The organism is Streptomyces sp. NPDC050161, assembly GCF_044460025.1.
Lineage (GTDB): Bacteria > Actinomycetota > Actinomycetes > Streptomycetales > Streptomycetaceae > Streptomyces.
The window spans coordinates 1-57,671 of record NZ_JBITJM010000002.1 but is presented as its reverse complement, the minus strand read 5'-3'; the positions used below and the strand labels follow the sequence as shown (position 1 = coordinate 57,671).

The 57,671-nt window shown below is 72.1% G+C and carries 36 protein-coding genes and 1 rRNA gene; 17 read left to right on the top strand and 20 right to left on the bottom strand.

From position 1 onward, the window contains the following. Position 1 precedes the first annotated feature (1 nt). On the top strand, positions 2–196 hold the full coding sequence (locus ACIBK8_RS03450; protein ID WP_399039830.1) for a hypothetical protein: 195 nt from the start codon (positions 2–4) through the stop codon (positions 194–196). A gap of 100 nt (positions 197–296) precedes the next feature. Here the strand turns inward: ACIBK8_RS03450 and ACIBK8_RS03445 are convergent, their stop codons facing one another. The 4 genes from ACIBK8_RS03445 to ACIBK8_RS03430 form a co-directional block, all read right to left on the bottom strand. Then, the gene (locus ACIBK8_RS03445) at positions 297–1,166 is read right to left on the bottom strand and encodes a hypothetical protein (protein ID WP_399039829.1); all 870 of its coding nucleotides are present in this window, start codon (positions 1,164–1,166) and stop codon (positions 297–299) included. Positions 1,167–1,498: 332 nt separating this feature from the next. Next, a complete protein-coding gene (gene prfB / locus ACIBK8_RS03440) occupies positions 1,499–2,611 on the bottom strand; it encodes a peptide chain release factor 2 (protein ID WP_393685828.1) in 1,113 nt (370 codons plus the stop codon). Positions 2,612–2,754: 143 nt separating this feature from the next. Further along, positions 2,755–4,029 carry a serine/threonine-protein kinase gene (locus ACIBK8_RS03435; protein WP_399039828.1) on the bottom strand — a complete coding sequence of 425 codons (1,275 nt, stop codon included), beginning with the start codon at positions 4,027–4,029 and terminating at the stop codon, positions 2,755–2,757. A 226-nt stretch (positions 4,030–4,255) separates the two neighbouring features. After that, a complete protein-coding gene (locus tag ACIBK8_RS03430) occupies positions 4,256–5,920 on the bottom strand; it encodes a serine/threonine-protein kinase (protein ID WP_399039826.1) in 1,665 nt (554 codons plus the stop codon). A gap of 452 nt (positions 5,921–6,372) precedes the next feature. Between ACIBK8_RS03430 and ACIBK8_RS03425 the strand changes: the two genes are divergently transcribed. Continuing rightward, positions 6,373–9,933, top strand: coding sequence for an FtsK/SpoIIIE domain-containing protein (locus ACIBK8_RS03425; protein WP_399040279.1), 3,561 nt, complete (start codon positions 6,373–6,375; stop codon positions 9,931–9,933). 410 nt (positions 9,934–10,343) lie between these two features. Next, positions 10,344–11,309, top strand: coding sequence for a class I SAM-dependent methyltransferase (locus ACIBK8_RS03420; protein WP_399039825.1), 966 nt, complete (start codon positions 10,344–10,346; stop codon positions 11,307–11,309). Between the two features lie 43 nt (positions 11,310–11,352). Here the strand turns inward: ACIBK8_RS03420 and ACIBK8_RS03415 are convergent, their stop codons facing one another. Further along, complete coding sequence (locus tag ACIBK8_RS03415; RefSeq protein ID WP_399039824.1) at positions 11,353–12,051, bottom strand: class I SAM-dependent methyltransferase; 699 nt, start codon at positions 12,049–12,051, stop codon at positions 11,353–11,355. Between the two features lie 474 nt (positions 12,052–12,525). Between ACIBK8_RS03415 and ACIBK8_RS03410 the strand changes: the two genes are divergently transcribed. From ACIBK8_RS03410 to galE, 3 genes are all read left to right on the top strand, one after another. After that, complete coding sequence (locus ACIBK8_RS03410) at positions 12,526–16,092, top strand: CDP-glycerol glycerophosphotransferase family protein (protein WP_399039823.1); 3,567 nt, start codon at positions 12,526–12,528, stop codon at positions 16,090–16,092. Positions 16,093–16,357: 265 nt separating this feature from the next. Then, positions 16,358–18,004 carry a glycosyltransferase family 2 protein gene (locus tag ACIBK8_RS03405; RefSeq protein ID WP_399040278.1) on the top strand — a complete coding sequence of 549 codons (1,647 nt, stop codon included), beginning with the start codon at positions 16,358–16,360 and terminating at the stop codon, positions 18,002–18,004. Positions 18,005–18,070: 66 nt separating this feature from the next. Next, positions 18,071–19,051, top strand: coding sequence for a UDP-glucose 4-epimerase GalE (galE, locus tag ACIBK8_RS03400; protein ID WP_399039822.1), 981 nt, complete (start codon positions 18,071–18,073; stop codon positions 19,049–19,051). An 85-nt stretch (positions 19,052–19,136) separates the two neighbouring features. Here the strand turns inward: galE and ACIBK8_RS03395 are convergent, their stop codons facing one another. After that, positions 19,137–20,285: a glycosyltransferase gene (locus tag ACIBK8_RS03395; protein WP_399039820.1), complete on the bottom strand. Its 1,149-nt coding sequence runs from the start codon at positions 20,283–20,285 to the stop codon at positions 19,137–19,139. After that, positions 20,282–23,158, bottom strand: a complete 2,877-nt coding sequence (locus tag ACIBK8_RS03390; RefSeq protein ID WP_399039819.1) for a CDP-glycerol glycerophosphotransferase family protein — start codon at positions 23,156–23,158, stop codon at positions 20,282–20,284. The genes ACIBK8_RS03395 and ACIBK8_RS03390 overlap by 4 nt, the downstream gene beginning before the upstream one ends. Before the next feature lie 755 nt (positions 23,159–23,913). Between ACIBK8_RS03390 and ACIBK8_RS03385 the strand changes: the two genes are divergently transcribed. Next, on the top strand, positions 23,914–26,256 hold the full coding sequence (locus tag ACIBK8_RS03385) for a CDP-glycerol glycerophosphotransferase family protein (RefSeq protein WP_399039818.1): 2,343 nt from the start codon (positions 23,914–23,916) through the stop codon (positions 26,254–26,256). A 165-nt stretch (positions 26,257–26,421) separates the two neighbouring features. On the opposite strand, the gene ACIBK8_RS03380 is transcribed toward ACIBK8_RS03385, so the two are convergent. After that, the gene (locus ACIBK8_RS03380; RefSeq protein ID WP_393685847.1) at positions 26,422–27,045 is read right to left on the bottom strand and encodes a TetR/AcrR family transcriptional regulator; all 624 of its coding nucleotides are present in this window, start codon (positions 27,043–27,045) and stop codon (positions 26,422–26,424) included. 231 nt (positions 27,046–27,276) lie between these two features. On the opposite strand from ACIBK8_RS03380, the gene ACIBK8_RS03375 reads away from it, so the two are divergent. Both ACIBK8_RS03375 and ACIBK8_RS03370 read left to right on the top strand, forming a co-directional pair. After that, positions 27,277–28,224 carry an ABC transporter permease gene (locus ACIBK8_RS03375; protein ID WP_399039817.1) on the top strand — a complete coding sequence of 316 codons (948 nt, stop codon included), beginning with the start codon at positions 27,277–27,279 and terminating at the stop codon, positions 28,222–28,224. A 55-nt stretch (positions 28,225–28,279) separates the two neighbouring features. Next, complete coding sequence (locus ACIBK8_RS03370) at positions 28,280–29,062, top strand: ABC transporter ATP-binding protein (RefSeq protein WP_399040276.1); 783 nt, start codon at positions 28,280–28,282, stop codon at positions 29,060–29,062. A 96-nt stretch (positions 29,063–29,158) separates the two neighbouring features. Here ACIBK8_RS03370 and ACIBK8_RS03365 read toward each other — a convergent pair whose 3' ends face one another. From ACIBK8_RS03365 to ACIBK8_RS03355, 3 genes are all read right to left on the bottom strand, one after another. Further along, on the bottom strand, positions 29,159–34,114 hold the full coding sequence (locus ACIBK8_RS03365; RefSeq protein ID WP_399039816.1) for an NAD-glutamate dehydrogenase: 4,956 nt from the start codon (positions 34,112–34,114) through the stop codon (positions 29,159–29,161). Between the two features lie 451 nt (positions 34,115–34,565). Next, positions 34,566–35,234, bottom strand: a complete 669-nt coding sequence (locus ACIBK8_RS03360; RefSeq protein WP_399039815.1) for an HAD family hydrolase — start codon at positions 35,232–35,234, stop codon at positions 34,566–34,568. 191 nt (positions 35,235–35,425) lie between these two features. Beyond that, positions 35,426–35,932 carry a DUF6912 family protein gene (locus ACIBK8_RS03355; RefSeq protein ID WP_399039814.1) on the bottom strand — a complete coding sequence of 169 codons (507 nt, stop codon included), beginning with the start codon at positions 35,930–35,932 and terminating at the stop codon, positions 35,426–35,428. A 935-nt stretch (positions 35,933–36,867) separates the two neighbouring features. Between ACIBK8_RS03355 and ACIBK8_RS03350 the strand changes: the two genes are divergently transcribed. Further along, the gene (locus ACIBK8_RS03350; RefSeq protein WP_399039813.1) at positions 36,868–37,323 is read left to right on the top strand and encodes an Rv3235 family protein; all 456 of its coding nucleotides are present in this window, start codon (positions 36,868–36,870) and stop codon (positions 37,321–37,323) included. A gap of 114 nt (positions 37,324–37,437) precedes the next feature. On the opposite strand, the gene secA is transcribed toward ACIBK8_RS03350, so the two are convergent. Further along, positions 37,438–40,269: a preprotein translocase subunit SecA gene (gene secA, locus ACIBK8_RS03345; protein WP_393685859.1), complete on the bottom strand. Its 2,832-nt coding sequence runs from the start codon at positions 40,267–40,269 to the stop codon at positions 37,438–37,440. A gap of 239 nt (positions 40,270–40,508) precedes the next feature. Between secA and ACIBK8_RS03340 the strand changes: the two genes are divergently transcribed. Beyond that, entirely contained in the window at positions 40,509–41,159 is a 651-nt protein-coding gene (locus ACIBK8_RS03340) for a GNAT family N-acetyltransferase (RefSeq protein WP_399039811.1), read from the top strand. 115 nt (positions 41,160–41,274) lie between these two features. Beyond that, the gene (locus tag ACIBK8_RS03335) at positions 41,275–42,462 is read left to right on the top strand and encodes a winged helix-turn-helix domain-containing protein (protein ID WP_399039810.1); all 1,188 of its coding nucleotides are present in this window, start codon (positions 41,275–41,277) and stop codon (positions 42,460–42,462) included. Between the two features lie 71 nt (positions 42,463–42,533). On the opposite strand, the gene ACIBK8_RS03330 is transcribed toward ACIBK8_RS03335, so the two are convergent. The 7 genes from ACIBK8_RS03330 to mtnA form a co-directional block, all read right to left on the bottom strand. Then, entirely contained in the window at positions 42,534–43,289 is a 756-nt protein-coding gene (locus tag ACIBK8_RS03330; protein WP_399039809.1) for a response regulator, read from the bottom strand. 232 nt (positions 43,290–43,521) lie between these two features. Then, the gene (gene hpf / locus ACIBK8_RS03325; protein ID WP_393685866.1) at positions 43,522–44,214 is read right to left on the bottom strand and encodes a ribosome hibernation-promoting factor, HPF/YfiA family; all 693 of its coding nucleotides are present in this window, start codon (positions 44,212–44,214) and stop codon (positions 43,522–43,524) included. Positions 44,215–44,527: 313 nt separating this feature from the next. Beyond that, positions 44,528–45,244, bottom strand: coding sequence for a ComF family protein (locus ACIBK8_RS03320; RefSeq protein ID WP_399039808.1), 717 nt, complete (start codon positions 45,242–45,244; stop codon positions 44,528–44,530). Positions 45,245–45,380: 136 nt separating this feature from the next. Next, a complete protein-coding gene (locus ACIBK8_RS03315) occupies positions 45,381–47,246 on the bottom strand; it encodes an LpqB family beta-propeller domain-containing protein (RefSeq protein WP_399040275.1) in 1,866 nt (621 codons plus the stop codon). 88 nt (positions 47,247–47,334) lie between these two features. Continuing rightward, positions 47,335–49,284: an MtrAB system histidine kinase MtrB gene (gene mtrB, locus ACIBK8_RS03310; RefSeq protein WP_399039807.1), complete on the bottom strand. Its 1,950-nt coding sequence runs from the start codon at positions 49,282–49,284 to the stop codon at positions 47,335–47,337. A gap of 64 nt (positions 49,285–49,348) precedes the next feature. After that, positions 49,349–50,026: a two-component system response regulator MtrA gene (gene mtrA, locus ACIBK8_RS03305; RefSeq protein WP_227050578.1), complete on the bottom strand. Its 678-nt coding sequence runs from the start codon at positions 50,024–50,026 to the stop codon at positions 49,349–49,351. Further along, positions 50,023–51,144, bottom strand: coding sequence for an S-methyl-5-thioribose-1-phosphate isomerase (gene mtnA, locus ACIBK8_RS03300; protein WP_399039806.1), 1,122 nt, complete (start codon positions 51,142–51,144; stop codon positions 50,023–50,025). The genes mtrA and mtnA overlap by 4 nt, the downstream gene beginning before the upstream one ends. 191 nt (positions 51,145–51,335) lie before the next feature. Between mtnA and ACIBK8_RS03295 the strand changes: the two genes are divergently transcribed. The 5 genes from ACIBK8_RS03295 to ACIBK8_RS03275 are packed head-to-tail and all read left to right on the top strand — an operon-like array spanning position 51,336 to position 57,102. After that, complete coding sequence (locus ACIBK8_RS03295) at positions 51,336–52,910, top strand: hypothetical protein (protein WP_399039805.1); 1,575 nt, start codon at positions 51,336–51,338, stop codon at positions 52,908–52,910. A gap of 4 nt (positions 52,911–52,914) precedes the next feature. Further along, on the top strand, positions 52,915–53,607 hold the full coding sequence (locus ACIBK8_RS03290) for a DUF4129 domain-containing protein (RefSeq protein WP_399039804.1): 693 nt from the start codon (positions 52,915–52,917) through the stop codon (positions 53,605–53,607). Beyond that, positions 53,604–54,836 carry a DUF4350 domain-containing protein gene (locus tag ACIBK8_RS03285; protein WP_399039802.1) on the top strand — a complete coding sequence of 411 codons (1,233 nt, stop codon included), beginning with the start codon at positions 53,604–53,606 and terminating at the stop codon, positions 54,834–54,836. The genes ACIBK8_RS03290 and ACIBK8_RS03285 overlap by 4 nt, the downstream gene beginning before the upstream one ends. Beyond that, positions 54,817–55,782, top strand: coding sequence for an AAA family ATPase (locus ACIBK8_RS03280; protein WP_399039801.1), 966 nt, complete (start codon positions 54,817–54,819; stop codon positions 55,780–55,782). Before ACIBK8_RS03285 ends, ACIBK8_RS03280 begins: the two co-directional genes overlap by 20 nt. Positions 55,783–55,791: 9 nt before the next feature. Continuing rightward, positions 55,792–57,102: a DUF58 domain-containing protein gene (locus ACIBK8_RS03275; RefSeq protein ID WP_399039800.1), complete on the top strand. Its 1,311-nt coding sequence runs from the start codon at positions 55,792–55,794 to the stop codon at positions 57,100–57,102. A gap of 301 nt (positions 57,103–57,403) precedes the next feature. On the opposite strand, the gene rrf is transcribed toward ACIBK8_RS03275, so the two are convergent. Next, positions 57,404–57,520, bottom strand: a 5S ribosomal RNA gene (gene rrf, locus ACIBK8_RS03270). Between the last annotated feature and the right edge of the window lie 151 nt (positions 57,521–57,671).

The following is a 57,671-nucleotide window of genomic DNA, read 5'->3' as shown; positions in this document are numbered from 1 at the left end:
CATGACGTACGACCGATTGGTGTGCGCCAACTGCGCGGCCCCTGTGAGTGAGGGCCGCTGCCCTGTGTGCCGCGCGAACAGAGAGCGGCTCCAGCAGCAGGCGGGCGGGATGTTCGCCCAGCTCAACCCGGTGATGCTGCTGGCGCTTCTGGTGGCCCTGATCGCGGTGGGCCTGCTGCTGCACCAGGCCGTCTGAGCGCCCACCTGCCGCAGGCCGTTTCCGGCCGTATCGACGCACGGCCGAGGGGCCCGGAGTGTGTGCACTCCGGGCCCCTCGACTGTGGAACGGGTCGGCGTCAGGCCGCTGCCGCGCCGCCACCGTTCTTGTTGATCAGGCGGGGCATCAGGCGGAAGCCGATACCACCGGCGATCATCGTCGCCGCGCCGACGAGCAGGAAGGTCGTACCGGAAGCACCGGTCTCGGCCAGCTCGCCACCCTTGGCCTGCTGCTTGGCCGGGCCGGGGGTGTCCGCGATCTGCTCCTTGGACTGGCTCGGCTGCTCGATCGGCTTGCTGCCGGCGTTGTCCGTGCCGGTGCCGTCGCCACCGGTGGTGCTGCCACCCGTGCTGCCGCCGCCGGTGGTGCTGCCGTCGTGGCCGCCGGTCTGGCCGCCGTTGCCGTGACCGCCGGTCTGGCCACCGTTCTCCTGGCCGCCGTTGCCGTGACCGCCGGTCTGACCGCCGTTCTCCTGGCCGCCGTTGCCGTGGCCACCGGTCTGGCCACCGTTCTCCTGGCCGCCGTTCTCCTGACCGCCGTCTTCCTGACCGCCGGTCTGGCCACCGTTCTCCTGGCCGCCGTCTTCCTGACCACCGGTCTCCTGACCGCCGGTCTGGCCACCGTTCTCCTGGCCGCCGTTCTCCTGGCCGCCGTCTTCCTGGCCGCCGGTCTCCTGGCCACCGGTCTCCTGGCCGCCGATCAGGCCGCCGTCCTCCTGGCCGCCGTCCGTGCCGCCGTTGTCCTGGCCGCCGTTGTCGTCGCCACCGGTGTCGCCACCGTCGTCGTTGCAGAACAGGTGCAGCGGGTCCAGCGGGCTGCAGTCGCTCGCGCCGCCCTGGCCGCCGGGCGTGGCCGCGGAGGCCGCGCCGGCAGCGGTGAGCGACGCTCCGGCCGCGATCACCGCGCTGGCCGCAATACGCGCAACGCGCAGCCGCGTCTTCTTGGTCATGTGTCTGCTACCCCCAGTAGCTGAACTCGTCAATGGAGCATCTCTGTTCGGGGCCACGGCGCCAGGGGTTCACGCGAGTACTCGGCGCCGCTCACCGGCGGGCCACTCAAATTTCCCCGTTCACACACGCGCGCCCCAGACAGACGCATGCCGCGCCCAGCCTTCCCAGTTCTCCGGGCAACGTCAAGGTCGAATAAAGCCTTTACGCCCGAATCGCCGAAGAATCGCCCGTTACATGGACGTACGACTGTGACCTAACCGCCATAGCAAAAACAACTGCCCCCTCGCGGGGAACAGTTGTTTCCGGGGCGGAACGGGCCGATACCGCCTGCTTACTTGCCCTGTTCCTGCTGCTTGCGCCAGCGGATACCGGCCTCCAGGAAGCCGTCGATGTCGCCGTCCAGCACACCGGTCGGGTTGCCGACCTCGAACTCCGTCCGCAGGTCCTTGACCATCTGGTAGGGGTGCAGGACGTACGAACGCATCTGGTTGCCCCAGGAGTTGCCGCCGTCGCCCTTGAGCGCGTCCATCTTCGCCTGCTCCTCCTGGCGGCGGCGTTCGAGCAGCTTGGCCTGGAGGACGTTCATCGCGGTCGCCTTGTTCTGGATCTGCGAGCGCTCGTTCTGGCAGGAGACCACGATGCCGGTGGGGATGTGCGTCAGACGGACGGCGGAGTCCGTGGTGTTGACGCCCTGGCCGCCGGGGCCCGAGGAACGGTAGACGTCCACCCGCAGCTCGGACTCGTCGATCTCGATGTGGTCGGTCTGCTCGACGACCGGCAGCACCTCGACGCCGGCGAACGACGTCTGGCGGCGGCCCTGGTTGTCGAACGGCGAGATGCGCACCAGGCGGTGGGTGCCCTGCTCGACCGAAAGGGTGCCGTAGGCGTACGGCACCTGGACGGCGAAGGTGGTCGACTTGATGCCGGCCTCTTCGGCGTAGGAGGTTTCGTAGACCTCGGTCTTGTAGCCGTGCCGCTCGGCCCAGCGGAGGTACATGCGCTGGAGCTTCTCGGCGAAGTCGGCGGCGTCCACTCCGCCGGCCTCGGCCCGGATGTTGACGACGGCCTCACGGGAGTCGTACTCACCGGAGAGCAGGGTGCGGACCTCCAGCTCGTCCACCGCCTTGCGGACGGCGTTCAGCTCCGCCTCGGCCTCGGTACGGGTGTCCTCGTCGTCCTCGGCCTCGGCCAGCTCGAAGAGGACCTCCAGGTCGTCGACCCGGGCGCGCAGCTCTTCGGCACGGCGCAGCTGGCCCTGGAGGTACGAAAGGCGGCTGGTGATCTTCTGCGCACTCTCCGGGTCGTCCCACAGGGACGGCGCCGCGGCCTGCTCCTCAAGCACGGCGATATCGGCCCTCATCTTGTCGAGGTCCAGGACGGCCTCGATCGACCCCATGGTCGAGGAGAGGGACTTCAGCTCTTCGGAAACATCGACGACTGCCACGCACCCAGCCTAACGGCTGCCGCCGACAGCGTGCCCAAGCCCCGTCACGGCGACCGCTCACGCGCTCCGCGCCGCCCGGTACCGCCGCCCTCCGGCCGTCACACAGCGCCACGGCCGGGGGCGGCCCGCGGAACCCGGTGGCCTCAGGGCGCGGCGGGATCCGGCTGCTCGATGCCGGGTCCGGCGTCCCCGTGGGTGTCGTCGCCCGAGGCCAGCCAGCCGCCGATGCCCGCGGCGACGACCAACGCGGCTGCCGCGGCCCCGAGCCTGATGCGGCGCTTGCGCACCGCCTCCGGTGACGAACGGTGACGGGCCGATCCCGCCCGGCGCTCGCCCGCCGCCCGCGGGGTGCGCGCGGTGCCGTGCGCACCGCCCGCCAGCTCGTCGGGGCCCGGCACCCGCATGCTCGTGTGCGTCTCGCGGTTCGAGTCGGGCGCTGTCCCCTGCACGAGCGGTACCGCTCCCCGGGCCGGGGTGGTCTCGGCCGGCGCCACCGGGGGATAGAGCCCTTCCTCCTGACCTCCGGGGGACGCAGCGTCCTGCTCGTCCTCCGGGTCCTCGCTGCCCGGCTCGTCGATGTCCAGCGGCGGGATGCCGGCGAGCCCGGGGAGCAGCTCGCGCAGCCGGGCGGCCAGCTCCGGTGCGCGCAGCCGGGAGGCGGGCGCCTTGGCGAGGCACTGGAGGAGCAGCTGCCACAGTTCGTCCGGGATGCCGGGCAGCGGCGCCACCCGTTCGGTGACGTGGCGGCGCAGCACCGCTCCTGGATGCCCGCCGCCGAACGGCGTGAAGCCGGCCAGCATCTCGTACAGGACGGTCGCCAGCGCGTAGACGTCCACGGAGGCGCGTGGCGGCAGCCCCTCGATGATCTCGGGGGCGAGGTAGTCGGGGGTGCCGATGACCTTGGTGGCGCGCGTTCTCCGGGGGGAGTCCACGAGGCGGGCGATGCCGAAGTCGGTCAGCAGGGCGGGGTGCGCGCCTCCGGGTCCGAGCGGGCCCTGCATGTCCAGGAGGACGTTCTCCGGCTTGACGTCGCGGTGCACGATCCGGGCGGCGTGGGCTGCGGCCAGCCCGTCGGCGACGTCGGCGGCGATGGCGCAGGCGGCCTCCGGTGGCAGCCGCCGCTCCCGCTCCAGCCGGGTCCGCAGGTCGGTTCCCCGTACGAGGTCCATGACCAGGGCGAGGTCGTTGCCGTCGACCACGAGGTCACGCACGCCGACGACCCTCGGGTGGTCCAGGCTCAGCAGCGCCGTACGTTCCTGTACGAAGCGGCCGACGAGTTCCTGGTCGGATGCGAGGTCCTCACGCAACAGCTTGATGGCCACGGCCCCTTCGGGGCCCTCGCCCAGCCATACCGTGCCGGCACTGCCGCGTCCCAGGATCTGGTGGGCGGTGTACCGGCTGCCGATCTTCCGTGCCAAGACTGCTCCGACGTGTCGGGCCCCCGAGCGTCCTGCGGAGGCTGAAGTTGGCGTCAAAGCTACGCGGGTACCGGGGGGTTCCGTGCCCCTGAAGGCGGCAACCCGCACTTCTGTGGGAGAAATCGCCGTTGGATGTCGACAAATCCACAGAGTTGCCGGGAGGCGGGGTCTCCGCCCGGGGACGGGCCGGGCTCCCGGGATGCCCCCGGGAGCCGTTAGGGCCCGGTCAGAACTTGCTGCTCAGTCCGTTGACGAAGTCCCGCACGCCGGCGAAGACGTCCCCGATCTGCGTGAAGAACCCCTTGGTGGTGCCGATCCACTCCTGGAGCGGGGTCAGCTCCCAGATCAGCCAGCTCGCCACGAACAGGATGACGATCGTGAACAGGCAGCCCTTGAGGCAGCCAAGGCCCGGGATCCGCATCGGGTTGGCGCTGCGCTGACGGGGCTCGCGGCGCGGGCGCGGCTCAGGGGCGGGCGGGCGCTGCGGTTCGTAGCGCTGCGGCGGCGGCTCCTGGCGGCGCTGCGGGGCCTGCGGCTGCTGCGGCTGCTGCTGCGCGTACGGCACCGGGGCCGGCTGCGGGCGGTACTGAGGCGGCTGCTGTTGCTGCTGGGGCGGCGGCTGCGGGGCGGCCGGGCGGCGCTGCGGGCGGCGGCGCAACGGGTCGTCGCCGGGCTCCAGGTACTGCACCTGGGTCTGGTCGTTGCGGTCGCGCGCGGCCCGCATCTGGGACTCCCAGGGATGCGGCCCGTCAGGGTCCTGCGGGCCGCCACCCGGCGGGCCGCCCGGCATCGGGGGCACCGGCGGCATCGCACGGGTCGGGTCGGCGTTCGGACCGCCGGGTGCGCCGGTCTGCGGCAGCACGCTGGTCGCCGCTGCCGGGTCGAAGGACCCGGCGTTGGACGGCAGGACCTGGGTGGGGTCGGCTTCGCCCGTACCGGGGCCGCCGTTATCCGTCCCCGGCACCGTCGCGGGCGCCGGGTCGGGGGCGAGCAGCGCGGCGACGCCGAGTGCCGCCTCGGCCTGGGCCGGGGTGGCGTGCACGCCGACACCGGCCGCGACGGTACGCAGCGCGCGGGCGAGGTTCTCGGCGCTCGGCCGGCCCTCCGGCTGCTTGCTCAGGCAGCGCTCTATGACCGTCCACAGCGGTTCGGGCACCGAGCCGGGGCGCTGCGGCTCCTCGCTGAGGTGGCGGTGCAGCACCTCCAGGGCGGTCGATCCGGCGAACGGCGGGCGGCCGGTGACCAGCTCGTACAGCAGGATGCCGGCGCCGTAGATGTCGACGGCCGAGGTCTGCGGGCGGCCCTCGGCCGACTCCGGGGCGACGTAGGCGGGGGTGCCGACGAATTCGTGGGTGCGGGTCAGGCCCGGGGAGTCGGCGAGGCGGGCGATGCCGAAGTCGGTCAGCATCGGGTGCATCTCGCTGTCACCGTCGGACCCGGCGAGCAGGACGTTGGCGGGCTTGAGGTCGCGGTGCACCACGCCGTCGGCATGGCTTGCGGCCAGTGCGTCGGCGATCTGCGCGGTGAGCAGGGAGGCCGCCACCGGGCTGAAGGGACCGTTGTCCCTGAGGTAGCGGTGCAGGTCGGGGCCGTCGACCAGGTCCATGACGAGCGCGAGCATGTCGCCCTCGACGACGAGGTCGCGGGTCCGCACGATGTTGGGGTGGGTGAGCCGCAACAGGACGGAGCGCTCCCGCAGGAAGCGCATCACCACATCCGCGTCGTGCGCCAGCTCTTCCTTGAGGACCTTGATCGCGACCGTCTCGCCGGGCTCGCCGGCCACCGCGGCCTCGGCCCCCGCCGCCTCCCGCTGACGCGCACGCCAGACGGTGCCCGTGGCGCCGCGTCCCAGCGGCTCCTCAAGCAGGTACTTGCTGCCTACCGGCCGCACGTCATGCGCTCCCTGGTCGTGATCGAACTCTGTCCGGCCCGCTGGGTCAGCTCGCGGCCCGTCGCCCCACTGTAGTGCCGACGTACAAGCCCGTCGGCGTGGCGGAATCGTACGGGGCTCGTGGGGAAGACGCCCGTTCCGGACGGATGGTTGCCACGGGGCGGCGGGCGATGTGCGCGGCAGGACCGGGTGGCCGGAACGGGCGGACCGCGCACGCCGCGGGTCCGCGGTTTCCCTGTCCGGCCGGCAACCGGCAAGATCATTGAGTGCCGGTCGGCGGGCGTGTTGTCAGTGGCAGGTGCGAGGATGCATCCAGCACGCATGCGGAGGGGGAGCGCGCTCTCGGTCGCACCGTGCACTTGGGACTTGTACGAGCCGACGCGCTCGGGCGCGGTGGGGGATTGAGCGGGGCCCCTGCCGAACTCCCCGGGCAGAAGGGACCGTTGACGGCGATGCAGATCCGGCTGACCGTCCTCGGGCCGCGCAGCGGCCACCCCACGCGGGCCTGTGACGTGCTCGTGACGGCCCCTGCCGGGACCGCACTTGCGGCGGTGGCCGGTTCGCTCGCCGCGTCGGTCGCCGGCAGCGGCGCGGACGTCGGCGCGTCCGGTGGCGGGCCCGTCGTCCTCTTCGCGGGCGCCGAACGGCTCGATCCGCAGCGCGCCGCGCTCGGTGAACCCCCGCTGATCGACGGCGCGGTGCTCTCCCTCCAGGCCCCCGGACCCGACCCCGCCCACGGCCTGCCGCACGGCCCGGCGAGGCTGCGCGTGGTCTCGGGCCCCGACGCCGGCGGCGTCCATCTGCTGCACGGCGGCCAGATCCGCATCGGCCGCTCCGGCGACGCCGACGTGCCACTCGACGACCCGGACGTCTCCCGGCTGCACTGCGCCGTGACGGTCGAGGCGGACGGCTCGGTCTACGTCGCCGACCTGCGGTCCACGAACGGCACCGTCGTCGACGGCACCGAACTGGGCGCGCACCCCGCGCCGCTGCACGCGGGCACCCTGCTGCGCATCGGCGAGTCCGCGCTGCGCCTCCAGCCCTCGTCCGGCACCCCCGATCCGGCGCTCCAGGCCACCCCGGACGGCGAGGGCCACCTCCGGGTGCGCCCCGGCGACCCGGGCGCCCCGGAGACCGACGGCGGCGCGGACGAGGACCGCGGTCCCGGCGCACGGGCGGTCGGCGCGGCGGCGGGCGGCTCGTACGACGCGTCCGACGGGCGCGGCGGGTCGGCCGGCGGTACGGCTCCGGTGGGCATTCCGGGGCAGTCCGTCGACGGTGGCCACGAAGCCGGGGCGCCGCACACCGGACCGGGCGACGGCGCGCGGCCCGGGGCCGTGCGCGATCCCCGTGCGTACCCGGGCGGCGGGCTGAGCAGCGCCGTGGCGGCCGGTGCCGCGCGCGCCCAGGAGCGGCAGGACACGCCGCTGCACGGCACCCCGATCGCCGCCCGCGGGCAGCAGCACCCCGGCGGCACGCCCCCGCGGCCCGTGGACGACGCGCCCGTCCACGGCCGTCCCGGTCACCCGGGTCACCCCGGGCCGGGCGCCCCGTACGGCGGTCACGACCCGCGGGACGACCGCTTCGCCGTCCCCCAGGGCGCTCCGGACGATCCCCGCGCCCAGGAGCCGTCCCGGCACGGCACCCCGCTGCGCGGCACCACCGCCGACGGCTTCGGTCCCGGGGTCCGCGTGCGGCCGGACGCCGGGCCCGCGGGCGCCGGTGAGGGCACGCACGGCGGGCAGCAGGAGCTGGCGCCCCCCGAGGGGATGTCCCGCAGAGGCGGGCGGCGCGGCGGCATCGGCGCCTGGGCGCGCCGGCTCGCGGGCGGCCGTCCCGCCGTGGACGGCCCGGATGAGGCCGCCGCCCCGGAGGCCGGACCCGCCGTGGTGGCGGCCGACGCCGGCCACCCCGCCGACGAGACGGCGCAGCAGGCCGAGCCGCCGTCAGGGCCGGCGGCGCACGAACGATGGCCGGACGCCGCCGCCGTACTGCTGACGGCGCTCGGTCCAGGACCCCGCCTGTGGGAGCGCGACCAGGACCATCAGGACGCGCTGACCGTCCGGCTCGGCACCGCGTCCAGGGCAGGCGGCCGGACCGCCGTGCCGGTCACCGTCGAGCTGCGCCGGGCGGGCGCGCTGGGCCTCGCGGGCCCGCGCGCCCGCCTCGCCGGGCTTGCCCGTTCGGCCCTCGCCCAGCTCGCCGCGCTGCACGCACCCGGCGCCCTCGAAATCGTGCTGATCAGCACGGACCGCACGCGCAGCACCGAGGAGCGGATCGCCGACTGGTCCTGGCTCGGCTGGCTGCCGCACGCCCGCCCCGCGCACGGCCAGGACTGCCGGCTGCTGCTCGCCTACGACAAGGAGCAGGCGGCGGCCCGCACCGCCGAGCTGGTCCGCAGGCTCGACGACGGGCCGCTCGGCCCCGGCTGGGCCAGCGCCGAGCGCGCCGAGGTCGCGGCGGCAGCCGCCCGGTACCGCGGCCCGTTCACGGTCGTGCTGGTGGACGGCGACCTGGGCTCGTCCGCGCTGCGCGAGACCGCGGCGCGGCTGGCGGCGGGCGGGCCCGCGGCCGGTATCCACCTCATCTGCCTGGCCGAGACCCCCGCCGCGTCCCCGGCCTTCCCGCTGGCCGCGACGTACGAGGCGGCCCGCGCCGCGTCGCCCGCTTTCGGCGAGTGCGGGGCGGTCGCGGTGCTCAGCGGCGACGTCGCCACCGCGCTGCGGGTCGTGCAGCCGGGCTCCGGGCCCAACGGCACGGTCGCCACCCTCGACGCGGTGTCCGGCGCCTGGGCCGACCGGTTCGCCAGGGCGCTGGCGCCGCTGCGCGAGTCCGAGGCGACGGCGACGGTCGGCGGCCGTCCGGTGCACCGCGCCGCCGCCCCGCTGCCCGAAGCCTCGCGCCTCCTCGACGAGTTGGGCCTCGCGCGGGCCACACCCGCCTCGCTGATGGCCCGGTGGGCCGCGGCCATGGACACCGACCGGCCGAGCATCCCGGCCGTGCTGGGCGCGGGTCCGCACGGCCCGGTCTGCGCCGATCTCGCCGCGGACGCCTCGCACCTCCTCCTGGAGGGCGCACCGGGCAGCGGCAAGACCGAACTGCTGCGGTCGCTGGCCGCGTCGCTCGCCGCCGCCGACCGCCCCGACCTGCTGTCGATGGTGCTGGTGGACGGCGGCGGCAGCGAACGCGGCGAGGGCCTGCGGGTCTGCACGGACCTGCCGCACGTCACGACGTACCTGGCGGCGTCGGATCCGGTCCGGATGCGGGAGTTCGCGCAGGCGCTGTCGTCGGAGCTGAAGCGGCGCGCGGAAATACTGGCCGGCACGCCGTTCGCGGAGTGGCGCGCCAAGCATCTGCCGGCGCCGCGCGTGGTCGCACCGCGGCGGACGACGGAGGGCGCGCCGGGCGGAGCGGAGGCCGATCCTTCGACGACGGGGACGCTGCGGCTACGGCCGCGCAGCGGTCCGCAGCCCGGGGATGAGCCCGTGGCCGCGGTGCCGATGCCCCGGCTGTTCGTGCTGGTCGACGACTTCGACGCGCTGGTCTCGCCCGCGCTGGGCAGCACCGGCCGTCCGTCGGCCGGTTCGGTGGTGCGCGCGCTGGAGGCGGTGGCCAGGGACGGCGCGGCGCTCGGCGTGCACCTGATCGCCGCGACCGGCCATCCGGACCGTACGGCCGACACCGCGACCTCGGAACGCGCCGGTCTGCGCGTCCAGTTGGGGTCGCCGGCCGATCCGTCCGACCCGGTGCCGCCCGGCCGGGGCCGGCTGCACCGCGCGGAGGACGGCTCGTCAACCCCGTTCCAGGCCGGACGGGTGACGGGCCGGATACCCCGGACGTCCACGCTGCGGCCGACGGTCGTACCGCTGGAGTGGCAGCGGATGGGCGATCCGCCGGCCCGGCGCCCGCTGCGCGAACTGGGCAACGGCCCCACGGACCTGGCCCTGCTCGCCAGCGCCCTGCAACGAGCCGCCCAGTCATCGGGCGCCCCGTCGGCCCCGCCCCTGGCCTGAGCCGCCCGCCGGCCCCGCCCCCGTCCCGGTGCATTCCGCCCGCACCGGGACGGCGGGCCCGGCCGGACGACAGTGCAACCGTGCGGCGGAACGCCCCGGACTACGGCACGACCGGGCGAGGGCACGACCGAACGACGGCGCAACCGGGCGAGGGCACGACCGAACACCCGGCCGACCGTGCGACACCGAGGCCGTCAACTCCGGTGCCCGCACACCAAGTTGACACCCCACTCCCCCGCCCGCCGCTGCGGTTTCCCTTCGCCCCGCCGCGCGCCATCTTCCGTTCACTTTCCTCCGCCTACGATGACGGCCGCGCCGTACCCCCGGTATCCGGCACCACAGGCGCGCCTCCTGCGCTGCCCGCGTCGCATGCCGTCAGAGATTCCCGACCGTCTGGAGACGGACCGCACATGACTGCCCCCACCGCAGACCAGAGTGCCGAACAACTCCCGCGCCCCGCCCGGCTTTCCGACGTCAAGGGCTGGTTCTTCACCGCCGACCAGCTGCTTTTCGACTGGATCCTCGAATACCAGCGGGACCGCTCCGCCACCGGAGACCTGCTCGAACTGGGCGCGTACCTCGGCAAGAGCGCGATCTTCCTCGGGGCGCGGCTCGGCCCCGGCGAACGCTTCACGGTCTGCGACCTCTTCGACTCCCCCGCCGATGACGCCTCCAACTCGAAGGAGATGAAGAAGTCCTACGCGACGCTGACCCGCCGCGCCTTCGAGGCCAACTACCTCGCCTTCCACGAGGAGCTGCCCACCATCGTCCAGGGCCTCAGCTCGATCGTGCGCGACCACGTCGCGGACCGCAGCGTGCGCTTCGCCCACATCGACGCCTCGCATCTGTACGAACACGTGCACGGCGACATCCTGGCGGTGCGGGAGCTGGTCACCGACACCGGCGTCGTGGTGCTCGACGACTTCCGCGCCGAGCACTGCCCCGGCGTGGCCGCGGCCACCTGGCAGGCGGTGACCAACGAGGGGCTGCACCCCCTGTGCATCACCGGCACCAAGTTCTACGGGACCTGGGGCGATCCGGGGCCGCTGCGGGAGGCCCTGCTGGACTGGCTGAAGAGCCGCGGGGACATCTGGCACGAGGTGCAGTCGGTCAACGGCGCCCCGCTGATCAGGCTCAGCGCCAAGGGCGCGAAGGATCCCGCGCACCCGGTGTCCCGGCATCGTGCGGCGGCGTCCGGGCGGGCGCCCGAGCACGTCCCGGGCCGGGCGGCGGACCGGGGTCAGGCCGCCCGTACCGGCGGGCGTCCCGGCCGCGCGCCGCGCCCGGTGCGCGCCCCGCTGCGCCGTCTCGCGGTCGACTGGCTGCCGCCCGTCGTCACCAGGGCCATCGTGGCGGCCCGGCACCGGCCCCGCTGACCTGCGGCGCGGCGCGGGAGGGCCGGCCCGCGCCGCGCCGCGTTCACGCCGGCACCTGCCCGACCAGGACGAACGCGTTGGCGTCCAGCAACCGACCGGCCGGGCGGGGCAACGGGCAGGAGTAGGTGCGGCGGACGGACAGGCCCGCCGACTCGGCGAAGACCCGCAGCAGCGCGAAATCGGTGAAACGGCCGGGGGCCTCGGCGCTGCGGTGCCCGGCCTCCTGCGGGGTGATCAGCACGACGCCGCCGCCCGGCCGCACATACGGCAGGTAGGCCCGCAGCAGGCCCTCGACCTGCTCGTCGTCGAGGTGCTGGAGCACCTGCGCGGACAGCAGCGCGTCGAAGGCCCCTGGCCTGGCGTGCGGGCTCGCGAGGAACGCGTCGGCGGTGTAGGCGGTCAGGCCGCGGGCCCGGCAGATGTCGACGGAGTGCGGGTCGTGGTCCACGCCGACGCTGCCAGGCGCGCAGCCGGCCAGCGTGTCGCCCGATCCGCAGCCGATGTCCAGCACCCGTCCGGAGCCGATCCGGCGCAGCTGCCTGCGGTACGGGGCCCGCGGCGGTCGCAGCCAGGGCAGCAGGGGCCGCGGTCCGCTGCGCGCCCGCGCGGGCGGCGCGGCGGCGGCGCGGACGGCCTCGGGGGCGGGGGCGGGCGGCGTTACGGGCCCGGCGCCCGGGGCGGAGCGGGCGGCGGGGGCCGAGGGGACGACGGGAGCGGCGGGACTGCCGGTTCGTCCGGACATCGTGGTCACCTTTCCCTGGGCACGGCGCGGGGCGCGCCCGCTCCGTGCGGCGGTCTACGACATCGGATCCTCGGCCGCTGCGGCGTCCGCTCGGATCCAGGAGATCGGGTCTGCCGAAGGCCGCCGGCTGCGGGGTACCGGCGGCCACGGGTCCACGGCAACGGTCTACGGCATCGGGCCCGGTCCCGGCGCACGGCACGCCGACCGGCCCCGGCCACTCCCCGGCACGGCGGCGCACGGGTCCGCCGGGCGGTCGTGGGCGGCGGCCGGTTCCCGGTGACGGAACGGCCGGTCGCGGACGGGCCGCGGAGCGCCGCGGCGGAACCCCGCGGCCTCACCCTTTCAGCGCAGCTGCGGTGACCGCGTCACGGGTGTGCGAGTTGAATGCCCCGGGGGATGCCCCCTGTCTCCCGCTTTCTCGCATGTCATCCGTTTCGCCCGTTTCACCTGTTCGGAAAGGCTTGGTCCGCGCGCATGAAGCCACGGCTCACCGTCGTCGTTCCGGTGCATCGCACCGAGGGATCCGAGCGGGATCCGGAGGAGTGCCTGGAGTCGCTCGCGGCCCAGACGCTGACGGCGCTGGACGTGGTGATGGTCGTCGCCGGATCCTCCGATGGCGCACCGGCCGCCCTCGCCCGCCGCTTCGCGGAGCGGGATCCCCGCTTCCGGACCGTCCGGCACACCGGGGAGCCCGCCGACCCCGGCACGCTCCGCAACACCGGCGCCCGGCACCCGTATCCGCACACCACGTACCTGGCCTTCCTCGGCCCCGGCGAGGTGCTGCTGCCGCGCGCGTACGAGGAGCTGACCGCGCTGCTGGACATGTCGGACGCGGACCTGGCGAGCGGCGGCGTCCGCCTGCTCGGGCCGGACGGCCGCAGGTCGCCGCACGAGCCGGCCGGCCGCGCGAGCGCGCTGCGCACCCACATCACCGAGGACCGCACCCTGCTGTCCGACACCCCGGCCGCCAACAAGGTCTTCCGGCGCAGCTTCTGGGAGCGCCACGAACTCGCCTTCCCTCCGGGGGAGTTGTACGACGAGGCGCCCCTCACGCTGCGTGCGCACTTCCTCGCCGACGCGGTGGACGTGCTGCCCGCGCCCGTCTGCCGGCTGCGCCGCCCGCAGGACACCGCCCGGCAGCCCGGTGTGCAAGAGGTGCGCGAGCGGTTCGCCGCCGTCGGGAGCGTCGCCGCCTTCCTCGCCGACCCGGCGCGCACCCGGGGCGTCCCCTGCCGCGACGACTACGACAGGGAGCGGCTCACCGACGGCCTGCGCGACCTCGTCGAGGCGCTGCCCGCGGCCGGTCCCGAGGTCCGTACCGAGTTCCTGGAGCAGGCCCGCGGCTACCTCGCCCGCGTCGGGCCGCAGGTGTTCGGCACGCTGCCGGTGGAACTGCGGATGCGCTGGTACCTGATCCGCGCCGGACGCCTCGACGATCTGCTGCGGCTCCTGGCACACGAGCGGCGCAATCCGGCCGCGTTCCGCGTCGCGGGGCCGCCGCTGCGCCGCCGGGCCGTGCTGCCCGTGGACCCGCCGCTCGGCCTGCCGCCGGGCGTCACCCGGCTCGACCGCGGCGACTTCCCCGTACGGGCCCGCGTCCAGGAGGCGGTGTGGCGGGACGGCGCGCTGCGGCTGCGCGGCTACGCCTACATCCGCAACCTCGCCGCGCCCGGCCGGCACAGCTACCTCGGTACGGCGGTGCTGACCCAGGGCAGACGCCGGATCCTGCTGCCGCTGCGCACGCTCCGGATGCCGCAGGCCACCCTCGATTCCGGGCAGGAGCAGCACTGTTACGACTGGTCGGGCTTCGAGGTCACGCTCGATCCCTACCGGCTGCGGCGGGCCGGGCGGTGGCAGGAGGGCAGCTGGCAGGTGGGGCTGGTGATCATCGCGGCCGGTGTGCTGCGCACCGCCGCGCTCGGCCCGTCCGAGAGCGGTTCGGGCGCGTCGCCGTGCCCGCACGACACCTTCGACGGGGTACGGATCACCCCCGGCTACCCGGACGGGCGGCTGGGCCTGACGGTGGAGCGCGTCACCCGCCGGCTGACCGGACGCGAGCCGGCCGGTGCCGGGGCGCTGGATCTGACGTTCCGGGCGGCGGGCCCCGCCCCGGTCGCCCTGCGGCTGACGCATCAGGGGACGGGGGCGGTGGTGTCCTTCCCGGTGGAGGACCGGAAGGCCGGGGAGAGCGGGGACGCCGCTCCGGCCAAGGCAGCGGGGAGGCCGCGCAAGCCCGCGGGCCACACCGTGCGGGTGCTGCTCGACGCGCTCGCCGCCGCCAGGCCTGCCCGCGACGGCGCGCCCCGCGGGAGCGCACCGGCGCACGACGAGACCTGGGACGCCGGCCTGGTGCTCCCCGGCGGCGGCACCGGACCGGTCTCCTGCGAGCCCGCCCTGGCGCCGCTCGCGCTTCCGCTGGCGCACGGCAGGGAGCTGGTCGTGGCGGCCGGGCCCACCGGGCGTCTCGTCCTGCACGACCGCACCCCGCAGCCGTACCTCGACCGCGTCGTCTGGCGCGCGGACGGCACCCTGCTGGTGGCCGGTGCGCTGCCGGCCGCCGCGCCGCACGCCACCGAACTCGTCCTCACGCACACCGCGCACGCCGTCGAGACCGCCGTCCCCACCACCCACGACTCAGGCCGCTTCCACTGCGCCCTGCCGCTGGCCGCGCTCCCCTCCCCCACGGGGCCGCTGCCGCTGCGCGCGGGCCACTGGGCGCTGCGGCTGCGCGAACGCGGCGTCCCCGGCTCAGCGGCCGACGTCCCGGTCCGCTTCGCCCCGTCCGTTTTCGACGGGCTGCCCGCCTCCCGTACGGTCCGCGGCAAGCCGTTCACCCTCGACCGGCGCGACCACGACGAGGCGTTCCTGGCCGCCGGGACGACGCTGCCGGCCAACGACCGCGGGCCCTACCGCCGCCGGGTGCTGCGCGAGTCGCACTACCCGCTGCACCGCACCCGCCCGCTGCGCGACGCCGTCCTCTACAGCAGCTTCGGCGGCCGGGCGTACGGCGACTCGCCCCGCGCGGTGCACGAGGAACTGGTGCGCAGGGGCATGGACGCGGACCACCTGTGGGCGGTGCGCGACGCGCAGACCACGGTTCCGGCGACGGCCCGCGCGGTGATCGTGGGCAGCGCCGAGTGGCACGGCGCGCTGGCGCACAGCAGCTGGGTGGTGACCAACACACACCTGCCGGGATGGTTCACCCGCCGTCAGGGCCAGATCGTCGTACAGACCTGGCACGGCACCCCGTTCAAGCGGATCGGCGCCGGCCTGGCGGGCACGCTGTGCGCGCAACTCGCCCATCTGGCGCCGCGGCCGGGCCGGGCCCGCCAGTGGAGCGTGCTGCTGTCGCCCAACGCGCACAGCACGCCGGTGCTGCGCTCCGCGCTCGGTTTCCCCGGCGAGCCGCTGGAGTCAGGACTGCCGCGCACCGACGCGTTCTTCGCCGCCGACCGCAGGTCCCGTGCGGCGGTGGTCAGGGCCAGGCTCGGCATCCCGTCGGGCAAGAAGGTGGTGCTGTACGCGCCGACCCCGCGCGACCACCTCGCCTACGACGCGGCCCACCACCGTATGCATCTGCCGCTCGACCTGGACGCGGCGCGGCGGGCGCTGGCCGACGACCATGTGCTGCTGGTCCGCAGCCATCCACTGGTCGCCGACCGGCTGCCGGCCCACCACGCGCCGTTCGCCGTCGACGTCACCGGGTACCCCGATGCCACCGAACTGCTGCTCGCCGCCGACGTGTTGGTCACCGACTACTCCTCGCTGGCCGCCGACTTCGCCGACACCGGCCGCCCGATGCTCTTCTTGACCCCTGACCTGCCGCACTACCGCGACCGCCTGCGCGGCTTCACCCTGGACTTCGAGGCCAGGGCGCCGGGCCCGCTGCTCACCTCGACCGGTGAACTGATCGACGCGCTGGGCGACCTGGACACCGTCGCGCGGTCCTGTGCCGACGCGTACGCCGCCTTCCGCCGGGCGTTCTGTCACCGCGACGACGGAGGTGCGGCCGGACGCGCCGCCGACCTGCTGCTGAGGTGACAGGACGTAGGTCGCCGTATGGAGGTTTGGCGGACATCGGAATCCGGCGGCGTTCGGATCGTTACAGCTTGTGCAGGCGTCCTCACCGTGCCAATACCCGCCCAACCCTGGTTTTCCGGACCGTCATCGGACGGCAATGAGGCGGAAAACCGTGGTGGCGGGTGCAACCGCACGGCGGAATTCCCCCTCTGATCCAGGGAATGGGAAGTCCGGAGCCCGCTCGCGCCATGAGATGCCGTCGACACGAAATGTAGATGTAGTGACTGTGAAAGAAGCCCACGAGCCACCGCCTGGGCCCACCATCACGCCGGCCGCGCAGATCAGCATCGTCGTCATCGCCTTCAACGACGTCACGCACGTCACCGACGCGGTGCGCTCCGCACTGGCGCAGGCCGCCGACGGCGTGACCGTCGAAGTGATCGCCGTGGACGACGCCTCCACCGACGGCACCGGCGCCGCCCTCGACACCCTCGCCCGCGACGAGCCACGGCTGCGCGTCCTGCACCGCACCGAGAACAGCGGCGGCTGCGGCACCCCGCGCAATGACGGGCTGCGCGCCGCGGCGGGCCGGTTCGTGATGTTCCTGGACAGCGACGACGTGCTGCCGGCCGGTGCGGCACCCGCGCTGCTGCGGGCGGCGCTCGACGCGGACGCGCCGGTGGCGTCCGGCGCCTGCGTCCGCAGGGAGCTGCCGGACCGCCGCGACGTCCCGTGGCAGCCGGGCATCTACCGCGGGACCACCGTGCACGCGGCCCCCGCCGGCAGCCCGCAGCTGGTGCGGGACACCCTGTGCGTGAACAAGCTCTACGACCGGGCGTTCCTCGCCGAGCACGGCATCGTCTTCCCCGAAGGCCGCTTCACCTACGAGGACTTCGTCTTCACCGCGCGGGTGCTGGCCGCCGCCCCGCGGCTGGTGACCATCCCCGACAGCGTCTACATCTGGCACGTCCGGCGCGCCGCAGCCAAGCAGTCGATCTCGCTGGCCCGCAAGGACGTCGCCAACTGGCAGGCCAGGATCGACGCGCACCGCACCAGCGTGCAGATCTTCCAGGACGCCGGGCACAAGGATCTCGCGCAGGCCGCCAGGACCAAGTTCCTCGACCACGACCTGCGGATGTACGTCCGTGAACTGCACACCCGCGGCGCCGACTACCGCACCGCGTGGTGGCGGCTGACCGCCGGCTACCTGGCCGGCTTCGACGAGGCCGACCTCCAGGCCGCCCGCGCCCCGGCCCGCTGGCTCGCCCGGGTCGTGTCGGCGGCGGACGGGCCGCCCGACGGCCTCGACCGGCTGACGCAGCTGGCGGACAGGCCGGGACGGCTGCTGCCGCCGTACGCCAGGAACGACGAGGGGCGCCCGGTGTGGTCGGCGCAGCTGCCGCAGGTCGAGCTGGACGGGATCGACTCCAAGCCGACGCACCGGCTGCCGGTCACCATCGACGCGGAGCCGGTCATCGGCCGCCGCAGCGTGCTGCGGCTGCGGGTGCACGAGCTGTACGGGCGGCTCGCCGATGCCGGGCCGCTGAGCATCGACGTCGAGCTGCGGCGGCGGGCCGACGACCGGCGCGGCCCGGTGCACACGGCCGCGCTGACCCCGGCGCCCGGCCCCGACGCGTCCTGGACCGCCGAGGTGGTGCTCGACCTCGGCGCGCTGGTCGAGCGCGGCGACCGGCAGGCGGCCGGGCCCGACCCCTGGGACCTGATGGCACAGGTGCGCTGCGCCGACGGCTCCGGCTTCCGCGCCTCGCCGCGCGCGGTGGGCCCGGGGCTGCGCCGCCGGATACTGCCGAGCCGCCGCTTCGCCGTGCTGCTGGTGCAGCCGTACGCGACCACCGGCGGGGCGCTGTCGCTGCGGATCGCCGCCGGGCTGCGCAGCGTCCGGCGGATCGCCGCGGCGCGGCTGCGCCGCTGACCACCGGAGGGCCGGGCACCGCCCGCCCTCCCGTCCTCCCCAAGCACCCGACCCTAGGATGGCGCCATGTCTTACTTGATCACGGGTGGTGCCGGCTACATCGGCGCCCACGTCGTACGGGCCCTGCGGCAGGCGGGCGAGCCCGTCATCGTGCTGGACGACCTGACGACGGGGGTTGCCGCCCGGCTCCCCGAAGACGTGCCGCTGGTCGTCGGCTCCACCCTGGACCGCGCGCTCCTGGACCGCACCATCGCCGAGCACGGCGTCACCGACGTCGTGCACCTGGCCGCCAAGAAGCAGGTCGGCGAGTCCGTCGAGATGCCGCTGCACTACTACCGCGAGAACGTCCACGGTCTCCAGACGCTGCTGGAGGCGATGGCCGCGGGCGGCGTCGGCCGGTTCGTGTTCTCCTCGTCGGCCGCGGTCTACGGCATGCCGGACGTCGACCTGGTCACCGAGGACACGCCCTGCGTGCCGATCAACCCGTACGGCGAGACCAAGCTGGTCGGCGAGTGGATGGCCCGCGCGGCCGGGCGGGCGCACGGCATCAGCACCGCCTGCCTGCGCTACTTCAACGTCGCGGGCGCCGCCGCCCCCGAGCTGGCGGACACCGGCGTCTTCAACATCGTCCCGATGGTGTTCGAGAAGCTCACCGCCGGCGCCGCGCCGCGGATCTTCGGCGACGACTACGACACGCCTGACGGCACCTGCATCCGCGACTACATCCACGTCGCCGACCTCGCCGACGCCCATGTGGCGGCTGCCCGCAAGCTCGCCGAGCCGGGTCCTGTCCGCGATCTGACCCTCAACATCGGCCGCGGCGAGGGGGTTTCGGTCCGCGAGATGATCGATCTGATCGTCGAGGTCACCGGTCACTCGGGCGTCGCCGCCGAGGTCACGCCGCGCCGCCCCGGCGACCCGGCCCGGGTGGTCGCCGCCGACGACCGGATCGCGGCCGAGCTGGGCTGGAAGGCGCACCACGACGTCCGCGACATGATCACCTCGGCGTGGGCGGGCTGGCAGCACCACCACCCCGAGGCCCGCTGACCCCGTACGGCGGACAGCCGCCGTGCCCCTCCTGGTGAGGGGCACGGCGGCTGTCGTCTCTCCGGGCGGCTCGGCGTCCGGCGGATCAGCGCTCCAGGAAGGCGAACAGCTCTTCCCAGCGGTGGGTGATCCGGTCGGTGCAGTAGCGCTGGACGTTCTCGCGCGCGGTGGTGCCGAGCCGGTCGCGCAGTTCCTTGTCGGTCATCAACGCCTCGATGTGCGCGGCGAGTTGGTTGATGTTGCCGGGCGCGGCCAGCAGCCCGTCCTCGCCGTCCTGCACGATCTCGTGGACGCCGGGCGCGCAGTCGAACGCGGCGCAGGGCACCGCCGCCGCCATCGCCTCCATCAGTGACAGCGGGAAGCCTTCGGCGCGGGACGCCTGGGCGAAGAGGGAGGCGCCGCGCAGCGCGCCCGGCACGTCGTCGGTGCGGCCCATGAACTCCACCGACCGCTCCAGGCCGAGCGCGTCGCGCTGCTTGAGCAGGATCTCCTCGTCCTCGCCCGAGCCGTAGATCCGCAGCAGCCAGTCGGGGTGCCGGGGCGTCAGCAGCGCCCAGGTGTCCAGGAGCAGGTCGACGCCCTTCTCGTCGGAGAGCCTGCCGATGCTGGCGACGACCTTCTCCGTGCGCTCGGAAGGGGTGTCGGGCATGACGGGCAGCGGGTTCGGCATGTAGTCGGCGTTGTCCATGCCGGCCCTGATCCACATGTCGGCGTCCTCGCGGGTCAGCGCGAGCAGCCGGTCGACGCCCTTGTAGTGCCGCTTGACCCGCCCGAAGCGCGAGGAGCCGCGGCAGGCGCCGAACGACTCGTGGGTCATGCCGATCACGGGCATGCCCGCGGTGTCGGCGAGCTTCACCCATTCCATGGCCCACACCTGGGTGCAGATGACGATGCCGCCGGGGCGCGCGGTGCGGAGGATGCCGCTGAGCCGCTCGGCCGCCTCGCGCATCCCGGCTTCCCTGGCGGCCCGCCTGCGCCGCTCGGCGAGGTTGAGCCGGCCCTTGACGCCGCGCACCGGGCCGACGTGCGGCGGGTGCACGGTGTAGAGGGTGTCGGTGGGGTACGGGAGGTCACCGAGGTCGGTGCGGAGCTCCTCAGGCGCCGGGACGATGCCGATGACGCGCGGGCGGTGGCCGCGCTCGGCGAACAGCCGGGCCATCTGGTGCGACCAGGTGGTCACCCCGCCCATCTCGTTGACGTTGTTGGAGACGAAGTAGATGTCGCGCCCGGTCACTTGGCGCCTCCTTCGCGGTGTCCCGCACCGAAGAATCTGCCGACGACGCGACGGGCCGCGTCCCCCTGGTCGTACTCGCCGTAGGTGGCGGTGAACTGCGCGCGGGCCTCGCGGTGTTCGGCGTCGGCCGCCTTGAGCCGGTCGATGGCGTCGAACAGCGCGTCCTGGGTCTCGACGAACGGTCCGGGCGCGGTGCTCTTGAGGTCGAAGTAGGTGCCGCGCGCCTCGTTCGCGTACTCCTCGTAGTCGTAGGCGAAGAACAGCATCGGCCGGTCGAGGAGTGCGTAGTCGAACATCACCGATGAGTAGTCGGTGATCAGGCCGTCGGCGAGGGTCATCAGCGGGGCGATGTCGTGGTGCCCGGTGACGTCGATGACGGTGCCGCGTACGGACGGCGGCAGGACGACGTGGTTGAGGTAGTGCGAGCGGATCAGCAGCACGAAGCGGTCGCCGAACCGCCGGGTGAACTCGTCGACGTCGAAGGGCAGCTCGAAGCCGCGTACCGCGCCGTTGGGGCCCGCGCGGAAGGTCGGCGCGTAGAGCAGCACCGTCTTGTCGTCGGGGATGCCCAGTTCGGCGGCGAGCGGGCCGCGGGTGCGGGTGCCGGAGCGCTCCTCCTCCCTGCGGGCGGCGACCAGGGAGTCGTTGCGCGGGTAGCCGCTGCGCAGCAGGACTTCGGGGCGCAGCCTGAAGGCGCCCGCGAGGGTGCGTACGTCGTGTTCGGAGCGGACCAGGAAGTGGTCGAAGCGGTCCAGGACCTGCTGGTAGGCGTCCTTCGCGGCGCGGGCCTGGAGCCGCAGCCTGGGCTCGTCGAAGCCCATCCGCTTGAGCGCGGAGCCGTGCCAGGTCTGGATGTAGGTGGTCTCGGGGCGCTTGGTGAGCTTGAGGGGGTAGCCCTGGTTGTCGATCCAGAACTCGGCCTGGGCCAGGGCCCTGAGGTAGGGCCAGCCCCAGCGCTTGACGAGGGTGGCGTCCTCGGGGAAGCCGGTCGGCTTCTTTCCCGCGTAGCTCCAGACCGCCTCGAAGTCGATGCCCTGGCGGCGCATCTCCTCGTAGAGGGCGCGGGGGCTGTCGCTGTACTGCTTGCCGAGGTGGCTCTCGAAGACCACGAGGCCCTTGCGGACGGGGAGTTTGCTGAACACCTCGTGGTAGACGCGGAGTTTGGTCTGTCCTGAGTTCAGCTCCCGCTTGGCCTTGCGGGCCGTGCGCACACCGGTCTTGGCGAGCGCGGCGGCCGGGCTGTGCAGCGCCTGTCCGAGCAGTTTCTGGGTGCCGCGTGACGCCTTGCTCTGCGCGTGCAGCACGAAGGTGAGGTGGCCGCGCTTGGACGTGGCGGGCTCGATGCGGTCGGAGACCAGCCGGGTCAGCCGGGGCCTGATGCGCAGCGCGCGGGCGTCGTCGAGGTCGACGCCGCCGACGGTCAGCCGGGTGCGGGTGGTCTCCCCGTCGGCCTCCAGGATCAGCCTGGCGTCCCAGACCGCGTCGATCACGCCGAGCGGGCGCAGGCGGCGGGCGAGGTCGAGCGTGGCGTCCCAGTCGACGCGGTCGCCGCGCAGCCGCAGCGAGTTGAGCGGGAAGCTGAAGGTCTGCAGACTGCGGCGGCGGGCCTTCAGCTCGATGCGTCCGCGCAGCCGGGTGGCGGGGGTGATCGCGCCGAGCGGGTTGACGACCGAGCCGGCCAGCTCGACGGTGCCGCGCCCGTCGTCGGCGTAGGAGGTCAGCTGGTTGCGCAGGAAGAGCCGGCCCAGGGAGCGGGTGTGGTAGCCGGCGTCGGTGACGTCGAGTACCCGGCGGCCCTCCGGGTCGTCGAGGTGCCGGTCGGTCCAGTAGACGCGGCCCTCGTGCTCGGCGAGCGGGGTGGAGAGCTTGTCGCGGTTGATGAGGGTGTCGACCGCGGGCATCAGGGCCTGCCAGTCCTCCTTGCCGAGGAGGTAGGCGCAGATGGCCTGTATCGGCTGCACGCGCTCGTACGCCTCGGGGGCGATGCCGGCGAGGTAGCCGTTGGCCATCTCGGCGAACTTCCGCCGGTAGGTCTCGTCCAGGAGCGGCAGGTCACGCAGGTGCAGGACGAGGTCGTGCTTGAGGAATTTGACGTCTTTGTGGAACTTCAGCTCGTCCAGGCCCTGTTGGGCGAGCAGTTCGTCCACTCTGCGGTGAATTTCCATCCGATGCGCAAAGTTGGCGATTTCGTGCCGCCGGTTGCTGATGGATTTTGTCGCCGCCTTCTCGAACACATTCCAGAAGTAGACGTGATTGGGAATGAGGGTGATGCGCCGGGCCGCCACATACGCCTGGGCGGAGAAGAGCAGGTCCTCGTAGTGAATGCCGACGGGGAATTCCAGTCCGGCTTCGCGGAGGAATTCCCGGCGGTAGAGCTTGTTCGTCGACAGGGTGTCGAAGACCAGCAGGTCAGGGAGTTCGGAGACCGATTCGATCGTGCGGGTGCGGGCGTAGAGCCACGGGTACCACTCGACGGTCTTCTTGGTGCGGGTGTCGACGTGGACCCGCACGCACATGCCGGACACCAGGTCGGCGCCGGTGCGTTCGGCCGCGTCCAGCATGTTGCGGCAGGCGTTGGGTTCCAGGACGTCGTCACTGTCGAGGAACATGACGAACTCGCCCCGCGCGTGGGCGATGCCGTGGTTGCGCGGGGCACCGCAGCCCCCGCTGTTCTCGGGAAGTTGCAGGGCACGGACCCTGCCGGGGTGGGCGGCGGCGAGTTCCTGGGCCACGGCGAACGATCTGTCCGTGCTGCAGTCGTCGACGATCACCACGTCGACACCGTGCAGCGTCTGATCCATCACGGACCGGACGGCGGTCGGCAGCCGGTTGGCGTCGTTGTAGACGATCACGACTACGGAGACGTCAGGCACGGGCACCCCTATCCTCTGTTCCTTGTGCCGTATTGGGCCATCAAAACTACCGTGCACCCCTGCCCTCGCCCTGTCGCGCCGGACGGGCAACAGCGGGATTTCCTGCGGTTTTTCGTGCGCCTGACCACCCGTCCGTGGCGTGTCCGAACCGGCCGTTCGAGACGTATATCCCTACGACCGGACACATATGCCACGACGGCCGAATCGGGCGCTTGGCGCATTTGCCGTGAGGTGCACGCTCGTTGATCACAAAGAAGCGCCCAAGGATCCGACGCCTCTGACACCCAAGAGGCCCTGCACAGCAGGGGGGTTGCACGAAATTCCCGTGAGTTGGCACACGCGCCCCGGGACGGCTCATCGCGCACGGACGATTACGGGCGTCCGGGCGGGCCACGGCGGGCGTACCGGCCGGGCGCGGCGGACGCCTGGCGGGCGGTCCCGCACACCGATCCGGGGGCGTACGAGTGCGTCCGCGCCGGACGGCGGGCCGCACGGGTCCACCGGCACCGGACGGCGGACGACGGATAACGAGGGAATGACGGCCGGCACCACACACCCACAAGATCCACATTCGCCCGCCCCGCGCCCTCGCCCGTATTGTCGCGACTTAGCGCGATGTGTAATGAGGGCCACACAACTTTCGGGTTACAGGCTGCAACCGTTGGCGGTGAACGACAGTCATACAACTGGCATAGAATTTGCTTCCGAGCGATTTCAGCTTTCTGTACTCGGCTCGTCACGAGGAGTAGCACCGCATGTCCGAGATAGGCACCGAAGCCGTACCCCGCTTCAGCATCATCGTGCCCGTGTACAAGGTGCAGGGATTCCTGCGCGAATGCATGGACTCGGTGCTGGAGCAGGAGTTCACGGATTTCGAGCTCATCGCCGTCGACGACTGCTCTCCCGACAGCAGCGGCGCGATCCTCGATGAGTACGCGGCCCGCGACAAGCGCGTCATCCCCGTGCACCGCGCCGAGAACGGCGGCATCGGCCAGGCCCGTAACACCGGTGTCGCGCAGGCGCGCGGCGACTACCTGCTCTTCCTCGACAGCGACGACACCTACGCGCCGGGCTCCCTCCAGGCGATGGCCGACCGTCTCGCGGTCACATCCGACCCGGAGATCCTGCTCTTCGACCACGTCCGCACGTACTGGTGGAACAAGGTCCAGCCGAGCGCCAGCGTCGAGATGCTCCAGGAAGCCGGGACCGAGGTCTTCCGGCCGGCCGACCGGCTGGAGTTCCTCAACATGTTCGCGGTGGTGTGGAACCGCGCCTTCCGCCGGGACTTCTTCACCGGCAACGGCTTCCAGTACACCGACGGTCTCTACGAAGACGCGCTGATGGTCTACACGACCATGCTGACCGCCGAGACCGCAGCCTGCCTGGACCAGGTCTGCGTCGAGTACCGCCAGCGCCGCCAGGGCAACTCGATGAAGACCCCGGGCCGCAAGCACTTCACGATCTTCGAGCAGTACCAGCGGCTCTTCGACTTCCTCGACACCCGCCCGGACCTGAACCGGATCCGGCCGCTGATGTTCGAGCGGATGGTCAGCCACTTCCTCTTCACCTTCGCCCGCGACACCCGGGTGACCCCGGGTGACCGGCCGGAGTTCTTCCACCGGGCCGCCGTGATGTACCGGCGCCACCTGCCGGCCGGGTTCGTGCAGCCCGAGGGCATCACCGGCGCCAAGTACCAGGCGCTCGGCCGCGGCTCGTACCGCGCGTTCCAGGCGCTCAAGTTCGTCAACGGTGCCCGGGTGTCCGGCCGCGACCGGCTGCGCAAGACCAAGCGCACTCTCGGCAAGCAGGCGTTCCAACGCTTCTACCAGGTCCAGCTGCACCGCCCCATCGACGAGAACCTCGCGGTCTACTCCGCGTACTGGAACCGCACCCCCGCCTGCAACCCGCTCGCCATCTACGAGAAGGCGAAGGAGCTGGCGCCGCAGGTGCACGGCGTCTGGGTGATCAGGAAGGGCCAGGAGGACACCCTCCCGGCCGGTGTCGACCACGTCGTGGCGAACTCCCCCCGGTACTGGGAGGTGATGGCCCGCGCCAAGTACCTGATCAACAACGTCAACTTCGCGGGCGAGATCATCAAGCGGCCCGGTCAGATCCACCTCCAGACCCACCACGGCACCCCGCTCAAGCGGATGGGCATCGACCAGCAGAAGTACCCGGCCGCCGCCAAGGGCATGAGCATGCGCAAGCTCCTGGAGCGCGCCGACCGCTGGGACTTCAGCCTCTCCTCCAACCTGCACGCCACCGAGCAGTGGGAGCGGGTCTACCCCTGCTCCTTCCAGTCGCTCGACGCCGGCTACCCGCGCAACGACGTCTTCTACCGCGCCACCGCCGAGGACGTGCGGGAGATCCGCGAGCGGCTCGGCATCGCCCCCGGCCGCATCGCGGTGCTCTACGCGCCGACCGTCCGCGACTACCAGACCGGTTACGTGCCGCGGATGGACCTGGAGCGGGTCACCCGCGAGCTGGGCCCCGACTTCGTCCTGCTGGTCCGTACCCACTACTTCTACGGCGCGGACTCCCGCCTCGCGGAGCTCCAGGAGCGCGGCGCCCTGATCGACGTCTCCTCGCACCCGGTCGTCGAGGAGCTGTGCCTGGCCGCCGACGCGCTGATCACCGACTACTCGTCGATCATGTTCGACTACGCCAACCTCGACCGGCCGATCATCAACTACGCGGACGACTGGGACACCTACGTCCGCTCCCGCGGCGTCACCTTCGACCTGCTCTCCGGCGACCCGGGCGACACCCCCGGCGTCGTCGCCACGAACGAGGACCAGCTGATCGACGCGTTCCGCAGCGGCCGTTGGGACGACGCGGACGCCGCCGAGCTGCGCGCCGCCTTCCGCGCCCGGTTCTGCCAGTGGGACGACGGGCACGCGGCGGAGCGTGTGGTGCGCCAGGTCTTCCTGGGCCAGGAGGCGCGTCCCGCGCCGCTGCCGCCCGCCGAGCGCACCGTCGTTCCCTCGCCGCGCGCCGCCGAAGCCGGGCTGCGCCCCGGCGCACCGGAAGACGAGCTGCCGATCGCTCACGAGGCGGCGGCCGACGTGTCGCCTTCGGACATCGGGCTGGCCGGCTGACGCCCCTGCCCACGGGGTGCCGCGCGGCCGTCAACGGTCCCGCGGCACCCGGAGCCCGGCCCTTCCCGGCCGGGCGGCACACACGCCGACGGGCGGCCCGGAATTCCGGGCCGCCCGTTTTTCGCACTCCGGCCTTCTCACTCCCGCCTTCTCACACCCGTTTTCTCACTCCGCGCCGAGTGCGCCGGCTACCGCGTCCGCCAGTTCGTCCAGGTAGTCGTCCGGCAGGTCGTCCCTGACCACCACCAGGCGCCAGTACAGCGGCCCGGTCAGCAGGTCCAGGGCCAGCCGCGCGTCCACCCCGGCCGGCAGTTCGCCGCGCTCGACGGCGCGCGCCACCATCGCCGCGGCGACGCCTTCCTGGCTGTCGTGCAGCGCGGCCTTGAGCGCACCGGCCAGCTCCGGGCTGCGCGCCGCCTCGGCCAGCAGGTCGGGGATGATCTGCGAGGCCATCGGGTGCCGCAGCGCACGCGCCGCGACCTCCAGCAGTGTCCGTACGTCGCCGCGGAGCGTGCCGGTGTCCGGGGTCGGCAGCCCGTCGGCGGCCAGCGCGGAGACCACGTCCAGGACGAGGTGGAGCTTGGAGCGCCACCTGCGGTAGACCGCGGTCTTGCCGACCCCCGCCCGCCGCGCGATGCCCTCGATCGACATCCGGGCGAAGCCCACCGTGGCCAGTTCCCCGAAGACCGCCGCGCGGATCGCCGCGGTCTTGTCCTCCCGTAGTACGGCGGCGCCGGCCGGAGCCCGGCGCGCCGCCGCGGGATCGTCTTCGCTGCCGTCTTTTGCCATGCCTTGAGCATAGCGTCACGACGCTACGGTTGCGTTTCGACGTCCGTTCGCCCTACTGTCAACGTCGCGACGATACGGACCCGTCCCGACGTAGTGGCCGTCCTTCCCGTCGCCCCCTGCCGACCTGTCGTTCCGCCTCGTCGTCATGCCCCGTCGCCATGACCCGTCCCGGTGAGCGCGCCGTGCACCGCGCGCGCCGCCCCGACGCCGTCACGTACGAAAGCGGCCCCCATGCCCCAGACCCTCGCTCCCCCGGACTCCGCTCCCGCACCGGAAGGCCCGCACGCCGGACGCCCCGACCCCGGCGCCGCGCCCGATCCGCGGCTGCGGGAGATGGCCGCACGCCACGGCCTGGAGATCAGCGGCGCCCGCCCGCCGCTGCCCGAGTACACCCGCAGACTCTGGTCCCGCCGGCACTTCATCGGCTCGTTCGCCACCGCCCGGCTCACCGCGCTCTACACCACCGCCAGGCTCGGCCAGCTCTGGCAGGTGATGACCCCGCTGTTCAACGCGGGTGTCTACTACTTGATCTTCGGCGTGCTGCTGCACACCAACCGCGGGATCGCCAACTTCATCCCGTTCCTGTGCACCGGCATCTTCATCTTCACCTTCACCCAGTCCACGGTGCTGGCCGGCACCCGCGCGGTCTCCGGCAGCCTGGGCCTGGTGCGCGCCCTGCACTTCCCCCGGGCCTGCCTGCCCATCGCGTACACCCTCATCCAGCTCCAGCAACTGGTCTTCTCGATGGGCGTGCTGGCCGCGATCGTGCTGCTCTGCGGCGTCCCGCTGACCTGGCACTGGCTCTTGATGGTCCCGGTCCTGCTGCTCCAGTCCGTCTTCAACACGGGCCTGGCGATGATCATGGCCAGGATCGGCGCCCGCACCACCGACACCGCCCAGCTGATGCCGTTCATCCTGCGCACCTGGATGTACATCTCCGGCGTCTTCTACAACCTCTCGGTCTTCACCCAGAGCGCCCCGCAGGCCATCGCCGTCGCACTGAACGCCAACCCCGCGCTGATCTACATCGATCTGATGCGGTACGCCCTGATCGACACCGTGCACGCCAAGAGCCTGCCGCCGCACGTCTGGCCGCTGGCGCTGGGCTGGGCCGTGCTGTCCGGAGTCGTCGGATACGTCTTCTTCTGGAAGGCGGAGGAGGAATACGGCCGTGGCTGACACCGTCACCGTCAACGGACCCGCCGGCCCGCCGGACGCTCCCGGCAGCCGCCCGCTGCCCGTCCCGGCAGCCGACACGGCCGGTGAGCGCGTCCCCACCGTGATCGCCGACAATGTCCACATCGTCTACAAGGTGCACGGCGCGGGCAGCGGTCGCGGCAACGCGGTCTCCGCGCTGCGCCGGATCGTCCGCCGCACCACCACGGCAGGCACCCGCGAGGTGCACGCCGTCCGGGGCGTCACCTTCGTCGCCCACAAGGGCGAGGCGATCGGCCTCATCGGCTCCAACGGCTCGGGAAAGTCCACCCTGTTGCGGGCCATCGCGGGCCTGCTGCCGCCCGCGAGCGGCCGGGTCTACACCCACGGCCAGCCGTCCCTGCTCGGCGTCAACGCGGCGATGATGAACGACCTGACCGGCGAGAAGAACGTGGTGCTCGGCGGCCTCGCGATGGGCATGAGCCGCGAGGAGGTCAGGGAGCGCTACGACGGCATCGTCGACTTCTCCGGCATCAACGAGAAGGGCGACTTCATCTCGCTGCCGATGCGCACCTATTCGTCCGGGATGGCGGCCCGGCTGCGGTTCTCCATCGCCGCCGCCAAGAACCACGACGTGCTGATGATCGACGAGGCGCTGGCCACCGGCGACCGCGCCTTCCAGAAGCGCTCCGAGGCCCGGATCCGCGAACTGCGCCAGGAAGCCGGCACGGTCTTCCTCGTCAGCCACAACAACAAGTCCATCCGGGACACCTGCGACCGGGTGCTGTGGCTGGAGAAGGGCGTACTCGTCATGGACGGGCCGACCGACGAGGTCGTCAAGGCGTACGAGGCGCACAAGTAGCGGACACCGGCCCCAAGGGCCCAACGGGGGACGGCCCCGGAGCAGTTGCTCCGGGGCCGTCCCCTTGTGCCGTACGCGGCGCACACCGGCGTGCGGTCAGCTGTGCGTCCGCATCAGGGTGCGCATCGTCCGCATGGCCACCGAGAGGTTCGCCAGGTCGAAGCCCTCCGAACCGTGGATCTCCTCCAGCGTCGCGCGGGCGCGGCCGAGGATGGCGGCGTTGTTCTCCTCCCACGCCTTGAACCGCTGCTCGGGAGTCGATGAGCCGTTGCCCTGCGACAGCACGTCCGAGGTCAGCGCGGCGTGCACGGCGAACAGGTCCTCACGGATCGAGGCGCGGGCCATCGACTGCCAGCGGTCGTTGCGCGGCAGCTCCAGGATGCGGTCCAGGAGCTGGTTGATCCGCAGCCGCTCGCCCAGGTCGTAGTAGACCTCGGCGACGTCCAGCGGCTCCTTGCCGGTGCGGTCGGCGATGGCCACGATGTCCAGCGCGGGGAAGACCGAGGAGAACCCGGACACCTGGACGGCCAGCGCATCGGGCACCCCCGCCTCGGTCAGCTCGCCGAGGGTCGCCCGGTACCACTCCAGGTCACGGCCCTGGAGCAGCTTGGGCAGCTCGGACCAGACCTCGGCGACCCGCTTGCTGAAGAACTCGATGGTCTCCGAAAGCTCCAGCGGCTGCGGGCGGTTGTTGAGCAGCCAGCGGGTGCCGCGCTCGACCAGCCGCCTGCTGTGCAGCCGGATCCGGGTCTGGACGTCGGCCGCCACGCGGTTGTCCAGCGCCTCGACGTCGTCCCACACCTGGTTGAGCCCGAAGATCGCACGGGCCGCGGTGTGCGCCCGCACCACCTCTTCCAGCGAAGCGCCGGTCTCCTCCCGCATGCGGTGCAGGAAGCTCGTACCGCCGGTGTTGACGGTGTCGTTGACCATCACCGTCGTGACGATCTCGCGGCGCAGCGCGTGCCCGTCGATCTGCGCGGAGAACTCCTTGTGCAGCGCCGAGGGGAAGTAGGCGAGCAGCAGGTGCTGGAGGTAGGGGTCGTCCGGCAGGCCGGTCCTGATCAGCTCGTCGGCCACCGTGATCTTGGTGTAGGCCAGCAGCACGGCGGTCTCGGGCTGGGTCAGCCCGCGGCCCGCGTTCAGCCGCTCGCGGATCTGCCGGTCGGCGGGCAGGAACTCCAGCGCCCGGTCGAGGTGGCCGTCCCGCACCAGGCGGCGCAGGAAGCGCTGCTGGGCGTGGAGCATGCTGGAGGACTGCGCCTGGGCCAGCGCCAGCGCGGTGTTCTGCGCGTAGTTGTTGCGCAGCACCAGCGCGCCGACCTCGTCGGTCATCTTGGCCAGCAGGGAGTTGCGCTGCTTGACCGTCATGTCGCCGTTGGCGACCACGGAGTTGAGCAGGATCTTGATGTTCACCTCGTGGTCGGAGGTGTCCACACCGGCGCTGTTGTCGATCGCGTCGGTGTTGATCTTCCCGCCGGCCGTGGCGAACTCGATGCGGCCCAGCTGGGTCAGCCCGAGGTTGCCGCCCTCGCCGACGACCTTGACCCGCAGGTCCTCGCCGTTGACCCGGATCGCGTCGTTGGACTTGTCGCCCACGTCGGCGTTGGACTCGGCCGACGACTTCACGTACGTGCCGATGCCGCCGTTCCACAGCAGGTCGACCGGCGACTGGAGGATGGCCTTCATCAGGTCGGCCGGGGTCATCTTCTTGACGCCGGCTTCGAGGCCGAGTGCCGCCCGCACCTGCGCGTTGATCGGGATGGACTTCGCCGACCGCGAGTGGATGCCGCCGCCCTGCGACAGCAGCTCGGTGTTGTAGTCGGCCCACGACGAGCGGGGCAGCTCGTAGAGCCGGCGGCGCTCGGCGTACGAGACGGCGGCGTCCGGCTTGGGGTCGATGAAGATGTGCCGGTGGTCGAAGGCGGCGACCAGGCGGATGTGCTCGCTCAGCAGCATGCCGTTGCCGAACACGTCGCCCGACATGTCGCCGACGCCGACCGCGGTGAAGTCCTCGGTCTGGGTGTCGTGGCCCAGCTCGCGGAAGTGCCGCTTGACCGACTCCCAGGCGCCGCGGGCGGTGATGCCCATGCCCTTGTGGTCGTAGCCGGCGCTGCCGCCGGACGCGAAGGCGTCGCCCAGCCAGTAGCCGTACGACTCGGCGACCTCGTTGGCGATGTCGGAGAACTTCGCCGTGCCCTTGTCGGCGGCGACGACGAGGTAGGTGTCGTCGCCGTCGTGCCGCACGACGTTCTGCGGGTGCACGACCTCGCCGCCGACGAGGTTGTCGGTGATGTCGAGCAGGCCGGAGATGAAGGTGCGGTAGCTGGCGATGCCCTCGGCGAGCCAGGCGTCACGGCCGAGCGCCGGGTCCGGCAGCTGCTTGCCGACGAAGCCGCCCTTGGAGCCGACCGGCACGATGACGGTGTTCTTGACCATCTGCGCCTTGACCAGGCCGAGGATCTCCGTACGGAAGTCCTCCCGGCGGTCCGACCAGCGCAGACCACCGCGCGCGACCTTGCCGAACCGCAGGTGGACACCCTCGACCTTGGGCGAGTACACCCAGATCTCGTACGCCGGGCGGGGCGCGGGCAGGTCGGGGATGGCCTGCGGGTCCAGCTTCATGGACAGGTAGGAGTGCGGCCTGCCCTCGCTGTCGCGCTGGTAGTGGTTGGTGCGCAGGGTCGCCTTGATGACGGTGAGGAACGACCGCAGGATGCGGTCCTCGTCCAGGGATGCGACCTGGTCGAGCGCGCCGTCCAGCTCTTCGAGCAGCCCGTCGATCAGCTCCGTGCCGGCCCGCTGCCGCTCCGGCGACATCCGCGCCTCGAAGAGGGAGACCAGCAGCCGGGTGGTGTGGACGTTGTTGGCGAGCGTGTCCTCCATGTACGTCTGGCTGAAGGTCGCGCCGGCCTGCCGCAGGTACTTCGCGTAGGCCCGCAGCACCATCGCCTGGCGCCAGTTGAGCCCGGCCCGCAGCACCAGCTGGTTGAAGTCGTCGCTCTCCGCCGCGCCGTTCCACACCGCGGTGAACGCGTCCTGGAAGCGCTCGCGGGCGTCGTCGCCGTTGACCTTGTCGGGCAGCCGCAGGCCGAAGTCGTAGACCCAGGCGACGGTGCCGTCGGCGCAGGGCAGCTCGTAGGGACGCTCGTCGACGACCTCGACACCCAGGCGGTTCAGGCCGGGCAGCACCTTGGAGAGGGAGACCGGCTCGCCCCTGCGGTAGATCTTGAAGCGGCGTTCGTTGGGGGCCGCGCCGACCGGCTGGTAGAGGCTGACCGAGAAGTCCGCGCCCTCCTCGCCCGTGAGCTTCTCCAGGTGCTGGAGGTCGGCGACGGCGCTGCGCGGGGAGTTGTCGGCCTTGTAGCCCTCGGGGAAGGCGTGGGCGTAGCGGCGCAGCAGCTCGGCGGCGCGCTCCTCGCCGACCTCGGCGGTCAGCGCCTCGGCGAAGCCGTCGGCCCAGGAGCGGGCGGCCTCCACCAGGCGGGCCTCGATGCGGTCCACGTCGGCGTCGGTGAGGTCCGGCAGGGAGGCGCCGGACTCGACACGGACGACGAAGTGCAGCCGGGAGAGGACCGACTCGGTGTTCCAGGCGGTGAAGTCGACGCTGGTGCCGCCCAGTTCTTCCTTGAGGATGTCGATCAGGCGCAGCCGCACGCCGGTGGTGTAGCGGTCACGCGGGAGGTAGACCAGCGCGGAGTAGTAGCGGCCGTACTCGTCCTGGCGGAGGTACAGGCGCAGCCGGCGGCGCTCCTGGAGGTAGAGCACGCTGGTGGCGATGGAGCGCAGCTCGTCGGCCGGGGTCTGGAACAGCTCGTCACGCGGGTACGTTTCGAGGATCTGCAGCAGGTCGCGCCCGTCGTGGCTGTCCGGCGTGAAGCCGGCGCCCTCCAGGACCTCGGCGACCTTGCGGCGGATGACCGGCACCCGGCGCACCGACTCGGTGTACGCGGCGGACGAGAACAGGCCCAGGAAGCGGCGCTCGCCGATGACGTTGCCGTCCGCGTCGAACTTCTTGACGCCGACGTAGTCGAGGTACGACGGGCGGTGGACGGTGGCGCGGCTGTTGGCCTTGGTGAGGATCAGCAGCTTGTGCTCGCGGGCCTTCGCACGGGCGTCGGCAGGCAGCCGGTTGAAGGACGGCGACACCGGGTGCCCGTCCTCGTCGGCGTGCGCGGGGTCGGCGCGCAGGATGCCGAGGCCGGTGCCGGGCACAGCGGACAGCATGTCCTCGTCGCCACTCTCGCCGGGGCCCGAGATCAGCTCGTACTCGCGGTAGCCGAGGAAGGTGAAGTGGTCGGCGGAGAGCCAGCGCAGCAGCTCGCGGGCCTCCTCGATCTCCTGGTCGCGCAGGTCGTCGGCGGTGGGCTCGGCGGGCAGCTCCTCGGCGATCCGCAGCGCGGCGCCGCGCATCTTCTCCCAGTCCTCGACGGCCTCGCGGACGTCCGAGAGCACCCGCAGCAGGTCGGCGGTGATCTGCTTGAGGTCGTCGCGGTCGGTCTCGCGGTCCATCTCGACGTGGATCCACGATTCGGTGACCGCGTCGTGCGGCAGTTCGGCGGTCTTGCCCTTGCCGGTGCTGCCGTGGGCGTCACAGCTGGAGTCGAAGACCTCGATGAGCTTGCCCGCGACGTCACGGCGGACGATGACCTGCGGGTGGATCACGACATGGATGCCGCGCCCCTGCCGGGACAGCTCGTTGGTGACCGAGTCGACGAGGAAGGGCATGTCGTCGGTGACCACCTCGACGACGGAGTGGCTGCAGGTCCAGCCGTTCTCCTCGACGGTCGGGGTGTGCACCCGGACGTTGGCGGTGCCCTGCGGACGGTTCTCCGCGAGGCGGTAGTGCGAGATCGCGGCGCCGAACACGTCGACGGGGTCACGGTCCGCGAGGTCCTCGGGGGCCGTGTGCAGGTAGTAGCGCTGGAGGTATCCCGTGAGGGTCTCCTTGTCGAGACCTCGTACCGGGTTCTTGGTCCCGGCCGGGCTGCTTTCAACGACCCGGGCGGCCCTGGCGAGCAGCTCGGTCTTGGCTTCGTCCAGCTTGGTCTGCATGTCCTCTGGCTCCTGTCGCGCGCCGTTGCGTGACGTTGTGGAAGAACTCCGTGGATGCTGCACAACGCCGCTGCGACGCGAGGTGTCCGGTCGGTGTCGACGCTATGCCGCGATGAGAGAAGGCCGTGCCGTCTTCGACTGTTCTTGACGCAGTCGACACACGCTCTTGGCCGCAAAGACCAGCGACCGCCCGGTCACGGTGGTGTCCCGGGCGCACAGCAGGGGCCTCGACGCCCCCGCGGGTTATCGCGCTGATCACGCTGCAAGGCTATCGCTCTTCGCACCGATGCCGTCATGGGGCTTGTGCGTACAAAACCCCACGCCGAACTTGGCCGTTCCGAACAACGGCGCGGCGGACGGAATATGCGATGCCTCAACAGCCGACGACGGAACGGCGATCAGCCCCGGAGGCCGGTCCGGTCGGGGTCGGTGGTCCGGCCCGACGATCCGGCTACGCCGCCAGGCTCGCCGCTGCCTCGACCGCCTCCGCGAGACTGTCGACGATCGGCACCCCGGCACCCGCGGCCTCCAGGCTGCCGCGGCTGTGCGAGCCACCGGTGTAGAGCACCGCCCGCGCCCCCGCGTGCCGCGCCGCCACCGCGTCGTCCACCGCGTCCCCGATCACGACCGTACGTCCCGGCTCCACGCTCTCCAGCGCCGCCAGATGCCGCACCATGTCGGCGCTCTTGCCGCCGCGCCAGGCCCCCTTCCGGCCGTCGACCCGCAGGAAGTGCGACTCGATGCCGAAGCCGCGCACCAGCGGTATCAGCTCGTCATGGCCGAACATGCTCAGGATCGACTGGCTGCCACCGCCCGCCAGCCACTCGGCCAGCAGCCCGTCCACACCGTCGGCGAGCGCACAGCGCGTCCGGTACTCGCTGTAGTGCCGGTGGAACGCCTCGTCCATCACCAGCCACTCGGCGTCCGTCGGCATCCGCCCCATCCGCCGCTCGTAGAAGAGCGGCACGGGCACGCAGTACAGCTCGCGGTAGCGCTCCAGCGTGATCGGCTCAAGACCGATCACGGCGAACGCGGCGTTCGTCGCCCCCAGCACGGCATCGATGTCGTGGAAGAGCGTGCCGTTCCAGTCCCAGACGAGGTGTGTCGTGTGCCTTTCCATGTCCTGCCCCCTGCTCCGTCCCCGGCCTTCCCCACACCGAAAAAGGTACCCGCGCCCACTGACAACGCCCCGGCCGCGCGCCACCGTGCCGTGGCCGCCGAGGCACACGCGGGGCGCGGCGGATCACACACCGGGCGCAGGGCGGCAGCGGGAACGGCCGCGGCACAAGCCGCGCCGGACCGCCGCGGCCCTCAGCTGACCAGCTGCGGAATCTCCTGCACCCCGAACCACATCAGGTCGTGGTCCTCCGCGCCGTCGACGGTGAACTGCGCATCGGCGTCGCCCTGATCCGCCGCACCGAGCGCCGCCGCGGCAGCCGCGACATCCGCCTCGGCGTCCGCGGAGTCCACATGCACCGACGCCGCCTTCGTCATCGGCACCGGCCCGGCGATCCGCACCTCACCCAGCGCCCCGCGGTCCAGACCGCGGTCCGGATCGGCCACCGCCGTACCCTCCGGCACGTCCACGGCCACCACGACCCGGCGCCTGGCCGCATCCGGGTGCCCCGCCAGCTGCCGCAGCGAAGCCTGGGCCGCGCGGTTCAGCGCCGCGTACTCCAGCTCCTCGATGTCGTCGGAGACGTACCACTCGCGCAGCGCCGGCGTGACGGCGTACGCGTCCAGGGGGCCGGGGCCCAGGGCGCCGTTCCCGTGCGCCTCGGCGAGACCGGGAAGGGTCAGGGGAACATAGACGCGCATGACCGTCGCTTTCACTCAATTCGTCGAGCCCGGAGCAGTGCCCCGTCCCTGGGAGACGCCAGCCAGCATACGGGCGCACGTCCCCCATCGAGGTGACCGTACGGACCGCCCCGCGCCCTCCCGGGGCCGCCCGCGCACCCGTTCCGAGGCTTGTTCAGGCCCCTGTCACCCGCAACGGTGAATTTTGTGCGGCCCTGGCTTTCGTCCGCCGCACGTTGCCGCCGCCCCGTCCGCGCCGATAGAAGAACTCCCACCGAAGCTACTGCCCGGTAAACAACCGGGCCCGGCAGAACGGGGGCGACCACATGACCGGCACCACGACCACACCACGCACCACCACCGCACCGCAGCAGACACCCCTCCCGGGGCCCGTCCCACCGCCCCCGGCCCCCGTCGGCCCGGACACCCCCACCGTCCCGCACCCCCGCCGCGCCCCGACCGACACGACCACTGGGGCGGACCCGTCGGCCCCGTCCGGCACCACCATCCGGACGGACGCGACGGAAGCGCCTGCCACCGGGACCGGGACCGGGACCGGAGCATCAACGGCCGGAACACCGGCCCGTTCCGGACAGGACCGCGTCCCGGCACAGGCGCAAAGGCACAAGCACAAGCAGAAGCCGAATCAGTCACAGCCACAGGCATCCGCGGACGCCTCCCCCGGAACGACGGACCCCGGCGAGGCACCCGCCCCCGGAGCGGCCCCCGAAGAGACCCCTCCCGGTGGCGCCAGGGGCCGGACCGCCCCGCCGCCGCGCCGCCCCGCTTCCGGCCGCGCCCTGGCCCGCCGCGCCGCTCCGGGAGGACGCGGCACAGCCGGCCCCGCCGGCCGGGCGGGCACCGGGCCCACCGGCCGCGCCGGGACCGCCCCCGCCGCGGGCCGCCCCTCACCCGGCCGCTCGGCGGCCACTGCGGCGGCTGCGAGCCGGCGGGCGGTGCAGCCGGCCCCGCTGCCGACGCCGGGCGCTCAGCGCCGCGCTCACGAGCGCAGGCCGCACCACTGGTTCGCGCACCAGCTGCTGCTCACCCTCACCGGCGAGCGCCCCGTTCACGCGCTGCTGGGGCACGCGCTGCCCGCCGCCTACGACCGGCTGGTGGAACTGGCGCCGCTCGCGCCACTGCGGCCCGCCCCGGGCCCCGGCGGGCCTTCCCGCGCCGTCCCGACCGTGCGCGACTGCGGCCTGTACCGGCCGCGCAAGGGCGTCATCGAGGCGTTCGCCCGCATCGCGTCCGGCGAACGGCTGCGCGCCCTCGCGTTCCGCCTGGAACTGGGCGCGGACGCCCGCTGGCGCTGCGCCGCCCTGGACATCGGCCCGACCCCCGCCGTCCGGGCCACCCTCACGGGCCCCGGCGCCGCCCCGCACCCCCACCGGGAACAGCGGAATCCGTAGCCCGCCCCGGGAGGCCCGACGGCACACGGGCCACGCCCCCGCCCCCCAACGAACGAGGGCGGAGCCCCGGGAATCACCCGGGGCTCCGCCCTCATCGACCGCAGCGGCTGCCGCTCACTTCTTGCGGCGGCGGCCACCCTTCTGGGCCTTGCGGCGCTCGGCGCGCGTCAGGCCGTCCGACTCCGAGCGGGCCGGGGCCTCGCCGTCCTCGTCACTGGTGAAGTCGCCCTCGATGACGCCCCCTTCACCGTCGACCGTGGGCGCCGAGAAGTGCAGCCGGTCCGGCCGCTGCGGCGCCTCCAGGCCCTTGGCGTGGATCTCCGGACGGCCCGCGCCGGCCGGCACCGCTTCCTGCACGTCCTTGTCCAGCGACGTCTGCGCGGCGGCTTCCTCCACGGGGACCTCCTCGACCTGCTGCTCCACCTGGACCTCCAGGTTGAACAGGTAGCCGACGGACTCCTCCTTGATGCCCTCCATCATCGCGGTGAACATGTCGAAGCCCTCGCGCTGGTACTCGACCAGCGGGTCCTTCTGGGCCATCGCGCGCAGGCCGATGCCCTCCTGGAGGTAGTCCATCTCGTAGAGGTGCTCGCGCCACTTGCGGTCCAGGACGGACAGCACCACACGGCGCTCCAGCTCACGCATGACGTCCGAACCCAGCTGCTCCTCACGGGAGGCGTACTGCTGGGCGATGTCCTCCTTGATGGCGTCGGCGATGAAGTCCGCGGTGATCCCGGCGCGGTCGCCGGCCTCGTCCTCCAGCTCCTCGACCGTGACCTTGACCGGGTAGAGCTGCTTGAACGCGCCCCACAGGCGGTCCAGGTCCCACTCCTCGGCGAAGCCCTCGACCGTCTCCGCCTGGATGTAGGCGTCGATGGTGTCGTCCATGAAGTGCTTGACCTGGTCCTGCAGGTCCTCGCCCTCCAGGACGCGGCGGCGCTCGCCGTAGATGACCTCGCGCTGGCGGTTGAGCACCTCGTCGTACTTGAGGACGTTCTTGCGGGTCTCGAAGTTCTGCTGCTCGACCTGGGACTGGGCGGAGGCGATCGCCCGGGTCACCATCTTGTTCTCGATCGGGACGTCGTCCGGGACGTTGGCCATCGCCATGACCCGCTCGACCATCTGCGCCTTGAACAGCCGCATCAGGTCGTCACCGAGCGAAAGGTAGAAGCGGGACTCACCGGGGTCGCCCTGACGGCCGGAACGGCCGCGCAGCTGGTTGTCGATCCGCCGCGACTCGTGCCGCTCGGTGCCCAGGACGTAGAGCCCGCCCAGCTCCTTGACCTCTTCGAACTCCGCCTTGACCGCCGCCTCGGCACGCTCCAGCGCGTCCGGCAGCGCGGCGGCCCACTCCTCGACGTGCTCGACCGGGTCGAGGCCGCGCCCGCGCAGCTCCGACTCGGCGAGGTCGTCGGGGTTGCCGCCGAGCTTGATGTCCGTACCGCGGCCCGCCATGTTCGTGGCGACCGTCACGGCGCCCTTGCGGCCCGCCTGGGCGACGATCGACGCCTCCCGGTCGTGCTGCTTGGCGTTGAGCACCTCGTGGGAGACGCCGCGCTTGTTGAGCTGCTGCGAGAGGTACTCGGACTTCTCGACGGAGGTCGTGCCGACCAGGATCGGCTGGCCCTTCCCGTGCTTCTCGACGATGTCGTCGACCACCGCGTCGAACTTCGCGGGCTCGGTGCGGTAGATCAGGTCGGCCTGGTCCATGCGGACCATCGGGCGGTTCGTCGGGATCGGGACGACGCCCAGCTTGTAGATCTGGTGGAACTCGGCGGCCTCGGTCATGGCCGTACCGGTCATGCCGGAGAGCTTGCCGTAGAGGCGGAAGAAGTTCTGGAGGGTGATCGTGGCGAGCGTCTGGTTCTCGTCCTTGATCTCCACCCCTTCCTTCGCCTCGATGGCCTGGTGCATGCCCTCGTTGTAGCGGCGGCCGGCGAGGATACGGCCGGTGTGCTCGTCGACGATCATGACTTCGCCGTCGATGACGACGTAGTCCTTGTCGTTCTTGAACAGCTCCTTGGCCTTGATCGCGTTGTTGAGGTAACCGACGAGCGGGGTGTTCACCGACTCGTAGAGGTTGTCGATGCCCAGCCAGTCCTCGACCTTGCTGACACCGGACTCGTGGATACCGACGGTGCGCTTCTTCTCGTCGATGTCGTAGTCGCCGGTCTCCTCGACGCCGCGCTGCGGGTTGGCGGCCTCGCCCTTCTTCAGGCGGCGCACCAACTTCGCGAAGTCGCCGTACCACTTGGTGGCGGAGTCGGCGGGGCCGGAGATGATCAGCGGCGTACGGGCCTCGTCGACGAGGATGGAGTCGACCTCGTCGACGATCGCGAAGTTGTGGCCCCGCTGGACGAGTTCGTCCTGCGACCAGGCCATGTTGTCGCGGAGGTAGTCGAAGCCGAACTCGTTGTTCGTGCCGTAGGTGATGTCGCAGCCGTACTGCTCGCGGCGCTGCGCCGGCGTCATGTCGGCGAGGATGCAACCGACTTCCAGGCCCAGGAACTTGTGGACCCGGCCCATCATCTCGGAGTCACGCTCGGCCAGGTAGTCGTTGACCGTGATGAGGTGGACACCCTCGCCGGAGAGCGCGTTGAGATACGCCGGCAGGGTACCGACGAGGGTCTTGCCCTCACCGGTCTTCATCTCGGCGACGTATCCGAGGTGAAGGGCCGCGCCACCCATCAGCTGGACGTCGTAGTGACGCTGGCCGAGCACGCGCTTGGCGGCCTCACGGACGGTGGCGAACGCCTCGGGCAGCAGGTCGTCCAGGGTCTCGCCGTTCGCGTAGCGCTCTTTGTACTCGTCGGTAAGCGCCCGCAGCTCGGCGTCGGAGAGGGCCGCGAAGTCCTCCTCGATGGAGTTGACCTGGCCCGCGATGCGGTGCAGTTTGCGCAGGATCTTTCCTTCGCCTGCACGCATGAGCTTGTTGAAGACGGACACTTGGGCTGGTCTCCTTGCCGGTCGGGCCTGCACGGTCGAGTGCGCGGGCGCGGCATTTTTCCAAGGGGCAGGCCCCGCCGCAACGGCCATCGTAAAGGAGGACGCTGCCGGGCCGGGAGGTCCGCCGCAGCGAAGCCCGGTATCCCCTCCTCCCGTGAACGCGCGAGGCGGCGGGAAGGTGCCGGGCGCCACCCCGAAATCCCGTCGCGCGGCCCGCCGCCGCCCAGCACACTCCCTCCATGGAGCCTGTCACTCTCACCACCGAGCGCCTCGTCCTGCGCCCCTTCGCCCCATCCGACGCCGCCGCTGTGCACGCGGCGTGCCAGGACCCGGACATCCCGCGCTGGACGCCCGTGCCGTCGCCGTACTCCTTCCAGGACGCCGAGATCTTTGTCGGCACCCGCTGCCCGGAAAGCTGGCGCCAGGACACCGAATACTCCTTCGCCGTGTGCTCCCGGCAGGACGGAGCCCTGATCGGCGCGATGAGCCTGGTGCGCCTCGCCCAGCTGCGCGCTCCGGGACACCAGGCCGAGCTGGGGTACTGGACCGCCAAGGAGCGGCGCGGCCGGGGGTACACCGCCGAGGCGGCCCGCGCGGTGGCGCGCTGGGCCTTCCACGACCTGGGGGTGGAACGGCTGGAATGGCTCGCCGAGGCCGGAAACGAAGGCTCCCGGGCGGTCGCCCGCAAGGCCGGCTTCCACATGGAGGGCACGCTCCGCGCCAAGCTGGTACGCGCCGGTACCCGCCGCGACATGTGGATCGGCTCCCTGCTCCCGTCGGATCTGCCGGACTCCACCGGACCGTCCGGAACCGCGGGCACCACCGGTGCGCCCGGTGTCCCCGGAGGGACGGGATCCGGGACGACCCCGTATCTGCCGTACACCGGCTGAGCGGCCGGACGTCCCGCGGTGGCGGCCGGTTCCTGCGGCTCCGACGGATGCCGCGGGAACCGGCGGTTGTCCACAGCCCCGGCGCGATGTCAGTGGCCGCCCCTACTCTTTCGGCATGACCGCAGTGACACCGCCTGGACCGCAGCCCGTGACCACCCTGTCGCGTGATGACGCGCGCCGGATAGCGCTGCGCGCGCAGGGCCTGCTGGGCGCGCCCGACCGCGGCGCCGGGGTGCGCGGTGTGCTGCGTGACCTGGGCGCCGTGCAGCTGGACACGATCTCCGTGCTCGCCAGGTCGCACGAGCTGATTCCGTACGCCAGGCTCGGCGCGGTCGGCCGCCCCGAGATCGAGGCTGCCTACTGGAGCGACACCCACAGCTTCGAGTACTGGTCGCACGCGGCCTGCATCCTCCCCATCGAGGAGTGGCCGCACTTCGCCTTCCGCCGCCGCGCCTACCGAGCCCGCCCGCAGTGGCACCACGAGCTGCGGCAGTCCGCGTACGACGCGGTGATCTCCCAGCTCGCGGCCGATGGCCCGCTGACCGCCACCCAGCTGGGCGGGGCGAAGAACGGCGGGGAGTGGTGGGACTGGAGCGAGTCGAAGGTCGCCGTGGAGCGCGCGCTCATGTACGGCGAGGTGGTCTGCTCCCGGCGCCGCGGCTGGAAGCGGGTGTACGACCTCGCCGAACGCGCCGTTCCCGAGCGGCTGTACAAGGACGACCTCGACGACGCCACGTGCATCCGGCGGCTGGTCGCGCAGGCCGGTGCCGCGATGGGCGTGGCCACCCGCGCGGACCTCGCGGACTACCACCGCCTCAAGAAGAACCAGGTCGACGCCGTGCTCGCCGACTCCGGCCTGCTGCCCGTCGAGGTCGAGGGCTGGGCCGATTCCGCCTGGGCCGACCCCGCGGCCCTCGCCGCCCCGCCCCGCGGCCGGCACCGCACGACGCTGCTCTCGCCGTTCGACTCCCTCATCTGGGACCGCCCTCGTACGGAACGCGTCTTCGGCTTCACCCACCGCCTGGAGGCGTACGTCCCCCGCCCGAAGCGGATACACGGCTATTTCGTGATGCCCCTGCTGGCCGGCGGGCATCTGGTGGGCCGGGTGGATCCGGCGCGCGAGGGCAGCACGCTCATCGCCCGCCAGGTCTCGATGAAGGGCCCGAAAGCCGTCCGCCCGATGGCCCAGGCGCTCTACGAAGCGGCCGGCTGGGTGGGCTGTGACACGGTCCGCGTGGAGCGCTGCGACGACGCGTCACTCGCCGCCGCGCTGCGCCGCGAGCTGACCCTCATAGGCGGCTGACCGGCCGGGAAGGAGCCGTACGGACCGGCGCCGTCCACGGTGCTGCCGGCCGTCGGCCCGCTCCGCCCGTGTCAGCGGATCTCCAGGATCTTCTCCCGCATCGCGTACACCACCGCTTCCATCCGGGAGTGCAGCTGCAGCTTCTCCAGGATGTTGCGGACGTGGTTCTTCACGGTGTTCTCGGAGATGAAGAGTTCCTTGGCGATGTCGCGGTTGTTCATGCCCGTGGCGACGAGCTTGAGGACCTCCAGCTCACGGTCGGTGAGCCGGGGCGCGGGCACCAGGCGCCGCTCGTCCGTGCGCTGGATCATCGACTTGAACTCCGTCAGGAGCTTGGAGGCCATCGACGGGCTGATCTGCGACTGTCCGTCCGCGACGGCCCGGATCGCGGTCGCCACCTCGTCGGTGGAGATCTCCTTGAGCAGATAGCCCGTGGCCCCGGCCTTGATCGCATCGTAGAGGTCGGCCTCTTCGTCGCTGATCGTGAGCATGATGATCTTCGCGCTGGGGGCCACCTCCTTGATGGAGGTGCACGCCTCGATACCGCCGCGCTTGGGCATCCGGACATCCATCAGCACGATGTCGGGCAGCAGATCCGCGGCCTTGTCGACCGCCTCTGCGCCGTCACCGGCCTCGCCGATGACCTGGATGTCCTCCTCCTGGGCCAGAACGATCTCCAGACCACGCCGGAAGAGCGCGTGATCGTCCACCACCAGGACCCTGATCGGCTCCTTGCGCGGCATGCTCGTCCGCATCCCGTCACCGCCCCCGGCACCGCTTCCGTCATCGTCCGCGTCGCCGCGCACGGGCCCGAAGCTGTCCCCCATCATCCCTCCCCGTCAACTACTCGGCCGTACGGCCTGAGCTTGGAAATAAGGCTGGTTGACAACAGCCCCCTGCGGCCAGCCCGAACAACGCCATACGACCGTCTCCCCGGCACCACGCCATCACGTGCCCTCGTACTCCATGGCTGGCACCAACTCTATACGGCCTCAACTCCGGGCCTCCGCAGGCACGATGGTGCCCCCGGCACGCGCCAGGGGCACCGAACGGATGAGGTCAGCCGCCGAGGGCGCCGCCGGCGCCGCCGGGCCCTTCCTCCCCGAACGAATCGGGGTTCAGGTGGATGACGCCGTAGTCGTAGCCGTGCCGCCGGTAGACGACGCTCGGCTGCTTGGTCTCGGCGTCGACGAAGAGATAGAAGTCGTGACCGACCAACTCCATCTCGTAGAGCGCCTGATCGAGAGCCATGGGTGCCGCGGAGTGGGTCTTCTCGCGGACGACCAGGGGGCCTTCACCCTGCACGTCCAGCGAGCCCATCTTCTTGGTCGGCACCCTCTCCTCAACCGCCGCGTCCACGGCGAGTTCACCATGGGTGTTCAGGCTCGCGGCATCGGGAACGCTGACGGCGACGTCGCTCGCCGGGATGCGGCCGTTGCCGCGACGCGAGTTGCGCTTGTCGTGCTGCTTCCGCAGACGCGCTTCCAACTTGGCAGTGGCCAGATCCAGCGCGGCGTACGGGTCGCCGGCAGCCGCCTCGGCCCGGACCACCGGGCCACGGGAGCGAAGGGTGATCTCCACTCGGTCGGAACGGTCGGCCTGCCGGGGATTGGGCTCCTTGGACACTTCGACGTCCAGGCTGATCACCTTGCCGTCGAGCTTCTGGACCTTGTCCAGCTTCAGCTTCTCGGCCACGTGCTTGCGGAACCGCTCGGGCACCTCGGTCTTGCGGCCCTTGACGACGATGTCCACGCAGAACTCCGTTCCCGGATCGCCCCGCACTACGGGCGGAGCAATTCCTTCTTGCACCAGGCTCCGGTGGGTGCCGAAGCCTCGGACTTGGCGACTTTCACCTCCTCCTCCCCCGAGGACAAGATCTCCACTCCCCCCCTTTTCAGGGTCGCCTCGAATGCCCCTGAACGCACTCAGCACGACATTCGATGCAAAGCGTCCGCCAAGTCCTCACAACCGAACATAGCTCGCCCGGACGGGTGTCGGCACCCCCTCACCGCCTCCGGCTCCGTTTGAGTGACTTTTCCTCCTCATTACCTGGAACGCTGAGCTTTCACGTTCCGTTCCGAACGGCGACGAAGGTGCCGCGCGGCGCCGCGACCACGGCCGCCCCGACCGCCTCACCGCCCGCCGCCGCGACCGCACGCGCCGCCTCCGTGAGCGTCGCCCCCGTCGTCACCAGGTCGTCCACCAGCACCACTGACGCCGCCGCAGACGGCCCGCGGACCCCGCCCCGCACCTCTATGGCACCCGCGACGTTCGCCGACCGCTGCCGGGCGCTCAGCCCCGCCTGATCGGCCACCGCCCGGCGCTGCCGCAGCCCCGCGCACACCCACGCGGCCACTCCGGTACGCCGCAACTCAGCGGTCGCCGCCAGCGCGATCCTGCGCACCGGGTCGTGCCCACGCCCGGCCACCGCCTTCCTGGCCGACGGCACCGGCACGAGCAGCAGCGGCCCGGCGCCCGCCCGCCGCACGCCCAGCCCTCGCACCGCGCCCGCCAGCGCCGCACCCAGCGGCTCGGCGAGCCGCAGCGCGCCTCGCTCCTTGTGCGCGAGCAGCACGGCCCGCACCTCGTCGGCGTAGACCGCACCGGCCCACACCTCGGGCAGCCCCCGTGGCCGTGGCGCGAGCCGCACCCGCCCGGCACCCCGTCCGCCGCGTGCCAGCGCCCGGTGGCACGCGGCGCACAGCTCCGTACGCGGCCGGCCGCACCCCGCGCAGTCGACCGGCAGCACCAGACCGGCCAGCTCCCGCCACACGCCCCGCATGACTCCACTGTCCCGCCGTCCGCACACCGCCGCCACCCCTGTGGATAACTCCGCGGAACGGCCGGTCGGCGGCCCCCGGAACGACGCAGCGGCGGGGAGGGCCGCCCCTCCCCGCCGCTGTCTCCGGCCCACCGGGTCACCCCGGGTAGACCGGCACCGAACCGTCCTTGGCCACCGTCTTCCAGTTCGCGTCCGGAGGCAGCCGCACGATGCCGTCATCGGCGTCCGCGATCAGCGGCCTGGTCTCGTCCTCCGACGCGGCCACCGCCTTCACGCCGTTGACGCCGGGCAGCGTCTCCGCGTTGGACGCCGAACCGTCCGTCTCCATGAACTGCATCTGCTGCACGCCACCGGACTCCCGCCCGACGACCACCAGCCGGCTGCCGCCCGCCCAGGACGCGGCGACCACATCCTCCAACTGGGGCGCGATCGGCCGCAGTTCCTCGACCGAAAGCTCCGGGTGCGCCGACGAGCCGCCCCGCTCGACCCGGCCGAGCTGAAGCGTCGTGCGTCCCTTGTCCTCGACCAGCATCGCGATCCGGATGCCGTCCGCCGCGACCCGGATCGCCTTGATCCGCCGCTTACCCAGACCGGGCACCGCCACCTCTTCGGGGTCGCTCTTGCCCTCGCGGATCCGCAGCAGCCGTGAGCCGCCGCCGGAGCGCCCGGAGCGGTCCGCGATCCACAGGTCCCCCAGGCCGTCCCAACTGGGCGCGGTCAGGCCGTTCTTGACCGCGCTTGCCAGCAGCGGCCCGCCGTGCACGGCACCGTCCTCCATCGGGGCGACGTACAGCGACCTGCCGTCGGTCGACACGCCTGCCGCGGTGTCCTCGTCGCGCGAGATGGCGACCGAGCTCAGCGGGAACTTCCCCGAGCCGAACGGGCCGGGCACCGGCGTCGGTTCCGTGGCGGTGTCCGACATGGCGACCAGCTTGCGATCAGCGTCCAGGTAGTACTCATCGGCGGTGTGCCCGGCGCGCCGGTGCGGCGCGAAATCGCGTTCCGCCTGCTCCTGGCCCAGCACGCACAGGGAGTTGCCGTTGTTGTCCTGGAGCTCCACCTCACTGATCTTGGACGCCCTGGTCATGTCCTGGACAGTGAAGAAGAGCTGAGCGGCCATCCGCTTGCACTGGTCGGTGTCGGTGCTCACCGCCTGCCTGCTGAGCTTCACCTGCAACGCGTTGGAGTCGTCGAGCGCCAGGCTGCGGCTCGCCAGCCGGGTACCGGGCGGGAACGCCGAAGAGGTCACCTGGTCAAGCCAGTTGCTGGGGCCCGACAGCAGCGCCTGCACGCTGGCCGTGACCGGATCTATCCGCTGCCGCAGGTAGACTGGGTCGGCGACCAGGACGTTACGGCGCGCCTTCGGCTCCTCCGACTCCGTCTTGTAGGAGGCGAAGTAGTACTTGTTGACGGACTGGTAGATGCGCTGGAAGTCGGACTGCCCCAGTACCAGCCCGTTCGGCAGCCGGTCGATCCGCCACTGATCGTCCTCCTTGATGAGGTGGATCGTCTGGTGGTACGGCTTCTCCTCGGGCGTGTACGCGTGGTTGTCGTCCACCGTCGCCACCTGGCTGCCGGAGAGCGTGACCGTGTAGCCGTCGGGATCCTGGCCGTGCGGCATCACCTTCGGCTCCGGCTTGGGGCGCTCCTGGAGGACATTGGTCACCAGGAACGGCCGCCAGGTCTGCCGCGCGGATTTGGCCAGGTACTGGGTGGCCGTGCGGAAGTCCGCCTCGTCACTGGTCGTCGCGTCGAGGAAGCTGCGGACGATATTGGTCGGCTGCGCCCCGTCCTGGGGCGGCACGCCGTACACCCGCACCTGGGAGTCCCCGTCGGAACGCGGGGACTGCTCGACGGACTTGACCTCCCCGCTGTCCGGCATGGAGGCGCAGCCGGCCAGCAGCAGCGCCGCAGCGCCCAGCAGGGCCGTGGCCCGCGCCGCCCGGGGCCGGTCGGCGGGCCTGCGGGCAGGCTCACCTGCGGGGGCGTGCGCGGCCCGCACCGGCCCTGCGGGGGTGTGCGCAGCACGCGCCGCTCCTGCGGCGCCGCCGCTGCGGTCCCTCGGCGCCGCGTCCACATCCCGTCCGTGCTCAGCGTCCACGCAGCCCGCCCTCTCGATCCGCGCCCTGTCCCTCGTCGTCCACCGGCCCGCCGTCGGAAGCGCCGTCCTCGGTCGCCGCGGGGCGCGCACCCGGCCCGCGCGCCGCTTCCCCGCCCCGTACGCCCTCAGGCCGCTCCGGCGTGCGGGCTCCGCTGCCGGGCGCCGCCTCCTGGTCCGCCGCCCCCGCAGTCCCGCGGTTGCGCCGCGAGTCCTCCGGCTCCAGCGGTATCGGGGAGCCGCGCAGCGCCTCACCCGCCGTACGCGGCAGGGTCAGCCGGAACTGCGAACCGCCGCCCGGCTCGCCCCACGCCTGCAACCAGCCGCCGTGCAGCCTGGCGTCCTCCACGGCGATGGACAGCCCCAGTCCCGTACCACCCGTCGTACGGGCCCGCGCCGGGTCAGCTCGCCAGAAACGGTTGAAGACGCGGGCCGCCTCGCCCGGCTTCAGCCCGACACCGTAGTCGCGCACCGCGACGGCGACCGCGCCGTCGCGGCGACCGCCGCCCGACGCCAGCCGGATCACGACATCGCGGCCCTCACCGTGCTCGACGGCGTTCACGACGAGATTGCGCAGCACCCGTTCCACCCGCCGGGAGTCCGCCTCCGCGATCACCGGATGTTCGGCGCCGCGCACGACGATGCGGGTGCCGGTCCGCTCGGCCAGCGGTTCGGCGCCCTCGATGACGCGGTGCACCACATCCCGCAGATCGACCGGCTCGGCCTCCAGCGCCGCGGCGCCCGCATCGAACCTGCTGATCTCCAGCAGCTCCGCGAGCAGCGATTCGAACCGGTCGAGCTGCCCGCGCAGCAACTCGGCGGAACGCGCCGTGGCCGGATCGAAGTCCTCCCGCGCCTCGTGGATGATGTCCGCCGCCATACGGACGGTCGTCAGCGGCGTCCGCAGCTCGTGCGAGACGTCGGAGACGAAACGGCGCTGCATCCGGGACAGCTCCTCCAGCTGCTGGATCTTGACCTGGAGGTTCTGCGCCATCTTGTTGAAGGACTCGCCGAGCCGCGCGATGTCGTCCTCACCGGTGACCTTCATCCGCTCCTGGAGGAGACCGGCGGCCAGCCGCTCGGAGATGCCCGCCGCCATCCGCACCGGCGTGACCACCTGCCGCACGACGAGCCAGGCGATCGCCCCGAGCAGCGCCACGACGAACACACCGGCCGTCGCGAGAGTGCCCGTCACCAGCTTCAGCGACTCCGCTTCCTGCGTGAACGGGAAGAGGTAGTAGAGCTGGTACTGGTTGCTGTTCGCGTCGTTCAGCCGCTTGCCGATGATGATGGCCGGCACGCCGTCGTCCGACCCGATGCGCTTGATCTGCGTGTACTCGCGGAACGTGCCGGTGTTCGTCTCGATCTTCCGGCGCAGCTCGGGCGGCACGCTGCGTTCCGGATCGACGTCCCCGGAGGCACGCGGGCCACGCGTGCCGCGGCTGGCGTCGCCGAACGGCTCCTCCGTGTCCGAACTGAGCGCCACCACCGAGAACACGCCCTGGCCACCACTGGCCAGCTGCTCGACCAGGCTGGTCAGCCAGGTCGCGGAGTCCTGGGTGCCACGATTGCCGGTACGAGCGGCGTCGTCGGCGTCCGTGGTTCCCGCCCCCGCGCCGTCGGCCAGCTTCTGGGCCACGCCGAAACCGCCCACCGCCTGACTCTGCGCGGCCTGTGCCTTGGCGGTCAGCAGTCCGTTGCGGACCTGCCCGACGACCACGACGCCGAGCAGCAGCACCACGGCGAGCGACATCAGCAGGGTGGTCGCGACCACCCTGAGCTGGATGTTCCGCCGCCACAGCCGCAGCGCCGGCAGCAGCGGACGCCGCACCCAGCGGCTGAACAGCCGCAGCAGCGGGTGGACGGGGCCGCTGACCGCGCCGTCGGGCAGCAGTTGGCCGCCCCGCAGGAGCTTCGCCGACAGCCGCCCAGAAAAGGACATATCACCCGCCGGGTCGACGGTGCGCCCCCGCTTTCCCCCCGGGGCCGAACCGTCCCGGCTCATATCAGCTGGGCCCCGCCTTGTAGCCGACGCCGCGCACGGTCACCACGATCTCCGGCCGCTCCGGGTCCTTCTCGACCTTGGAACGGAGCCGCTGCACATGGACATTGACCAGCCGGGTGTCGGCCGCGTGACGGTACCCCCACACCTGCTCCAGCAGCACCTCACGCGTGAACACCTGCCACGGCTTCCGCGCCAGCGCCACCAGCAGGTCGAACTCCAGCGGCGTCAGCGCGATCGACTGCCCGTCCCGCTTCACGGAGTGCCCCGCCACATCGATGACCAGGTCACCGATGGCCAGCTGCTCGGGCGCCGGCTCCTCCGAACGCCGCAGCCGGGCCCGTATCCGCGCGACCAGCTCCTTGGGTTTGAACGGCTTGACGATGTAGTCGTCCGCGCCCGATTCGAGCCCGACCACCACATCCACGGTGTCACTCTTCGCGGTCAGCATGACGATCGGCACCCCGGACTCGGCCCGGATCAGCCGGCTCACCTCGATGCCGTCCCGTCCGGGCAGCATCAGGTCGAGCAGGACAAGATCGGGCTTGGTCTCGCGGAAGGCGGCGAGCGCCTTGTCGCCGTCCGACACGAACGACGGTTCAAAGCCTTCGCCGCGCAGCACGATGCCGAGCATCTCTGCCAGTGCGGTGTCGTCGTCGACGACCAGGACGCGTCCCTTCATTCGGCCATCATCCCATTGCCTGATCGTGACGAACTCCATCGTGACGTGGAACACAGCTCCGCGAGCCCGTCCCGGGTCACCGGAGACACCACACCGGCTTCCGTCACGATCGCCGTCACCAGTTCCGCAGGCGTGACGTCGAACGCCGGGTTGTAGGCCCCTGATCCCGCCGGAGCGACCGGAATCCCGGCACCGGCACCCCGCTCCGACGGCACCGCGAACTCGGTCACCTCCCGCCCCGGACGCTGCTCCACCTCGATGTCCGCGCCCTCCGCGGTCCCCGGATCGACCGTGCTCATCGGCGCCACCACCACGAACGGCACGTGGTGGTACCGGGCCAGCACCGCCAGCGGATAGCTGCCCACCTTGTTGGCGACCGCTCCGTCCGCCGCGATCCGGTCCGCGCCGATCAGCACCGCGTCGACCTCTCCGGCGGCGAACAACGAACCCGCCGCGCCATCCGCCAGCACCGCGTACGGCATCCCCGCCCGCGCCGCCTCGAACGCGGTCAGCCGCGCCCCCTGCAACAGCGGCCGTGTCTCATCCACCCACAGCTGACGCAGCTCACCGCCGCGATGCGCCGCCAGCGCCACCGCCAGGGCGGTCCCCTCGCCGCCCGACACCAGGGCACCCGTGTTGCAGTGCGTGAGAATCCGGTGGCCGCCGGCCGGCAGCAGCTCCTCAAGAAGCCGCAGGCCGTGCTCCGCCATCCGCTTGCTGGCCTCGGCGTCCTCGGTGTGCACGGCACGTGCCTCCGCCAGCGCGACCGCCGCGGCGGCCTCCTGACCGGCGCCGCCGCCCGTCGCCGCCCGGTACGCGGCAGCCGCCCGGCGCACGCCGTACCCGAGATTGACCGCCGTCGGCCGGGCATGCGCCAGCGCCTCGGCCGCCTCCTCCACATCGTCCCCACGGGCCGCGGCCAGCGCGACGCCGTAAGCACCCGCGATACCCAGCAGCGGCGCACCGCGCACCGCCAGCGTCCGGATCGCCTGCACCAGCGCAGGCACATCCGCACAGACCAACTCGGCTTCCTCCGCAGGCAGCCGGGTCTGATCGAGCAGCACCACCACCGGCCCTTCGGGCGGATCCGCCCAACGCAACGACGGGACAGCGGGCATCGCGACGCCCGCTCCTGATTCCTCGCACCGATCGACCATCCGCTCAGTCTGCCGGTGACCGACGTCCGAACAGAAGGTCCCTTACCCCTCAGGCCCCGGGTACGCGAAACCACCCGCCATGACACGATGACTGCCACCGCGGACGCCGGTCCCCGCCCGCCCAGGCGGACGGGCAGCATGAAGGAGCGACGATGAACAACTCTCCGGGCTGGGCCTCGCCCGGATCCGCCCCCTCCGACGAGCCGGACCGCGGCACCCAGGAGCACCCCACCCCACCACCCGCACCGGAAGACCAGCCCGGGACCGACGAGCAGCCCGCGCCGCCGAACTGGTCCAAGCAGCAGCCGCCCGCAGGTCAGTGGTCCGCCCCCGGCACCATCCCCGGTCAGGGCGGCCCCGGCACCCGCGGGCGCGCCGCCTCCGGCGCAGGCTGGGGCGGCACCCGGCCGCCCGGCCCGAACGGCGGCCCCGGCTGGGGCGGCGGCTGGGCCCCCGGCCCCCAGGCGGCCAAGCCCGGTGTCATCCCGCTGCGCCCGCTCGGCGTCGGCGAGATCCTCGACGGCGCGGTGGCGACCATGCGCGCCCACTGGCGCACCGTTCTCGGTGTCTCGCTGGTCATCGCGATCGTCGCGCAGACCGCCATCACCCTCATCACCGGGGTGTGGTTCCAGGACACCGGCAGGACGACGACCCTGGAGATCTCCCCGGACGCCCCGTTCGGCGAGGCACTCCGCGAGGCCGCCAACGCGCTCGCCGGCAGCGCCCTCACCTCGGTGGTCGGACTGCTCGCCACGATCATCGCCACCGGCCTGCTCACCATCGTCGTGAGCCGGGCCGTCCTCGGCCGCTCGGTCACCACCGGGGAAGCCTGGCGGGAGGCACGGCCCCAACTGCCGCGGCTCTTCGGCCTGCTGATCCTGCTGCCGCTGCTCCTCACCGCCGTCATCGTGGCGGGAACCGTCCCCGGCTTCCTCGTCGGGCTGGGCTCCGCCTCCGCCGGCCTGGCGCTCGGCCTGCTCGGCGGCCTGGCCGGCACCGTGACCGCCGTCTGGCTGTGGGTCCGCTACAGCCTCGCCTCGCCGGCTCTGATGCTGGAGAAGCAGGGTGTCTTCGCGTCGCTGCGGCGCTCCGCCAAGCTCGTCCGCGGCTCCTGGTGGCGCGTCCTGGGCATCCAACTGCTGACGTACGTGCTGATCGGCATCGTCGAGTTCATCGTCCAGATCCCCGCCACCCTGATCGCCTTCCTCATCGACGGCGACACCCTCATGGACTGGGCCAACGGCACCGGCGACTCGACCGGCTGGACGTTCCTGACCGTCCTGGGAGTCGGCGCCGTCATCAGCTCCGCCATCACGTTCCCGATCAGCGCCGGCGTCACCGCGCTCCTCTACATGGACCAGCGGATCCGCCGCGAGGCCCTCGACCTCGAACTCGCCCGCGCCGCCGGCCTCCCCGACTACGGCACCCAGGCCACCACCCCGCAGCCACGCGCCGGCGGCCACCCCACCACGGGCTCCCCGGCAGCCCCCTCGGGCAGCCCCGCCACGCACCCGGACGGCACCACGGGGCCCACCGGAACCGCCGGTACCGCAACGGCCACCCCCACGGCCCCGCCGGCCACCGGACCGGACGCCACCATCCCCGAGCCCAGGCCCACGGGCGCCGCCGACCTCACCAAGGCCGAGCCCGGCAGCTCCCCCGCCACCGATCCGACCGCCGCGGACGGCTCCGGACCGCAGCCCACCGACCCCGCTCCGGGAAGCTGATGCGGTGACCACAGGGGGGATCACGGTCGCGTTGGGCCGGCTCATGGCACGGCCCGACGACGACGGGCCGGTGCGAATACCTCGCGTTCCTGCCCGCGAAGCGGCGGAGCGCGAGCTGTCCGACCCGCGGTACCACCAGCACGACCCCAACCCCGTCCAGCGCGCCCTCAATTGGTTCTGGAACCACGTCGACGCGCTTTTCCAAGCGGCAGCCGGCGTGACACCGGGCGGCTGGACGGGCCTGCTCGTCATCGTCGCCGTCGTCGTCCTGCTCCTCGTGGCACTCCGGCTGCGGCTCGGCGCGATCCGCCGCACACCGGCCCCCAGCCGCGCCCTCTTCGCCGACGCACCCCGCACCGCGGCCGAACACCGCGCCGCCGCCGACCGGTACGCCATCGAGGGCCACTGGAGCCACGCGGTCCAAGAACGCCTACGAGCGATCGTGCTCTCCCTCGAAGAGCGAGTGCTGCTCACTCCGGGGCCGGGGCGCACCGCCGACGAGGCGGCAACCGAGGCCGGCCGCGCGCTCCCCTCGCACGCCGAGCGGCTGCGCGCGGCGGCCCGCGCCTTCGACGACATCACGTACGGCGGCCACCCCGGTACCGCCGACGCATACGCCCTGATGAGCGCCCTCGACACGGACCTACAACAGGCCAAGCCCCACCTGCCGACCCCCACCACCGGGAGTCGGCAATGAGCGCCACCACCGCGAGCGCGTCCTCCCTCACGCCTACCGGCCGCCGCATATGGATGCGGTCCCGCGGACTCCTGTACGCGCTGCTGCTCCTCGTCATCTGCGGCGTGGTTCTCGCCGCGCTCCAGTCCGGCCAGCAGCACGGCCGGCTCGACCCCCGCTCGGCCGACCGCCTCGGAAGCCGGGCCCTCGCCATGCTGCTGGCGGACCACGGCGTCACCACCAAGGTCGTCACCACAGCCGAAGAAGCCGCCGCCGCTACCGGACCCGGCACCACGCTCCTCGTCAGCGACCCGGACGTCCTCACCCGACGGCAGCTGACGGGGCTGCGCACCGCGACCGCGCACACCACCGGCCGCACCGTCCTCCTCGCCCCGAGCGCCACCGCGCTCAAGCCCTTCGCCCCGCAGGTTAAGGCGGAGGCCCCGGCCACCGTTGCGCCGCGGACACCCGGCTGCGCCCTGCCCGACGCGCGACGAGCCGGAGATGCCCTCATGGGAGGTGTGCGCTACGCGGCGCCGCCCGGCACGGCTACGGACAGCTGCTACTCCGCCAACGGCCTCCCCACTCTCCTGCGCCTGCCGGCCCCCGACGCGGGCCGGGACATCCTGCTCCTCGGCTCCCCCGACTTCCTCTACAACCACCGTCTCGCCGAGCAAGGCAACGCCTCGCTCGCCCTTCAACTTCTCGGCGCGCACCACCATCTGGTCTGGTACCTCCCCTCCCTCAGCGACCCGGCATCCGCACAGCACGATCAACGCGGATTCCTCGACCTCATCCCCTCCAGCTGGAGCTGGGGGCTGCTCCAACTCGCCTGCGCCGCGGGCTTCGCCGCCCTCTGGCGTGCCCGCAGACTCGGCCCTCTCGTCCCCGAGCGGCTCCCGGTCACCGTCCCGGCCGCTGAGACCACGGAGGGACACGCCCGCCTCTACCAGCAGGTCAACGCCCGCGACCGGGCCTCAGCGGTCCTGCGCTCAGCGACCCGCACCCGGCTCGCCCCCCTCATCGGCGTGCCTCCCGCGCACGCCCACACCCCCGACATCCTTCTTCCGGCCGTCCGCGCCCATCTCCCCGAGGCCACCGACGCCCCGGCCGACCTTCCCGGGCTCCTCTTCGGCCCGGCACCGGCCGACGACAAGGCCCTCGTGCGCCTGGCCGATCACCTCGACGACCTCACCACCTCGATCGTTTCCCAAGAGAGGCACGCCCCCCGTGAGCACCCCGACCGCTGACAGTGCCCGAGCCTCACTCGAGGCCCTGCGTACCGAGATCGCCAAGGCCGTCGTCGGCCAGGACCCCGCAGTCACCGGCATGGTCGTGGCCCTGCTCTGCCGCGGACATGTGCTGCTCGAAGGCGTCCCCGGCGTCGCCAAGACCCTGCTCGTCCGCGCACTCTCCGCCGCACTCGAACTCGACACCAAGCGCGTCCAGTTCACCCCGGACCTGATGCCCAGCGACGTCACGGGATCCCTCGTCTACGACACGCGCAGCTCCGAGTTCTCCTTCCAGCCTGGCCCCGTCTTCACCAACCTCCTTCTCGCCGACGAAATCAACCGCACCCCTCCCAAGACCCAGGCGTCCCTGCTCGAAGCGATGGAAGAACGCCAAGTCACCGTCGACGGAACACCTCGTCCCCTCCCCGAGCCGTTCCTCGTCGCCGCCACGCAGAACCCGGTGGAGTACGAGGGCACCTATCCGCTCCCCGAGGCCCAACTGGACCGCTTCCTGCTAAAGCTCACAGTCCCGCTTCCGGCCCGCCAGGACGAGATCGACATCCTGACCCGCCATGCCGACGGCTTCAGCCCACGCGACCTGACCGCGGCGGGCCTTCGCCCCGCAGCCTCCGCCGCCGACCTCGAAGCCGCCCGGACCGCGGTCGACAAGACCGCTGTCTCCCCCGACGTCGCCGGCTACATCGTCGATATATGCCGTGCCACCCGCGATTCCCCCTCACTCTCCCTCGGCGTCTCCCCACGAGGCGCCACCGCGTTGCTCTCCACCTCCCGCGCCTGGGCCTGGCTCACCGGTCGCGACTACGTCACCCCCGACGACGTCAAAGCCCTCGCGCTCCCCACACTCCGCCACCGCGTCCAGCTCCGCCCGGAAGCCGAGATGGAGGGAGTCACCGCAGACTCCGTCATCAACGCCGTACTCGCCCACCTCCCCGTCCCCCGCTGAGACGACACCGTGGCCCTCACCGGACGCACCGCCCTCATCGCCGCACTCGGAGCCCTCTTCGTCGGCTTCGCACTCCCCAGCTGGCTCGGCATCCTCACCGTCCAACTCGCCTTGCTGATAGCAATCCTGTGCGATCTGGCCCTCGCCGCGCCAGTGCGAAAGCTCCATTTCACCCGTACCGGTGACACATCCGTTCGACTAACAGGAGAGGCGGAAACGCACCTCACCGTCACCAACCCGGACCGCCGCACGCTGCGCGCCACCATCCGCGATGCCTGGCCCCCGAGCACCCTCACCACCGACACCAGTGCTCCCACGTCCCACCACACGGTCCGGATACCCGGCGCGGAACGCCGCCGCCTCACCACCGTGCTCCGCCCCACCCGCCGAGGCGACCACCACGCCGTCCGCGTCACCGTCCGCTCCCACGGGCCACTCGGCCTCGCCGCCAGGCAGGGAAGCCACCACGTACCGGGCACCGTGCGCGTACTCCCGCCCTTCACCAGCCGCAAACACCTCCCGGCCAAGCTGGCCCGGCTCCGCGAACTCGACGGCCGCACCAGCATTCTGACCCGCGGCGAAGGCACCGAATTCGACAGCCTCCGCGACTACACCCCGGGCGACGACACCCGCTCCATCGACTGGCGCGCCACCGCCCGCCGGCAGGCCGTCGCGGTCCGCACCTGGCGCCCCGAGCGTGACCGCCGCATCCTGCTCGTCCTGGAGACCGGTCGCACGTCGGCCGGACGCGTCGGCGACATCCCTCGCCTCGACGCCTCCATGGACGCCGCACTCCTGCTCGCAGCTCTCGCCGCACGAGCCGGCGACAGGGTGGATCTCCTCGCCTACGACCGCCGCGTACGCGCCTCCGTACAGGGCCGCACGGCACGCGACCTCCTCCCGGCACTCACCAACGCCCTGGCGCCCCTCGAATCAGAACTCATCGAGGCGGACGCCCGCGGCTTGGCCGCGACCATTCACCGCAGCGCACCACGCCGCTCCCTCATCATCCTTTTCACCGGCCTCGACACCGCGCCCGTGGAAGAAGCACTGCTCCCGGTCCTCCCCGGACTCACCCAGCGGCACGAACTCATCGTCGCCGCCGTGGCCGACCCCCGCATCGAAGAGATGGCCGCCGGGCGCCACACCCCTGAGGCCGTCTACGCAGCAGCAGCCGCGGAACAGACCCGCACCGCCCGCCGCCGCACCGCCGACCGCCTGCGCCACCAGGGCATCACCGTCATCGATTCCACCCCGGACCACCTCGCCCCCGACCTCGCCGACGCCTACCTCACCCTCAAGTCCACCGGCCGCCTCTAACAAGCCTCTCCACCCACCAGCTCACGCCCAGCACAACTCCACACAACACGGGGCTACGGGGCTACGGGGCTACAGGGCTACAGGGCTACAGGGCTACAGGGCTACAGGGCTACGGGCAGGATCTCGGACGCAGGTGCACTCGAACTTCCACACGGCACCGCTGTTCCGCCACACCCCCATACAGATATCCCGGGAAGCAACATAGCCATAACCCTGCATTCGTGGGTGTGATGAGTGTCCGGGAACGCAAAAAAGCTCCGGTTCCCGAACCAAAAGGTCCAGGAACCGGAGCTGAAAAATTGTTCGGCGGCGTCCTACTCTCCCACAGAGTCCCCTCTGCAGTACCATCGGCGCTGAAAGGCTTAGCTTCCGGGTTCGAAATGTAACCGGGCGTTTCCCTAACGCAATGACCACCGAAACACTATGAAGAAAACAAACTCCAGCCAACAAGGCGAGTTCGTTACTTCAGAACCTACACAGTGGACGCGAGCAACTGAGGACAAGCCCTCGGCCTATTAGTACCAGTCAACTCCACCCGTTACCAGGCTTCCATATCTGGCCTATCAACC

What these genes read in the sequence shown, in the direction of transcription:
- ACIBK8_RS03450 (WP_399039830.1), top strand. Translation starts at nt 2, where the DNA reads ATGACGTACGACCGATTGGTGTGCGCCAACTGCGCGGCCCCTGTGAGT.
- ACIBK8_RS03445 (WP_399039829.1), bottom strand. Translation starts at nt 1,166, where the DNA reads ATGACCAAGAAGACGCGGCTGCGCGTTGCGCGTATTGCGGCCAGCGCG.
- ACIBK8_RS03425 (WP_399040279.1), top strand. Translation starts at nt 6,373, where the DNA reads ATGCAGATCCGGCTGACCGTCCTCGGGCCGCGCAGCGGCCACCCCACG.
- ACIBK8_RS03420 (WP_399039825.1), top strand. Translation starts at nt 10,344, where the DNA reads ATGACTGCCCCCACCGCAGACCAGAGTGCCGAACAACTCCCGCGCCCC.
- ACIBK8_RS03415 (WP_399039824.1), bottom strand. Translation starts at nt 12,051, where the DNA reads ATGTCCGGACGAACCGGCAGTCCCGCCGCTCCCGTCGTCCCCTCGGCC.
- ACIBK8_RS03410 (WP_399039823.1), top strand. Translation starts at nt 12,526, where the DNA reads ATGAAGCCACGGCTCACCGTCGTCGTTCCGGTGCATCGCACCGAGGGA.
- galE (WP_399039822.1), top strand. Translation starts at nt 18,071, where the DNA reads ATGTCTTACTTGATCACGGGTGGTGCCGGCTACATCGGCGCCCACGTC.
- ACIBK8_RS03385 (WP_399039818.1), top strand. Translation starts at nt 23,914, where the DNA reads ATGTCCGAGATAGGCACCGAAGCCGTACCCCGCTTCAGCATCATCGTG.
- ACIBK8_RS03380 (WP_393685847.1), bottom strand. Translation starts at nt 27,045, where the DNA reads ATGGCAAAAGACGGCAGCGAAGACGATCCCGCGGCGGCGCGCCGGGCT.
- ACIBK8_RS03375 (WP_399039817.1), top strand. Translation starts at nt 27,277, where the DNA reads ATGCCCCAGACCCTCGCTCCCCCGGACTCCGCTCCCGCACCGGAAGGC.
- ACIBK8_RS03365 (WP_399039816.1), bottom strand. Translation starts at nt 34,114, where the DNA reads ATGCAGACCAAGCTGGACGAAGCCAAGACCGAGCTGCTCGCCAGGGCC.
- ACIBK8_RS03360 (WP_399039815.1), bottom strand. Translation starts at nt 35,234, where the DNA reads ATGGAAAGGCACACGACACACCTCGTCTGGGACTGGAACGGCACGCTC.
- ACIBK8_RS03355 (WP_399039814.1), bottom strand. Translation starts at nt 35,932, where the DNA reads ATGCGCGTCTATGTTCCCCTGACCCTTCCCGGTCTCGCCGAGGCGCAC.
- ACIBK8_RS03340 (WP_399039811.1), top strand. Translation starts at nt 40,509, where the DNA reads ATGGAGCCTGTCACTCTCACCACCGAGCGCCTCGTCCTGCGCCCCTTC.
- ACIBK8_RS03335 (WP_399039810.1), top strand. Translation starts at nt 41,275, where the DNA reads ATGACCGCAGTGACACCGCCTGGACCGCAGCCCGTGACCACCCTGTCG.
- ACIBK8_RS03330 (WP_399039809.1), bottom strand. Translation starts at nt 43,289, where the DNA reads ATGGGGGACAGCTTCGGGCCCGTGCGCGGCGACGCGGACGATGACGGA.
- ACIBK8_RS03320 (WP_399039808.1), bottom strand. Translation starts at nt 45,244, where the DNA reads ATGCGGGGCGTGTGGCGGGAGCTGGCCGGTCTGGTGCTGCCGGTCGAC.
- mtrB (WP_399039807.1), bottom strand. Translation starts at nt 49,284, where the DNA reads ATGTCCTTTTCTGGGCGGCTGTCGGCGAAGCTCCTGCGGGGCGGCCAA.
- mtrA (WP_227050578.1), bottom strand. Translation starts at nt 50,026, where the DNA reads ATGAAGGGACGCGTCCTGGTCGTCGACGACGACACCGCACTGGCAGAG.
- mtnA (WP_399039806.1), bottom strand. Translation starts at nt 51,144, where the DNA reads ATGCCCGCTGTCCCGTCGTTGCGTTGGGCGGATCCGCCCGAAGGGCCG.
- ACIBK8_RS03295 (WP_399039805.1), top strand. Translation starts at nt 51,336, where the DNA reads ATGAACAACTCTCCGGGCTGGGCCTCGCCCGGATCCGCCCCCTCCGAC.
- ACIBK8_RS03285 (WP_399039802.1), top strand. Translation starts at nt 53,604, where the DNA reads ATGAGCGCCACCACCGCGAGCGCGTCCTCCCTCACGCCTACCGGCCGC.